We start from the raw sequence: 57,671 nt of genomic DNA on the forward strand, positions 1-57,671 counted from the left end.
GTAGTCCGGGCGACGGTTCTGGAATTTCAGGTAGTAAGCGTGTTCCCACACGTCCAGGCCCAGGATTGGGAAACCGGATGCGCCAGAGATCGCTTCGCCCATCAGCGGGGAGTCCTGGTTAGCCGTAGAGACTACCGCCAGTTTGTCGCCTTTCAGAACCAGCCACGCCCAGCCGGAGCCGAAACGGGTAGCAGCCGCTTTTTCAAACTCAGCTTTGAAGTTCTCAACGGAGCCGAAGTCGCGCTCGATAGCGGATTTCAGGTCGCCCTGCAGGGTAGTACCGGTTTTCAGGCCTTTCCAGAACAGGCTGTGGTTAGCATGGCCGCCCGCGTTGTTGCGCAGTACGGTTTTCTTGTCGGCTGGCAGTTGATCCAGTTTGGTGATCAGCTCTTCAACCGGCAGGCTCGCGAATTCTGGCAGGCTTTCCAGCGCCGCGTTGGCGTTGTTAACGTAAGTCTGGTGGTGTTTGGTGTGATGGATTTCCATCGTCTGCTTGTCGAAATGCGGCTCCAGGGCGTCGTAAGCGTACGGCAGGGATGGCAGGGTATAGCTCATAATCATCTCCATTATTGTCGGGCGGCAAACGTGTTAATGCCGCGTAAGCAGTTGGTTCATTATAGTTAATTAAATGATATTGAAAATGTTTATCAATGCCGTAGTTTTAATATGGTTATAACTTTTCGTTATGTCACTGATCTGGCGGGGGCTGCGGAGAAGTCAGGGATAGAGCCGGGATTCTATTACGCGGCGTTATGGCTGCGGTGGCGCCACTGAACCGGGGTCATCCCTACTTCGCGGTTAAACACCACCGAGAAGTAGTTGCTGTCCTCAAAGCCGCACTGCATGGCGACTTCGCTGACCATCAGCTCGGTATGTTGCAGCAGATACTGGGCGTGGCAGATCCGCAGCTGACGCAGATAGTGGTTTACCGTCATGCCGGTCTGGGTGCGAAACTGCTGGCGCAGGGCGCGCTCGCTGCACTGCTCCTGCTCGCAAAACTTCTCCAGCACAAAGCTGCGGTTCAGGCTGCCGGACAGCGCGGTGATGAGCTTATCCAGCAGCGCTTCCGGCTCGCTGGCGGTCGGGTTGTCCGGGGCGTAGCGGTAGCGTTTGAGCATGATCACCAACTGGGCAAACAGCAGCTCCGCCAGGTCATAGCCGTGGGGATCGTCCTTCAGGCTCTCCTGCTCCAGCTGAGCAATGATCTGGCGCACCTGAGTCATACCGTTGCTGCCAAGCCGCCAGTGCGGTGCCCCGCGGGCGTTCATAAAGCCGGGGATGTTGGCTCCCCAGTCCACGTTGAGCTTCAGCCGGTCGGGGCAGTAGATGATGTTCTGCAGCACCAGATCGTTCACCGAGGCGTAGGAGTGTTTGTCTTCCGCGCGGATGTAAAACAGGTCACCGCGGGTAATACGGTAGGGGCGATCGTTGAGGATATGCAGGCCGTTGCCGCGCCACACCAGCACCAGCTCGCAGAAGTCGTGGGTATGTTCGGCAAAGACATTCTGCGGATAGCGGTCCGCCACCGCGACGGCCTGAGCAGCGGATGCAAAAAAATCGGCTCTGCGAAGAATCAACTGTCCTGCCACGTCACAACCTCACCGGGGAATAACCTGACATTATTACCCGCTTTACGGCAATAAAACGGTGATTTTCCTCGCGTTACTGAAGTGAAGCATCCCGCCCCTGGCGAATATCGCGCGGCGACCAGCTAAACTCCCGGCGAAACAGAGTCGAAAAGTGGTTACTGTCTCCGAAACCGCAGCGATAGGCGATATCCGTGACGCTATCATCGGTATGGCGCAGCAGATGCCGCGCTTTAATCAGCCGCAGCCGGTTGAGGTAGCGCTGCGGCGTCTGCCCGGTGTGCTGTTTAAGCTGGCGATGCAGGGTGCGCAGCGAAAGAGAGAAGTTATCCGCCAGCGTCTCCCAGCAGACATCCTCCGCGTAGTGATCTTCCAGCCAGGCCATCAGCTGGTTGAGGCGGGCGTCGTTATCCGCCGCCCCTTCGACCAGGCTGCCGCGGCGCAGCAGCACCAGCAGCTGCATAAAGAGGATTTCACGGCTGGCGAGGGCGTGGGTCTCCTGCCCCTCTTCAGCCTGCTCCATCTGGCTCACCAGCTGGCGCACCTGTTGCAGCGTGGCCTGGTTCACCCGCCAGTGCGACGGATAGTGCCCGTCCTGCTCCTGGGGTAGCAGCTGATTCAATCCCGACAAAAACTGGAACGCCTCCGGGGAGCGATAGAGCACGTTGGTCAGGCACAGGTTATCAGTATGTTCATACATGTGCCGGTCATGATCGCGCACAAAGCAGACCGTTCCGCCGCTGATGGTGTACGGCTGGCCGTTGAAGACGTGGATACCCGTACCGTGCTCCACGATCACAATCTCATGAAAATCATGATGATGTTCCGGAAAGGCAGCCTGGGGCAGCCGCGGCTCAATCGCCACAGGCGAGTGGCCTGAAGGAAAAAAATCCACGCTGTGCAGTACGGTCATAACGGGTCACCAGATGATAAGAGTTCTCAAAATAGTAATTTAGGGCTCCCCGCCTCACCTTAAATTTTCGACAGCAAATGGCGCAAACCCTGTCGCTTTTTCAAGAAGCGGCGGGAAAGATCTGGAAATGCGGTCACCGTCACATCGCCTGCAAGTGCCGTTAAAAACGGAAAATGTGAACTCTCTCACGTTCATCTTTGCTTTCTTGCCAGCGCCGGAAATGCGCTGTCAGTAGCAAGAAGGTCGCCTTCCCTTCCCTTTTTTACACTGTTCGGCAATGACTTCAGGAAGGACCGGACCATGACTTTTCGCCATTGTGTGGCTGTCGATTTAGGCGCATCCAGCGGCCGGGTGATGCTGGCAAGCTACCACCGCGCGGCGCGTACGCTTCAGCTTCGTGAAATCCACCGTTTCGTTAACTGTCTGCAAAAGCGGGACGGCTTTGACTGCTGGGATATCGACAATCTGGAAGCGGAGATCCGCACCGGGCTGAATAAGGTTTGTGAAGAAGGCATTCGCATCGACAGCATCGGGATTGATACCTGGGGCGTGGATTATGTGCTGCTGGACAGCCACGGCCAGCGCGTCGGCCTGCCGGTCTCCTACCGCGACAGCCGCACCGACGGGGTAATGACGCACGCGCTGGCGCAGCTGGGCAAAGCGGAGATCTATGGCCGCAGCGGCATCCAGTTCCTGCCCTTTAATACCCTCTATCAGCTGCGTGCCCTGGTTGAACAGCAGCCGGAGCTGGTGGCGAAGGTCGCCCACGCCCTGCTGATCCCGGACTACTTCAGCTACCGCCTTACCGGCCAGATGAACTGGGAATATACCAACGCCACCACTACCCAGCTGGTGAACATCAATTCCGATACCTGGGACGAGAACCTGCTCAACTGGACCGGCGCGCCGCGCGACTGGTTTGGCACGCCGACCCATCCGGGTAATGTGATCGGTCACTGGATTTGCCCCCAGGAGAATGCCATCCCGGTGGTGGCCGTCGCCAGCCATGACACCGCCAGCGCGGTGATCGCCGCCCCGCTGACCTCAAAGGATGCAGCGTATCTCTCCTCCGGCACCTGGTCGCTGATGGGCTTTGAGAGCAAAACCCCCTACACCAGCGATAGCGCGCTGGCGGCCAACATCACCAACGAGGGCGGCGCAGAGGGCCGCTACCGGGTGCTGAAAAACATTATGGGGCTGTGGCTGCTGCAGCGGGTGCTGAAGGAAAAAGGTATCAGCGACATGGCTGCCCTGATCGCTGAGACGGAAACCCTGTCGTCATGCCGCTTCCTGATCAACCCCAATGACGATCGCTTTATCAATCCGACCAATATGAGCTCCGAAATCCAGGCCGCCTGCCGCGAAAGCGCGCAGCCGGTGCCGGAGAGCGCCGCCGAGCTGGCGCGCTGCATCTTCGACAGCCTCGCCCTGCTCTATGCCGAGGTGCTGCACGAGCTGGCCACCCTGCGCGGGAAGCCGTTCAGCGAGCTGCACATTGTGGGCGGCGGCTGCCAGAACCAGCTGCTCAACCAGCTGTGCGCCAACGCCTGCGGCATCACGGTGTTAGCCGGGCCGGTCGAGGCTTCCACCCTCGGCAATATTGGCATTCAGCTGATGACCCTCGACGAACTGAACAACGTCGACCAGTTCCGCCAGGTGGTGACCGGCAACTATGGCCTGACCACCTTTACCCCTCATCCCGATCATGAGATTGCCCGCTACCGGGCGCAGTTTCAGCAACAACGACCGACAAAGGAGCTTTGCGCATGACCACTCAACTTGAACAAGCCTGGGAACTGGCTAAACAGCGTTTCGCCGCCGTGGGCGTGGATGTCGAGGAGGCTCTGCGTCAGCTCGACCGTCTGCCGGTCTCTATGCACTGCTGGCAGGGTGATGATGTCGCCGGTTTTGAGAACCCAGGCGGCGCGCTGACCGGCGGTATTCAGGCCACCGGTAACTATCCGGGCAAGGCGCGCAACGCCGCCGAACTGCGGGCCGATCTGGAGCTGGCCCTGAGCCTGATCCCGGGCCCTAAGCGCCTTAACCTGCACGCTATCTATCTGGAATCCGACGAGCCCGTCGAGCGTAACGCCATCAAACCAGAACATTTTAAAAACTGGGTCGAGTGGGCGAAAGCCAACAAGCTGGGGCTGGATTTTAACCCCTCCTGCTTCTCGCATCCGCTGAGCGCCGACGGCTTTACCCTCGCCCACGCTGATGACGAGATCCGCCAGTTCTGGATCGACCACGTGAAGGCCAGCCGCCGCGTGTCGGCATACTTTGGCGAGCAGCTTGGCACCCCATCAGTGATGAATATCTGGATCCCGGACGGGATGAAAGACATCACCGTTGACCGCCTCGCCCCACGTCAGCGCCTGCTGGCGGCGCTGGATGAAGCCATCAGTGAAAAGCTGAACCCGGCGCACCACATCGATGCCGTGGAGAGCAAGCTGTTTGGCATTGGCGCCGAGAGCTACACGGTTGGATCCAACGAGTTCTACATGGGTTACGCCACCAGCCGCCAGACCGCGCTGTGCCTGGACGCGGGCCACTTCCATCCGACTGAAGTCATCTCCGACAAGATCTCCGCCGCGATGCTCTATGTGCCGCACCTGCTGCTGCACGTCAGCCGTCCGGTGCGCTGGGACAGCGACCACGTGGTGCTGCTGGATGACGAAACCCAGGCCATCGCCAGCGAAATTATCCGCCATGACCTGTTCGACCGGGTACACATCGGCCTCGACTTCTTTGATGCTTCCATCAACCGCATCGCGGCGTGGGTGATTGGCACCCGCAACATGAAGAAAGCCCTGCTGCGCGCCCTGCTGGAGCCCACCGCCGAGCTGCGCGCGCTGGAAGCCGCGGGGGATTACACCGCGCGTCTGGCCCTGCTGGAAGAGCAAAAATCACTGCCGTGGCAGGCGGTATGGGAGATGTACTGCCAGCGCAACGACGCCCCGGCGGGCAGCCAGTGGCTGGATACCGTGCGGGCGTATGAGCAGGACGTATTAGCCAGTCGCACGTAAATAACATTGCCGGGTGGCGCTTCGCTTACCCGGCCTACGTTTAGCTGTAGGCCCGGCAAGCGAAGCGCCGCCGGGCATTTTCAAAGGAATCAAAAAATGCAGACCATCACCCAATCCTGGTTCGTCCAGGGCATGATCAAAGCCACCTCCGACGCCTGGCTGAAAGGCTGGGACGAGCGCAACGGCGGCAACCTGACGCTGCGCCTGGATGACGCGGATATCGCCCCGTTTGAAGCGGATTTCCACGCCAATCCGCGCTATATCGCCCTGAGCCAGCCGATGCCGCTGCTCGCCAACACGCCGTTTATCGTCACCGGTTCCGGCAAGTTCTTCCGCAATGTGCAGCTCGATCCCACCGCCAATTTAGGGGTGGTAAAAGTGGACAGCGACGGCGCGGGCTACCACATTCTTTGGGGGCTGACTGACGAAGCGGTGCCAACCTCTGAACTGCCGGCCCACTTCCTCTCCCACTGCGAGCGTATCAAAGCCACCGGTGGGAAAGATCGCGTGATCATGCACTGCCACGCCACCAACCTGATCGCCCTGACCTTTGTCCTGGAGAACAACTCAGACGTCATCACCCGCCAGCTGTGGGAAGGCAGCACCGAGTGTCTGGTGGTGTTCCCGGATGGCGTGGGCATTCTGCCGTGGATGGTGCCGGGTACCGACGAAATCGGCAGCGCCACGGCGGTGGAGATGCAAAAACATTCGCTGGTGCTGTGGCCATTCCACGGCGTGTTCGGCAGCGGCCCGACGCTGGACGAAACCTTTGGCCTGATCGATACCGCCGAGAAATCGGCGGAAGTGCTGGTAAAAGTTTATTCAATGGGTGGCATGAAGCAGACCATCACCCGGGAAGAACTGATTGCGCTGGGTAAACGCTTTGGCGTCAACCCGGTGCAGTCAGCGTTAGATCTCTACAAATAAGAACATCGCGCCCCGCTCATTGAGACGGGGCGAACCTACACCTGCAAACCCTACAAAACTCAATTAAGTGGAGTAAAAGCAATGAAAATAAAGACAAGCTTGATCCTCACCGTTGCCGCCCTGGCGTTGTCCGGTTCTGCTTTAGCTGAAGTGAAAATCGCCCTGGTGGCGAAATCCTTAGGTAATGGCTTCTTTGAAGCGGCAAACGTGGGTGCCCAGGAGGCAGCTAAAGAGTTGGGGGATGTCAAAGTCATCTATACCGGCCCGACCACCACCACCGCAGAAGCCCAGATCGAAGTCCTGAACGGGTTGATCGCTCAGGGTGTCGATGCGATCGCCATCTCCGCCAACGATCCTGACGCCGTGGTGCCGGTGCTGAAAAAAGCGATGCAGCGCGGGATCAAAGTGGTCTCCTGGGATTCCGGCGTGGCGAAAGCCGGGCGCCAGATCCACCTTAACCCTTCTAATAACGCGCTGATTGGCGAGACCAACGTCAAGCTGGCGGCCGAAGCGCTAAAAGCGCTGAACGTGGAGAAAGGCGACGTGGCGGTGCTGAGCGCTACCCCTACCTCCACTAACCAGAATACCTGGATTGCCGAGATGAAAAAGGTGCTGCCGCAGTACCCGTCCGTCAATCTGGTGACCGTGGCTTATGGCGACGATCTCTCTGACAAGAGCTACCGCGAAGCGGTTGGCCTGCTGAAAACCTACCCGGATCTGAAAGTGATCGTCTCCCCGTCGTCAGTCGGCATCGTGGCGGCGGCGCAGGCGGTGAAAGACCAGGGCAAGATCGGCAAAGTGTACGTCACCGGCTTAGGGTTGCCGTCTGAAATGGCGGGCGCGGTGAAATCTGGCGCCAGCAAGAGCTTCGCCATCTGGAACCCTATCGACCTCGGATATGCCGCGACCTATTTAGCGGACGATCTGGTGAAAGGCACGGCGACCAAAGACGAAGCCAGCATGGGTAAACTGGGCAAAGTGAAGCTGGATGCCGACGGCAAAGGCGCGATGGCTGAGCCGTTCGTTTACGATGCCAGCAATATTGATAAGTTCTCGAAAATCTTCTGATGCGTTTTGTGGGCCGGATAAGCGTAGCGCCATCCGGCCTACAAAATCCCCTATGGGGCCGGATAAGCGTAGCGCCATCCGGCCTACAAAATCCCCTATGGTGGAGAACTATCATGACCCCATTACTGGCACTCAACGGCATCACCAAGGTTTTCCCTGGCGTGCGTGCCCTTGAGAACGTGCAGCTTGAACTCTGGCCCGGCAAAGTCACCGCGTTGATCGGTGAAAACGGCGCGGGTAAATCGACGCTGGTGAAAGTGATGACCGGCATCTACCAGCCCGACGAGGGCGAAATCCTCTATAAAGCGATCCCCATCCAGCTGCCGACCCCTGACGCGGCGCACAAGGTGGGGATTACCGCCATCCACCAGGAGACCGTGCTGTTCGATGAGCTGTCGGTCACCGAAAATATTTTTGTCGGTCAGTATCTCTATAAAGGCTTTTTCAAAAAGCTCGACTGGCCGGAGATGCACCGCCGGGCGCAGGCGATCCTCACCCGTCTGGAGGTGCAGATTGACCCGCGCGCGACGCTGAAAACCCTGAGCATCGCCCAGCGGCATATGGTGGCCATTGCCCGTGCGCTGTCGTTTGATGCCCAGGTAGTGATCCTCGATGAGCCCACCGCCGCCCTGTCGCAGCATGAAATTCTCGAGTTCTATCAGATTGTCGAGCGCTTAAAGCAGGAGGGAAAAGCCATCCTCTTTATCTCCCACAAATTCGACGAGATTTTTGAGCTGGCAGATCACTACACCATCCTGCGTGATGGCGTGTTTGTCGGAGCCGGGGCCATCAACGACATCACCGAAGAGCGGATGGTGGCGATGATGGTGGGTCGCGCCATTACCCAGACCTTCCCAAAAGTGGAATGCGAGAAGGGCGACATCGTCCTGGAGGTGCAGGATCTCTGCCACCCCACCGAGTTCGCCAATATTTCGTTTACCCTGCGCAAAGGCGAAATCCTCGGCTTCTATGGCCTGGTAGGCGCCGGGCGTACCGAGCTGATGCAGGCGCTCTCCGGCGTCTCGCGCCCCTCCTCCGGCAGCATTGTGCTGAACGGCAAAGCGCAGCATTTCCCCGCCAGCCGGCGGACGCCATCAGAGCCGGGATCGTCTGCGTGCCGGAAGAGCGCCAGAAGCAGGGGGCGATTATCGAGCTGTCGATTGCGCAGAACATCAGCCTGCCGCAGCTCAGCAAGCTCAACGCCAGCGGCGTGCTGAACGACGATCGCGAGTGGCAGCTGGCGGATGAATATGCGAAGCGGCTACAGGTGAAAGCCTTTAGCTGGAAGCAGGCGATGGAAACTCTCTCCGGTGGCAACCAGCAGAAAGTGGTGATCGGCAAATGGCTGGCGACCCACCCGGACGTCATCATCCTCGATGAACCGACCAAAGGGATCGATATCGGCTCCAAAGCGGCGGTACATCAGTTTATGTCCGAGCTGGTCGGTCAGGGGCTGGCGGTGATCATGGTCTCCTCTGAACTGCCGGAAGTGATGGGCATGGCCGACCGTATTATCGTCATGCATGAAGGGTTAATGGTGGCGGAGTATCAGGCGGGGGGCGCGACGGCCGAAACCATCGTCAGCGCCGCCAGCGGTGCCAGACAGGAGGCCGCATAATGGTACAACAACTGCTTAAACACCGCGAGGCGCTGCTGGCAGCGGTGATTGTGCTGATGGTGCTTGCCATCGGCACCCGCGTCCCGTCGTTTATCGCGCCGGGTAACCTGGTGGAGATGTTTAACGATACCTCGATTCTGATCATCCTCGCCCTCGGCCAGATGATGGTGCTGCTCACCAAAGGCATCGACCTGTCGATGGCGGCGAACCTGGCGCTGACCGGGATGATTGTCGCCCTGATTAACTTTCATTACCCCGAGGTGCCGGTCTGGGTGCTGCTCATCCTGGCGACGGCCCTGGGCCTGCTGATGGGCGTTATCAACGGTCTGCTGGTGTGGAAGATGGGCATCCCGGCGATAGTGGTGACGCTCGGCACCATGAGCATCTACCGCGGGATTATCTTTCTGCTCTCCGGCGGCGGCTGGGTCAACTCCAACCAGATGGGGGCGGATTTCCTCGGTCTGCCGCGTGCGTCGGTGCTGGGTTTACCGGTGCTGAGCTGGTGCGCCATCGCCGCCCTGCTGCTGGTGGGCTATTTCCTGCGCTACAGCCGCACCGGGCGGGCGCTCTACACTGCAGGCGGTAACGCCACGGCAGCGTACTACACCGGCATCAACGCCGGCAAAATGCAGTTTGTCAGCTTCTGCCTCTCCGGGGCGCTGGCCGGGTTCTGCGGCTATCTGTGGATCTCGCGCTTCGCGGTGGCCTATGTCGATGTGGCGAACGGCTTTGAGCTTCAGGTGGTGGCGGCCTGCGTGATCGGCGGCATCAGCACCATGGGCGGTACGGGCCGGGTGTTAGGGTGCCTGTGCGGGGCGCTGTTCCTCGGCGTCATCAACAATGCCCTGCCGGTGATCGGCGTGTCGCCGTTCTGGCAGATGGCGATTTCCGGGATGGTGATTGTGATTGCGGTGCTGCTCAATGAACGCGGCAACAAGCGCAAAGGACGGCTGATCCTGCGCGATGCGGCGCTGGCACGTCAGAAACAGGCGGTGAGATCATGAGTAAAGTGATGACCTCTGAAGAGATGAAAAATACCCCGGCCCCGGCGGGCATTTTCCAGCGCCTGCTGTGCTGGGAGGGTTTTCTGCTGGCGGTCACCCTGGCGGTGTTCGTGGGCAATGCCCTGGCCTCCCCGTACTTCCTGAATATCTGGAACCTGTCGGATGCGACCTTCAACTTCACTGAAAAGGCGATCATCGTGCTGCCGATGGCGATGCTGATTATCGCCCGGGAGATTGACCTGTCGGTGGCCTCCACTATCGCCCTGAGCTCCACGGTGATGGGCTTCTGCGCGGCGGCGGGGCTGGATACGCCGTGGCTGGTCTGCGTGGGGTTAGGGGTTGGCCTGCTGTGCGGGCTGTTCAACGGCCTGCTGGTGACCCGCTTTAACCTGTCGTCGATTGTGATCACCATCGGCACCATGAGCCTCTATCGCGGCATCACCTACATTCTGCTGGGTGACCAGGCGCTTAATACCTGGCCGGAGAGCTTCGCCTGGTTCGGCCAGGGATACGTCTGGGGTGCGCTGTCGTTTGAGTTCGCGCTGTTTATGGTGCTGGCGGTGGTGTTTGCCTTCGTACTGCACAAAACCAACTTCGGGCGTCGTACCTACGCCATCGGCAATAACCCCACCGGGGCATGGTATTCCGGCATCAACGTCAAGCGTCACAACCTGATCCTCTTCGCCCTGGTGGGGCTGATGGCCGGGCTGGCCTCGGTGCTGCTCACCTCGCGTCTGGGCAGTACCCGCCCGACCATCGCGATGGGCTGGGAGCTGGCGGTGGTGACCATGGCGGTGCTTGGCGGGGTCAATATTCTTGGCGGGTCCGGCAGCATGGTGGGCGTGATTATCGCCGCCTTCCTGATGGGGCTGGTCACCTTCGGCCTGAGCCTGCTCAACGTGCCTGGCATCGTGATGTCGGTGATTATCGGCGCGATGCTGATTGTGGTGATCTCCCTGCCGATCATCACCCGCCGCGTGATGCAGCGAAGACGGATCTAGTGCCGGGTGGCGCTGCGTGCAAGCGCAGCGCCGCCGGGCATAAAAATCACCGTAATTAAGGAGAATTATCATGAGCTTTATGTTGGCGCTGCCGAAAATCAGCCTGCACGGCGCAGGCGCAATCGGCGATATGGTTAAGCTGGTGGCGAACAAACAGTGGGGCACCGCGCTGATTGTCACCGACGGTCAGCTGGTGAAAATGGGGCTGCTCGACAGCCTGTTTTCCGCCCTCGACGCAGAGCAGATGTCGTATCACCTGTTTGACGCGGTCTTCCCGAATCCGACGGAAGAGCTGGTGCAGCAGGGCTTTGCCGCTTTCCAGGATGCCCAGTGCGATTACATCATTGCCTTCGGCGGCGGCAGCCCGATCGACACCGCCAAAGCGATTAAAATTCTCACCGCCAATCCTGGACCGTCTACCGCTTATTCCGGCGTCGGCAAAGTGCTCAACCCCGGCGTGCCGCTGGTGGCCATCAACACCACCGCAGGTACGGCGGCAGAGATGACCAGCAATGCGGTGATCATCGACTCGGCACGTCAGGTCAAAGAGGTGATTATCGACCCGAACATCATCCCGGATATCGCCGTGGATGACGCCAGCGTGATGCTCGCTATTCCGACCTCTGTCACCGCCGCCACCGGGATGGACGCCCTGACCCACGCCATCGAAGCTTATGTCTCCGTCGGCGCTCACCCCCTCACCGATGCCAACGCGCTGGAGGCGATTCGCCTGATTACCCACTGGCTACCGGAGGCGGTCGACAACGGACATAACCTGGAGGCGCGCGAGCAGATGGCCTACGGCCAGTATCTGGCAGGTATGGCCTTTAACAGCGCCGGACTGGGGCTGGTGCATGCCCTGGCCCACCAGCCGGGGGCCACGCACAACCTGCCGCACGGCGTGTGCAACGCCATCCTGCTGCCGATCATCGAAAACTTTAACCGCCCGAACGCCGTGGAACGCTTTGCCCGCGTGGCCCAGGCGATGGGTGTGGACACCCGCGAGATGAGCGACGAAGCGGCCAGCATGGCGGCGATCAACGCCATCCGCACCCTGAGCAGTCGCGTCGGTATTCCATCCGGCTTCAGCAAGCTGGGCGTCACCAAAGCCGACATCGAAGGCTGGCTCGACAAAGCCCTCGCCGACCCATGCGCCCCCTGCAACCCGCGCAGCGCCAGCCGCGACGAGGTGCGCGAACTCTATCTGGAGGCATTATGATCCGCAAAGCCTTTGTGATGCAGGTAAACCCTGACGCACACGAGGAGTATGAACGACGCCACAACCCGATCTGGCCCGAGCTGGAAGCGGTGCTGAAAGACCACGGCGCCCACCATTACGCCATTTATCTCGATAAAGAACGTCACCTGCTGTTTGCCACGGTGGAGATCGAATCGGAAGAGCGCTGGAATGCGGTGGCGAACACCGATGTCTGCCAGCGCTGGTGGAAATATATGGGAGAGGTGATGCCCGCTAACCCGGACAACAGCCCGGTGAGTACCGGGCTAAAAGAGGTGTTTTACCTGGCCTGATGTGTTAACGCTGCCGCGTTCGCGGCAGCGATCTCCCGCTTACTGCTCAACGTAAACGCCGACAACACTGTCACCGCCAGCACAAAACAGCCCAGCATCAGGTAGGTATCCTGGAAGCCGATCCGGTCATACATATTCCCGGCGAAGGCGGAGAGAAAAATCGCCGCCAGCTGTTTGGCGAAGTTGAAGCCAATCAGGTAGATGGTCGCGGAGAGCCGGGTATCAAACACGCCGGTAATATACTTGAACGCCCCCACCAGCAGGAACGGCACTTCCAGCGCGTGCAGCATCTTCAGGGCCACCACTTCGACGGCGGTGGTGGCAAATGACGAACCGATAATACGCGTCGCCATAATCACCCCGGCAATCAGCAGCGTATTTTTCGCGCCAATGCGGTTTATGATCCACGGCGAGCAGAACATGATGATGGCGTTGCAGATCTCTCCGGCGGTGGTCGCAAAGCCAAATGCCCGCGTGCCCGCCTCCGGCGTGGCGAAGAAGGTTTTAAAGAAGGTGGCGAACTGCTGATCGAAGACGTCATAGACGCAGGCCACGCCAATCACGTACAGAATAAACATCCACATTTTGCGCTGGCGGAACAGGTTGATGACGGTTTTGACGGTGATCTGCGGCTGGTTTGCGCCAAGGGCGTTCATCACCTGCGCGGTCTGGTTAGGTTTTGGTTTTGCCACTACCAGCAGCAGCATCAGGACCAGCGCCGCGGCGGAGCCCATCCAGAAGACATACGACGGATCGATGCCAAACAGGATGCCGCCCGTCGAGGCGCACAGCCCCCAGCCGAGGCAGCCAAACATGCGCGCCTTGCCATACTCAAAGAAGCTGTTGCGGCTTACGCGCTCAATATAGGCCTCAATGGCGCCCGATCCCGCCGAGAAGACAAAGCCGATATAGACCCCACCGCTTAACGCCCCGAGCCAGATGTTGGTCTTCAGCAGCGGAGCGAAGACGTAGAGGAAAAAGGGCGCGAAGAGAAACAGCAGGACCGCGATGATCCACAGCAGGTGTTTTTTCAGCCCCAGCTTGTCCGACACCACTCCCAGCACCGGCTGGAATGAGATGGCAAACAGCGAGATGCAGGAGAAGACGATCCCGGTATGGGTTTTATTCAGACCGATGATATCCGACAGCCAGATCGGCAGGAACGGAAAGCAGGTGGCCATGATGAAGAAGTAGAGAAAGAAGAACGACCCGAAGATCCAGAAATTCGGGTTATCTTTGTGGGTACAGGCAGTCGTGTTCATTATTTTTATCCTCAACTCAGGGCCGGTTGACCGGCCCGTTACCCTTATACGCGTTCAACGCCAATCAGAATGGCGGTTTCCGGATCCAGAACCGGTAGGGCCAGCCCCGCCTGCATCAACCATTCGCCGCTCACCGTTTGCGGCGTCTCCATCCAGGCTGGCAGCTTGCGCATGGTGTGCCCTCCCTCCCCGGTCAGGCGGATATTGGGGTGATCGAGCAGCGTGATGCGGTACCGGGCGTTGGCCGCCAGCCCCGGCATACGCAGCGGCATCATCAGGGTGTAGTCCGGCATCGCCATCTGGCTGACAATAAACAGCCCCTGACGCTGATCCGCGCTCACAATTCCCTGCGCCAGGGTGGTGCTGTCGGGCATATCCACCCGCCACTGGGTGCCGTGGTGGATCACCTCGCGCCACTGCTTATGCAGGGCCGCGTAGTGCCGGTAGCCTTCGCGCTCCTGCTCATCCACGGCGAGGGGATCCAGCTCCAGCCCCATATGGCCGAACAGCGCCGTCAGGCCCCGGAAGGCGATGCTGTGCTGGCGGAAAGTGGCGTGACATTTATGATGACCGATATGCGCGCCCATCACCTCCGGCGGGAAGAAGTAGCTCATGCCACGCTGGATAGTATTACGTTCCAGCGCATCGTTGTTATCCGACGCCCAGAAGCGATGGCAGCGGGTCAGCACCTCATAGTCAATACGCCCGCCACCCGAGGAGCAGGATTCAAACTCCACGTGCGGGAAGCGCTCGCCCAGGGTATCCAGCAGGCGGTAGAACTGGCGGGTCTGGGCATCGGCCGCGGCCTTACCGTTATGGCCCGGCTGTACCAGCTCGCGGTTCATGTCCCACTTCACATAGTCAACCTGATGCTCACCCAGCAGCCAGCTCATGCGCTCCAGCAGGTAGTCGAAAGCGGCAGGAATGTTGAGGTTCAGTACCCACTGGTGGCGGCCGGTGGCCTGTTCATACCCCGGCAGGGCCAGCACCCAGTCCGGGTGGGCGCGACAGAGATCGGAGTTCGGGTTAATCATCTCCGGCTCCACCCAGATGCCAAACTCCATGCCGAGGCGTTTGACGTGGTTGATCACCGGCGTTAAGCCGTTGGGGTATTTCTGCTCGTCGAGATACCAGTCCCCCAGCGCGGCATGGTCGTCGTTGCGGCCTTTGAACCAGCCGTCGTCAATGATAAAACGCTCCACCCCCAGCGAGGCCGCTTCATCCGCCATCCGCATGATGTATTCCGGGTCGTGGTTAAAGTAGATCCCCTCCCAGGTGTTGAGATGCACCGGTCGCGGTTTGTTCTCCGGGAAGCGGATGATGTTGGCGCGCAGATAGCGGTGGAACTGCTGGCTCATGCCGTTCAGCCCGTGCGCGGAGTAGCTGGCGTAAAGGCGTGGGGTCCACAGGGTTTCCCCCTCCTCCACCGCCATTTCACCCGGCAGGTAGAGCGCTTCGGCCTGCAGATAACGGCGGCCATCGGTTTTGGCCTCCGCGCGCAGGCGATGGTTGCCGCTCCAGCCCAGATGCACGCCCCAGACGTCGCCGTGCATTTCGCTAAAGCCCGGCGTGCCGCTAATCAGCGCCGGAAAATGCTCGTGGGAGCTGCGGCCCCGGCGGTTCTCAATCACAAAGCTGTCGTGCTCCAGCAGCAGGCGATGCGGCTGGAATTCGCGGATCCAGCGGCCATGAAACGCCATGACTTCGCGGGCCCGTTCCGCCAGCGGCAGGGTGACGGCCAGACGATCAACCTGCCACGGCAGGCTTTTGAGGTTGGTCAGGCCGTGGCGGATCGCCAGCACGCCGCTGTCATCGAGGGCGATCTCGCTGGTCAGACGCAGGCCAGCGGTGTCGTCTTCGGCGGTGAGAGTCAGGGATTGTCCCTGCTGCGCTACCGCGACGGTACGAAACCGCGGCGAACCATCCAGCCCCTGACGGTGGCCTTCTATGCCCGGCGCGCCAAACAGGCCGTGGGCAAGCTCCGCCATCAGCGTCACCGGCGAGTCTACGTCCAGTCTGCCGTTAGCAATCGGGCGGGAAAGCGTGGCCGCATCCTGCGGCGAAAAGTGGCGAAGGTGTGGCCCCCAGTAAAGAATTTCGGCGAACGGATGTGTTTTGATCACCACATCCACCGTTTCGCTCGCGAGTCGTAAAATAGCCTCTTGCATCGGACATCTCCTGTCATCGGGATATCCTGAGTGTTGATCCGAAACGTTTCGGATACAAACCAAAACGTTTCGGATTTGTGATCGGGTTTAGAAATTAGGGAGAATTATGCCGTCTGGCCCGGAGAGAATTCCGGTTGCCATAAGACCTGAAGCTGGCTGATTTCGCTGCCATTGATCAGCTGCAGCACCATATCGGCGATCTGCTTACCCACGCCCTGACGGGTGGACTGGATCACCGCCGCCACGTCGATATCGACAATGCTGTCCTGCGGCAGGCCGTCATACACCACCAGCGACACGGCATGCTCGCCGGTTAAGCGTCCCATCTGGGCCAGCGCCATCGCCGCACCGTCACCGTGGGTGTTGCAGTCGGTGACGATCGCCGTGGGGGCGACATCCAGCGCCAGCAGCTCCTGAGTGGTGGTGTAACCCGCCCGGCGTGAAGGCGGCATGGTGCGCAGCCATTCGCTGGAGAGTCCGGCCTCTTTCAGGGCGTCGAGATAGCCCTGACGGCGCTGGGTGATAAAAGCCTGATTGTGGCTTTCGCCCAGATACGCGATGCGTTGATGCCCGCGCGCAATCAGGTGCTGGGTGGCAGTATGCGTGCCCGCATAGTTATCAAAGTCGAACCAGGCATAGGGCTTTGGCAGATGGCTGCGCCCGAGCGCCAGGAAGGGGAACCCGGCGGCCTGCAATTGCTCGAGACGCGGATCGTTATCCAGCGTATGGGCCACAATCAGCGCATCCACGCGACGGCTCTGCACCATACGCATATAGCTGTGTTTATCAGCCAGATCGTCATCGGCAATGAGTAGTAAGTCGATTTCATGTCGCGCTAATTGGTGGCTAATTTCGCCGACCATGTCCATAAAGACGCTGTTATTGAGCGGAACGGGATGCACCGGAAAGACCAGCCCCACGGCGTCGATTTTGCCCATCTTCAGACGACGGGCGAAGGTATTCGGCCGATAGCCGCGGCGCTGCGCTTCAGCCTCCACGCGGGCCCGCGTCTCGTTGGAAACGTCATAATAGCCGTTGAGGGCGCGGCTTACCGTCGTTACCGACAGTCCCAGTTCTTTAGCAATGGCTTTAAGCGACATGATTATCCGTGTCTTTGGGTTAGTTTTGTTCCGCCACCATGAGCGCATAGGTATCGGGCTCAAGGGCTTTGAAGAGATGCGGCTGGTCGGCAGGATAGCAAATATAGTCCCCTGGCCCCAGCTCCTCGGGCGATTCGGTCAGGCCAATCAGCGCCCGCCCCTTCATCACAATAATATGCTCAACCGAACCCGGCGGGTGCGGGTGGGAGATACGGTCCGCGCCGGGCTGGGCCATCAAAATATAGATATCACGTCGGGCGCCCGGCGGGCATGCCGCCAGTAAAATGGCCTCATAGTTTGCCTGCTCCGCAATCACTTTTGTGCCTTCACCCAGGCGGATCACCTGGGTGGCAGGCTGCTGCGGTTCAAGCAGGCGGGCAAACGGAATATCCAGCGCCACGCAGAGCGACCATAACGTTTCGAGGCTGGGGTTGCCGTTACCGGACTCCAGCTGGGAGAGCGTGGATTTGGCGATCCCGGCACGGCGGGCGATCTCTGCCAGTGAAAGCCCGGTCCGCGTGCGCTCTCGCACCAGACTTTTGGCGATCACGCTAATTGGCTGCGTCATAAAACGATCTCATACACTGTTAAAACGAACGATTCGTTCATCTTGATAAACGATATTATTGCGTTCATTATAATGGATACTCGTTCGATATGGCTAAATTTGTATGAAGCACACTTTCTCTTGTCTGCAAGGCGACACGGTCAAAGCCATCATCCTGGTCTGTCTGGCGGTGGGCGTCGTGGGGATGTCCTACGGCTCGCTGGCGATGGCGTACGGTTTTCCGCTGTGGGTGCCGTTTGTTCTCTCCATTTCGGTGCTGGCGGGCGCCTCGGAATTTATGTTTATCGGCATTGTCGCCAGCGGCGGTAACCCCCTTGCCGCGGCCGCCGCCGGGCTGCTGGTCAATGCCCGCCACGTGCCGTTTGGCGTAACGGTGCGTGAGCTGGTGGGCAAGCGCGGCACCAGCTTGCTGGGCTGCCACATTATGAATGACGAAAGCGTTGTCTTTGGCCTGTCGCAAAAAACGCCGGAACAGCGCAAAGCCGCCTACTGGCTCTGCGGCCTGGGGGTGGCCATCATCTGGCCGCTGGGCACCCTGCTGGGAGCGATGGTCGGCAAACTGCTGCCGGAGCCGGAGACCATAGGGCTGGATGCAGTCTTCCCGGCCATTTTGCTGGCCTTAGTCGTGCCCGCCTTTAAGAACCGCACCACGCTGATTCGCGCCTGTAGCGGGGCGGCGTTGTCCCTGGCCGCGGTGCCGTTTGCGCCGGTGGGCCTGCCGGTGCTGCTCTCCCTGCTTGGTCTCGCGGCGAGGAAGAAATAATGGAAAATATGACCGTTTTTATTCTCGGCATCGCCCTGCTTTCCGCAGGCACCTACCTGATGCGTCTCGGCGGGGCGAAACTGGGCAGCCGGTTAGCCCTCTCTGAACGCTCCCAGGCGCTGCTCTCGGATGCGGCAACGGTGTTGCTCTTTTCGGTGGCGCTGGCGACCACCTTCTATGAAGGGGAGCATTTCGCCGGGATGGCGCGGGTGCTGGGTGTGGCCTTTGCGGTGTTCCTCGCCTGGCGCAAGGTGCCGTTGATTTTCGTGATCGTCGCGGCGGCGGTGGTTACGGCGCTATTACGTCTGGCGGGCATAAACTAAAAAAGCGCCCCGGAGGCGCTCTTTCGACAGATGCTGTGTGCTTATTTGTTCAGTTCAGCGGTCATGTGTACACGGTTACCGGAGAAGGCCTGGGCAATGGTGTAAGAGGAAGCGCCTGCCTGCTCAGCCTGAGCGGCAATTTTCGCTTCCGCGCCATCAATGGTGCTGGCGGATGCGGTGACGGACTGGGCAGCGAAAGAACCGAAAGAAGTAACCAGAGCGATAACAGCGACAAAAGTTTTGATGCTTTTCATGATAGTGACCCTTTCAATAAGTTGTTGGTGTAAGGCGCCGTGCCTTGATGTGATAAATAATAGGCCTCATCACCGACAACTGATAGCGGAAGGATTTGCTTACTTCATTCAAAATTACTGATCAACAATCAACCGCTGCGGATGAGTATAGACCGTGGCTCTTCCCGGCTTGCAGAACCCCACCAGCGTCAGGTTGCAACGCTCGGCCACCTCAACCGCCAGTGTGGTAGCGGCGGATACGGCAAACAGGATCTCGACCCCACACATTGCCGCCTTTTGCACCATCTCGTAGCTGGCCCGGCTGGAGACTAGCGCGGCCCCCTGCTGCCAGGCGACGCTTTCTCCCGCCCTGCGGCCCAGCAGTTTATCCAGCGCCACATGGCGGCCCACATCTTCATGTCCGCCCGCGATCTCGCCCGACGGCAGTACCCAGGCGGCGGCGTGCGTACAGCCACTCAGATTGCCCACCGGCTGTACCGAGTTGAGATTTTGCAGCGCGATATCGAGGTTCGCCAGGGTGAAGGTCTGGCTGAAGGGCAGCGGCGTGATGGGCTTACCGATGTCGTTCAGCTGCTCCACGCCGCATACGCCGCAGCCGGTGCGCCCGGCCAGCGCGCGACGGCGCTCCTTAAGAGCCATAAAGCGTCGGCTGGAGAGTTCAATCTGCACTTCCATCCCGTTGCAAACCGACACCACATCCATCCCGTAGATCTCCTGCGGGTGGTCGATAATCCCTTCCGAGAGCGAAAAACCGAGGGCAAACAGAGGCAGATCTTTAGGCGAAGCCATCATCACCACGTGCGAAATACCGTTATAAACCAGCGCCACGGGCACTTCCTGTGCCAGCCAGTCGGGAATGGGCTGGTTAAGCTGTGGGGGTCTGCGCACCTCACAGGCTACTACACCAACGGGCTGGGAAGGGTTATCACGGTTTTCTTTTGACACGACATCATTCCTGGGCAACTTCGCAAATAAGGGCGCTATTGCAGCATAAATAGCAGCGTTTAGCGCCGGAGATGGATCAATTTTTCAGTGAAGGGGCGGTTAGCTGGCTTTACTCCCTGCGAGGGAGCCCGGCGAACAGGTTGCTACACCCCTGTAACACGCAGGATCAATAAGGTGATCTGGTTCACAATTTTAAATTAGCACGCTTAGATTCCGTTCACTTTGTTTTAACTACATTCAAACAAGCCTACCGACAATGTGGTATTCTGCCCCCTTATCCCTCACGGAACCGAGGGAATCCAAAATCCCATCCCTTTACGGTTATTTTGTAACCGTAAAGTAAAACTATATGTACCTGAATAAGGCGCGTTGCAGAAAGCGGCAGAACGCCCCTGCGACACGCCCTATAAAAGGTAGCAATGTCGAAACAAGGAGTGACCCATGCAGGTCAGCAGAAGGCAGTTCTTTAAGATCTGCGCTGGCGGTATGGCAGGCACCACGGCAGCAGCACTGGGCTTTGCACCCGGCGTCGCGCTGGCGGAAACACGGCAGTACAAACTGCTGCGCACCCGCGAAACCCGTAACACCTGTACGTACTGCTCCGTCGGCTGTGGGCTGTTAATGTATAGCCTCGGCGACGGCGCGAAAAACGCCAAAGCATCTATTTTCCATATCGAAGGTGACCCGGATCATCCGGTCAACCGCGGCGCGCTCTGCCCGAAAGGGGCCGGTCTGGTGGATTTCATCCACTCAGAAAGCCGCCTGAAATTCCCGGAATATCGCGCGCCAGGCTCCGACAAATGGCAGCAGATTAGCTGGGAAGAGGCGTTCGATCGCATCGCTAAGCTGATGAAAGAAGACCGCGATGCCAACTTCATCGCGCAGAACACTGAAGGTACCACCGTTAACCGCTGGCTCTCCACCGGGATGCTGTGTGCCTCTGCTTCCAGTAACGAAACCGGCTATTTAACCCAGAAATTTACGCGCGCACTCGGTATGCTCGCGGTCGACAATCAGGCGCGTGTCTGACACGGACCAACGGTAGCAAGTCTTGCTCCAACATTTGGTCGCGGTGCGATGACCAACCACTGGGTCGACATCAAGAACGCCAACCTCATTGTGGTGATGGGCGGTAACGCCGCTGAAGCGCACCCTGTCGGGTTCCGCTGGGCGATGGAAGCCAAAATCCACAACGGTGCGAAACTGATTGTGATCGATCCCCGCTTTACGCGTACTGCGTCAGTGGCGGATTTCTACACCCCTATTCGTTCAGGTACTGACATCACTTTCTTGTCAGGCGTACTGCTGTACCTGATGACTAACGAAAAATATAACCGCGAATACACCGAAGCCTATACCAACGCCAGCCTGATCGTGCGTGAGGATTACCACTTCGAAGATGGCCTGTTCAGCGGTTATGACGCCGAAAAACGTAAATACGACAAAACCAGCTGGAACTACGAGCTGGACGAGAACGGCTTTGCGAAACGGGACACCACCCTGCAACACCCGCGCTGCGTGTGGAATCTGCTGAAAGAGCACGTTTCCCGCTATACGCCGGAGGTGGTCGAAAACATCTGCGGGACGCCGAAAGCGGACTTCCTGAAGGTGTGCGAGATGATCGCTGAAACCAGCGTTCACGATAAAACCGCCTCGTTCCTGTATGCCCTCGGCTGGACGCAACACTCCATCGGGGCGCAGAACATCCGTACTATGGCGATGGTTCAGCTGCTGCTCGGCAACATGGGGATGGCAGGCGGCGGCGTGAATGCCCTGCGCGGCCACTCCAACATTCAGGGTCTGACCGACCTCGGCCTGCTGTCACAAAGCCTGACGGGTTATATGAACCTGCCAAGCGAGAAACAGACCGACCTGCAAACCTACCTGACGGCCAGCACGCCAAAACCGCTGCTTGAAGGCCAGGTGAACTACTGGAGCAACTATCCGAAGTTCTTCGTCTCGATGATGAAAGCCTTCTTCGGCGACAAAGCGACGGCGGAAAACAGCTGGGGCTTTGACTGGCTGCCGAAGTGGGACAAAGGCTACGACGTACTCCAGTACTTCGAGATGATGAACCAGGGCCAGGTCAACGGCTATATCTGCCAGGGCTTTAACCCGGTTGCCTCATTCCCGAACAAGAACAAGGTTGTGGCATCCCTGTCAAAACTGAAGTTCCTGGTCACCATTGACCCGCTCAATACCGAGACCTCGACCTTCTGGCAGAACCACGGCGAATCGAACGACGTCGATCCGTCGACGATTCAGACCGAAGTGTTCCGTCTGCCATCCACCTGCTTCGCGGAAGAGAACGGCTCTATCGTTAACTCCGGCCGCTGGCTGCAGTGGCACTGGAAAGGCGCGGACGCCCCGGGCATCGCCATGAACGACGGCGAGATCCTGGCCGGTATCTTCTTACGCCTGCGTAAGATGTACGCGGCTGAAGGCGGCGCGAACCCGGAACCGGTGCTGAACATGACCTGGAACTACTCGACGCCGGAGAACCCATCCCCGGAAGAGGTGGCGATGGAGAGCAACGGTAAGGCGCTGGCAGACGTTATCGACCCGGCCACCGGGGCGGTGCTGGCGAAGAAAGGCGATCAGCTGAGTACCTTCGCGCACCTGCGCGACGACGGCACCACCTCCAGCGGCTGCTGGATCTTTGCCGGTAGCTGGACGCCGAAAGGCAACCAGATGGCTAACCGCGATAACGCCGACCCGTCGGGCCTCGGCAATACGCTGGGCTGGGCATGGTCGTGGCCGCTGAACCGCCGCATTCTTTATAACCGTGCCTCTGCTGACCCGCAGGGCAAGCCGTGGGATCCGAAGCGTCAGCTGCTGAAGTGGGACGGCGCGAAGTGGGGCGGCGTGGATATTCCGGACTACAGCACCGCGCCTCCGGGCAGCGATGTCGGGCCGTTTATCATGCAGCCTGAAGGGATGGGACGTCTGTTTGCTATTGATAAGATGGCGGAAGGGCCGTTCCCGGAACACTACGAGCCGTTTGAGACGCCGCTGGGCACCAACCCGCTGCACCCGAACGTGGTCTCTAACCCGGCCGCCCGTATCTTTAAGAGCGATTTCGAGGCGTTGGGCAAAAAAGACAAGTTTCCGTATGTCGGCACCACCTACCGTCTGACCGAGCACTTCCACTACTGGACCAAGCACGCGCTGCTTAACGCCATCGCGCAGCCGGAGCAGTTTGTGGAGATCGGCGAGAAGCTGGCGAGCAAGCTCGGCATTGCCCATGGCGATACCGTGAAGGTCTCCTCCAACCGCGGCTACATCAAGGCCAAGGCGGTGGTGACCAAGCGTATTCGTACGCTGAACGTTCACGGTCAGCAGGTGGATACCATCGGTATTCCGATTCACTGGGGTTATGAGGGCGTGGCGAAGAAAGGGTTCATTGCGAACACCCTGACGCCGTTCGTCGGCGATGCGAACACGCAGACGCCGGAGTTTAAGGCCTTCCTCGTGAACGTGGAAAAGGTGTAACGGAGACGACTTATGGCTTATCAATCGCAAGACATTATCCGTCGTTCCGCGACTAACGGGTTCACCCCCGCGCCCCAGGCGCGGGACCACCAGCAGGAAGTGGCGAAGCTTATCGACGTGACCACCTGTATCGGCTGTAAAGCCTGTCAGGTGGCCTGTTCAGAGTGGAACGACATCCGTGACGAAGTGGGTCACAACGTCGGGGTGTACGACAACCCCGCCGACCTGACCGCCAAGTCCTGGACGGTGATGCGCTTCTCGGAAGTGGAGCAGAATGACAAACTCGAGTGGCTGATCCGCAAAGATGGCTGTATGCATTGCGCGGATCCGGGCTGCTTGAAGGCCTGTCCGTCGGAAGGGGCGATCATTCAGTATGCCAACGGCATTGTCGACTTCCAGTCTGAGCAGTGCATCGGCTGCGGCTACTGCATCGCTGGCTGTCCGTTCGACGTGCCGCGCCTGAACCCGGAAGACAACCGCGTCTACAAATGCACGCTGTGCGTCGACCGCGTGAACGTCGGCCAGGAGCCGGCGTGCGTGAAGACCTGCCCGACCGGCGCTATCCACTTTGGCTCCAAAGAGGATATGAAAACCCTGGCGGGCGAGCGTGTGGCCGAACTGAAAACCCGCGGTTACGACAACGCAGGCCTGTACGATCCGGCCGGTGTTGGCGGTACGCACGTGATGTACGTGCTGCACCACGCCGACAAGCCGAATCTGTACCACGGCCTGCCAGAGAACCCGGAGATCAGCGCCACCGTGAAGTTCTGGAAAGGTATCTGGAAGCCGCTGGCCGCGGTGGGCTTTGCTGCCACCTTCGCCGCGAGTATCTTCCACTACGTGGGTGTCGGTCCGAACCGTGCGGAAGAGGAAGAGGACAACCTGCATGAAGAGAAAGACGAGGTGCGCAAATGAAAAGACGTGACACCATCGTGCGCTACACGGCGCCGGAACGTATCAACCACTGGGTCACCGCCTTCTGCTTCATGCTGGCGGCGATAAGCGGGCTGGGGTTCTTCTTCCCCTCCTTCAACTGGCTGATGCAGATCCTGGGTACGCCGCAGCTGGCGCGCATCCTGCACCCGTTCGTGGGTGTGGTGATGTTTGCCTCGTTCATCATCATGTTTTTCCGTTACTGGCACCATAACCTAATCAATCGGGATGATATCTTTTGGGCGAAGAATATTCGTAAGATCGTCGTCAACGAGGAAGTAGGTGATACCGGGCGTTATAACTTCGGCCAGAAATGCGTATTCTGGGCGGCGATTATTTTCCTGGTCCTGTTGCTGGTGAGCGGCGTGATCATCTGGCGTCCGTACTTTGCGCCTGCTTTCTCAATCCCGGTGATCCGATTTGCGTTAATGCTGCATTCATTTGCCGCAGTAGCGTTAATTGTGGTTATCATGGTGCATATTTACGCCGCCCTCTGGGTGAAAGGCACCATTACCGCGATGGTGGAGGGCTGGGTTACCAAAACGTGGGCGAAGAAACATCACCCGCGCTGGTACCGCGAAGTCCGAAAGACAACGGAAAATAAAACTGAATGAGTATTCGCATAATCCCGCAAGATGAGCTGGGTTCGAGCGAGAAACGCACGGCGGAAGTGATTCCGCCGTTACTGTTCCCCAGACTAAAAAACCTCTACAACCGCCGCGCGGAACGCCTGCGTGAGCTGGCAGAGAACAACCCGCTTGGCGACTATCTGCGCTTTGCGGCGCTGATCGCCCACGCCCAGGAAGTGGTGCTGTACGACCATCCGCTGCAGATGGACCTGACCGCGCGCATCAAAGAGGCGAACGAGCAGGGCAAACCACCGCTGGATATCCACGTTCTGCCGCGCGATAAGCACTGGCATAAACTGATGCATTCGCTTATTGCCGAACTGAAGCCTGAGATGAGCGGCCCGGCGCTGGCGGTGATCGAGAATCTTGAAAAAGCCTCCGAGCAGGAGCTGGAGCAGATGGCGAGCGCGCTGTTTGCCTCTGATTTTGCCTCGGTCAGCAGCGATAAAGCCCCGTTTATCTGGGCTGCCCTGTCGCTCTACTGGGCGCAAATGGCGAGCCTCATCCCGGGTAAAGCCCGCGCTGAATATGGTGAAGCCCGCCAGTTCTGCCCGGTGTGCGGTTCAATGCCGGTCTCCAGCATGGTGCAAATCGGTACCACTCAGGGGCTGCGCTACCTGCACTGCAACCTGTGTGAAACCGAGTGGCACGTGGTGCGCGTGAAGTGCAGCAACTGTGAACAGACCCGCGATCTGCACTACTGGTCGCTGGAAAATGAACAGTCCGCGGTGAAAGCCGAGAGCTGCGGCGACTGCGGCACCTACCTGAAGATTTTGTATCAGGAAAAAGACCCGAAAGTGGAGGCCGTCGCCGACGATCTTGCCACGCTGATACTGGACGCCAAAATGGAGCAGGAGGGCTTTGCCCGCAGCTCTATTAACCCGTTCCTGTTCCCGGGTGAAGGGGAGTAATCTCCTGTGAGAGTGCCGGGCGGCGCAAGCTTGCCCGGCCTACAGTTGATAGGGCGAAACCACCCCTGCTATACCTGCAAAGTCTTTGGTATTGCGTGAAATTAACGGGCAGTTTCTGTTCTGAGCTGTGGCCAGAATAATGGCCTCAGGAAGTTTCATCCCATGCTTCTCGCGGAGCAATACACTTCTTTCAGCAATCTCACGCGTAATATCGATAATCTCGAAAGCGCCCATAACTGCCGCCGTTTTCGCCTCATGACCGTGCCTGCGAGCCCCTACCATGACTTCCATCCAGGTGATGAGGCTAATAGTCCGGTGCGACGCAGCACTTTCAATTGCATTTGCAGCTTCAATCCGGTTATTAAAGAGATCGATGAGAATATTGGTATCAAACACAGCCATGTGTTCCACTTTTACCACTCCTCACGTAGCTTACGTTCGTACTCAAGCCCGTCTTCTTGCTGGTTACCCCATAGACCCAGCGCATCACGAATGACCGAGACACTCTGTTGATCGAGATACTGCTCTATTGCTTCCCGTAATAATTCAGCGCGCGGCTGGTTCCGCAGCTGCTTCAGATTATCGAGCCGCTGAATAACGTCATCCGACAAATCGATCAGTATTCTGCCCATATCAATATTCACCGATAAACTCATATATCACTCCAGTATATCATCTATGGTTAATTTTCAGGCAAAATACGCCTTATTAATTTATGGTTAAAGTAAATTGCGATAACGGAGAACGCATTTGCGAGCCGCTTTCCAGATTCTAATCCTCATCACAATCCTCTGTTTCATCTGCATAAAACCAGGCTATAATGCTGTATATCCATACAGGAAAAGGGAGGCATCTATGGCACTGGAAAAGGGTATTAATAAACTGGTTCAGGAACTTATCGCCGCAGGGCACCTTCTTCTCGTCGCCAGAATATTGATGACCGGAGAGCGGGTTACGTTGCCAGTACGGTGCTTGCCGGAGAGAAAGAAACCCGTGTACAGGTGACAACGCTGGAACTCGCCGGAATTATTTTTCGCATATTCTCACCGCTCAATGCACCCGCAACGCTGGTCTGGCGTGATCCACGGCTTCTTTCAACTGGGTGGGATTAGCCAGGCTGCCCGGGATGTTATTCAGGATATAGCCTGGCGAGCGAGTACCGCAGCAGGGTCTCTGCATGGTGAGCAGACAAAGAAAACGAATTAAGAAAACCGATACTAACAATAAAGCAATTATGGTTTGCAGCCTCAAAATCTGAACAGCAAAATTAATCGCCAAAACAATGTGATAAAGAATAAATAATCATCACATTCACTTCGTACCATCATTATTAAATATCTCATTTCTATGATTAATGGATTATATCAATGAATAAATTTTCTCTGGCGGTTTTACTGACAGCCTCTCTGACCAGCAGTCTGGCCGTTGCAAATAATCACACCTTTTCTGTTGGCTTTGCGCACAGCGAGGCAACCGATTTTGACAATCTGAACGGCGTAAACGTCCAGTATCGGTATGAATTCAATTCACCTGTCAGTCTTCTGGGATCTTTCTCCTGGATGAAAGCGAACACAAAGCAGGATTATTTAGTGGCTCGCGATGTTGTTCATAATGATATAGACGTAAATTACTATTCTTTGCTGGCTGGACCGGCGTACCGCATCAATGACTATATTTCACTTTATGCCATTGGCGGCGCGGCATGGGTGAAGGCGTCCGGGAATACCCGCTGGGTGAATTATGGTAATAATGAAGTCAATCACGACGGTATTTCCGAGAAATCTGCGTCTTTCGCCTGGGGAGTGGGAATGGTAATGAATCCGTCCGACACCCTTTCGGTTAATATTGGCTATGAAGGCACAAAAGCCAGTATGGATCGCGACTATTCGATTAATGGCTTTAACGTGGGCATAGGCTATCGTTTTTAAGCCATCAAACTGATGATGTGAAAATGAGAGTTACCCCTTTTACTACGGGTAACTCTCGAACCCGGACACTACTCCTCCTCGTTCCCCCCCTCTTCATACGCGCCATACGGCTTCGCAGGAAGAACGATATAGGTCCCTTCAAACACCGCGCCCGGTGTTTCATCGCCGAACAGTTCGACCTGCATCTGCACACGCGCCTTGCGGCCTCGCGCCAGGCGGTCGAGATCGCCACCCAGAGCACCCAGGTCGGCGACTGCGCTCGGCTTGCCGCTGATCGGCGCGCTGTAGCGGATATGGGCGTCGGCCAGAATGATGGTGCCGCCAAGATGACGCTCGCGCAGCATGAGCCAGATAAGCCCCCAGCCGGTGAGCGTCGCCAGCGAGAAGAGGCTGCCGGCAAACAGGGTGTGGTGCGGGTTCTGGTTGCCGATCTCCGGCATGGTGGTGATAAATTTTTGCCCGGTGTACTGCTGAATGCGCACCCCCATCTTTTCACTCAGGGGGATGTGCTGATACCAGGCCTGCTGTAGCTGACCACACCAATCGGCGCGGTGCAGAATATCATCCAGCGAGGCGATGGGTTTGATCATCAAAAAATGACGAATCGGAGTGGTTTGCGGGGTGGTGATTTCGCCCTGGTTTATAAAACCCAGCTTGGCAAAAAACTCTACCGCGTCTTCGCGCGCGCTACAGGTGACGCGCTTAACACCCTCCTGGCGGGCTACGGACTCCAGCGTCATCGCCATTAATGTGCCCAGACCTTTGTCCTGCACGGAAGGGTGCACCGCCATAAAGCGGATAGAGGCTTCATTATCGGCATTGATATAGAGCCGCCCAACCGCGACAAGATTGCCCTCTTCATCCATCACCATCTGGTGATGCGCCATCGCGTCCCAGGCGTCGCGTTCCGACCCTTTCGGCTGATGTAATGGCTTACGTAACATCTCCCAGCGGAACTGGTAGTAAAGCGCTAACTCTTCTTCTGTCTGCGGTACTCGAAGGTGATACATAGCTGTACTCTCTCTGGTTACCCGCGGCCATACCGTCAGCTCACTCATATCTGGAGCCAGAAAGTGACAGGGCCATCATTTACCAGCGAAACCTGCATATCCGCAGCGAATCGTCCGGTCTGTGTATGCATCTCTTGCTGGCGACAACGCTCAACAAAGTATTCATAGAGCGCTTCTGCCCGATCCGGCGCCGCCCCTTTAGAAAAGCTGGGGCGCATGCCGCGCTCGGTATCAGCCGCCAGCGTAAACTGTGACACCACCAGCACGCTGCCACCCGCCTGCTGGACGTTAAGGTTCATCTTGCCATCCGCATCGCTGAAGATGCGGTAACCCAACACGCGTTCGCATAAGCGGTTGGCTTTTTGCTCGTCGTCATCCCTTTCGACACCTAACAGGACTAAAAGTCCCGGACCAATTTCACCCGTCACTTCCCCCTCCACGGTGACGCTGGCACGGGTTACGCGCTGAATCAATGCAATCATGGTTGGTCTGCTTCTCGTTGTTTTTCGGCTTCTGCTGCTTTTTTTAGCTCGCGGTATACCCCGAGAGTGACAGTAATTTCTGCGCCAAGCAAGACGATACACCACGTCCAGTAAACCCAGAGGAACAAAATGGGGATCACCGCCAGCACGCCATAAATCAGTTGATAGGAGGGGAACATGGTGATGTAAAGCGCGAATCCTTTCTTGCCCAGTTCAAACAGCAGAGCGGCAACCAGCGCGCCCACCATCGCATCCCGGTTAGGCACACGCGTCGTAGGCACAATACTGTATAGCAGCCAGAAAGCGAGCCAGGAGAGGAACAGCGGAAAGATCCGCAGCACATCGTCAATCACGCTGTTGAGATCGCTGGCCCAACGCAAAGAGAGCAAATAGGAACTGATCGCCAGACTGGCCCCAGCCAGCAATGGCCCCAGGGTCAGGATCATCCAGTAGACCGCAAACGAGTAAACTTTAGGCCGTGCGCGGGTGCTGCGCCAGATAGTGTTCAGGGCACTATCAATGGCATACATCAGCAACAGCGCGGTGACAATAAGGCCCACCGCCCCGACCGCCGTCATCTTGCTGGAGTTAGCAACAAACTGCTCAATGTAGTTCTGGATGACATCCCCGGTTGCTGGCATAAAGTTGGCAAAGACAAAATGCCGCAGCTGCAGGCTGACATCCGAAAACATCGGAAAGGCGGCGAAAAGCGCAAAGATGACCGCCACCAGCGGCACCAGAGAGAGCAACGACACGTAGGCAAGGTTGCCTGCCAGCGTGGTCATGTTGTCCTCATCGATGCGGTGCCAGAGGAGTTTTAGCCACGCACGCAGCGGCCTGGTATGGTGGCTGGCTTTTTGATGAACGTTTTTTAGCATAACTGCTTCGCAAAGTAGTCGGGTATCGTCTCTTTTCCGGTCACCAGAATTGACGTGATACCTGCCTGGTTAGCTCCCTCTATATTATCGACGTTATCGTCAAAAAAGACGGCATCGGCGGCAGAGAATCCTTCCGCCTGCAGAACGGCCTGATAGATGCGCGCCTCCGGCTTACGCATTCCCATCTCCTGAGAGAGATAGATCTTGTCCGCAGCCGCTTTCACTTCGGGATACTCTTCTGGCCAGAAGGTGGTGTGCAGACGATTGGTGTTGGAAAGCACCACCACCCGATGCCCCTGCTCGCGCAGTTTGTGCATGATGGCAATCACTTCAGGGCGGATACCGACAAAGACCGCCTGCCATCCATGGGAAAATTGTTCGTAACTGAGGGGGAGGGCCATCTCATGGCAGAGCTTTTCGGCAAAAACTTCATCCGAAATCTCACCGCGCTCATGCTGATGAAAAGCCTCGCCCATCGTAAAACTTTGTTTAAGCGTCGCCAGCGGCACGCGACTGAAATTACTCCAGGCGCCCAGCACGCGATTGAAGTCGATATCGACAATTACGTTTCCTAAATCAAAGATATAGAGCATTTATCTCTCCTTGTTTGCCGTGAAAAGTAACTGTAGCGGGAATGGAGATGTTTGGCTATGCGCCAGCTTCAGCTTAAAGAAAGGAACGGCCCGACGATCACCGTCGGACCGGGAGAGGGTTAACCCGCCTGCTGTTCGTCGTTTGAATTGACTTCAATAACTTCAACTTTGCTCGATTTAAGGTGCGTTTGCAGCGCGGAGCCGGGTAGCTCGTCGGTAAAGAGCGCCGTCGTCTGCGCCACGTTACCAATTTCAACCGCAGCAGAGGCGTGATATTTCGTATGATCGGCCGCCAGTAAGATGTGCCGGGCGTGGGCCATCATGGTTTTCACCACGCTGGCTTCATTGACATCGAACTCCATCATCGCGCCGTCTTGCTCGATCGCGCCGACGCTGGTCACCAGATAATCTGCACGAAAGCCAGAGACGAACGCCGTGGCGGCAGGCCCGATAATGCCTCCATTGTGCGGGCGCAGCGTGCCGCCGGGGACCATCACCTCAAAGCGCGGGTTCTTGTAAAGAATGTGCGCCACCCGCAAGCTGTTGGTGATGATGCGCAGATGATTATGGTTGAGCAGCGCCCGGGCAACGTGCTCTACCGTCGTGCCAATGGTAATAAAAATGGTCGAGCCATCGGGAATGTAGTCGGCAATGGCTTCGGCTATCGCCCGCTTCTCTTCGGTCATGGAGACTTCGCGCTGCTCGAAGGCGGTGTTAACTACGCTGGATGCCCTGCCCGCGCCGCCATGATGACGCGTGATCAGCCCCTGCTGACTCAGCTTGCGAATATCCCGGCGCACCGTTTGCGTGGAGACATCCAGCAGTTGCGCCAGTTCATCAATGTTCATATAGCCACGGTCGGCAATCAGCGTTAGCAGCTGATCGTGACGCGGGTTGCCGGTCAGTTCGGTAAGGCTCATGGGCTGTCCTCTGAAAACCATCACGCCCCGCATTTTATACAAAAAGTGACAAAAAAGAGCGGGTTTGATCACAGTCGGGTATACCAGCCCGCCCGCCAGGCTTCGTGCATTTCAGTGCTGCAACAGCGCTGGCGAAGCGTACCGCTTCCGACGGAGATTGCTTTTGCCCCAGGCTGACCGCCAGCGCACCGTGGAAAACATCCCCCGCCCCGGTGGTATCAACCACTTCTACCTCAAAGCCAGGCTGATGACATAGCGCGCCATTCTCCACCCAGAAGCAACCGTCTCGCCCCTGGGTGACATACACATGTCCATTTGTGAGCGTTTGTGCTTTTTTCAGCGCCTCTTCGACTTCATCCCGCTGCGTTAAACGCCGCAGACCCGGCGCAGAGAAGGCTGCGTGATCGCTTAAGGTAATCAGCTCCGCGATATCCTGCGGGGTGACATCCGCATCAAGCAGGGTCGGCACACCCTGCTGGCGGGCAAGGGTAAACGCCTGTCTGGCCCCCTCATGCCAGCGCACGTCTGCTAATACGACATCCCACTGAGAGAAGTCGATTTCGTGCAGCCAGTCTGCCGAAGCAGGGAGATCTGGGCTGGGATAGTTGGCAATAATGCGTTCCCCGCCTGCATCCACCAGCACGGCGGACTGGGACGAGCGGGCACCTTTCACGACGCGCGTATAGCGGGTATTCACCCCCAGGGATTCCAGCTCCGTGAGCAATCTTGTCCCGGTATCGTCGTCCCCCACCCGGCCAATAAAATCCACTTCCGCGCCCAGTTTTGCCGCCGCCACCGCCGCGGTTGCTGCCGGGCCGCCGCCCACTTCCGTATAATTTTTTGCGACATATTTCCCACCTTCCTTTGGTAAATCATCGAGATACCAGATGCGATCCAGCACGGTGATGCCGACACAAACGATGCGAGTCATGGTGATTCCTTCTGCGTTTTCTGTTGCTCTCATTTTAATTTCACCAAATGTTTAAAAAGTGACCCATGTCTATTTTTTGACTATAAATTACAAATACGATCAAAAAAAGACAACATTAACGCGCAGAAATTGACACGATATGACAGGAGAGAGGCATGTCAGCAATCGCATTTATCGGTTTAGGGCAGATGGGCGCGCCAATGGCGAAGAATCTGTTGAAGCAAGGCCACCAGCTTCAGGTCTTTGATGTGAACCCGCAGGCGGTTCAGGCGCTGGTTGCAAGCGGTGCCCAGGCGGCGGCAACGCCCGCACAGGCCGCAACGGACGCTGAATTCGTCATCACCATGCTGCCCAACGGTGATCTGGTGCGCAGCGTACTGTTCGGCGAGCACGGCGTGTGCGAAGGGTTATCCCGCGACGCGCTGGTGATTGATATGTCCACCATTCATCCCCTGCAAACCGACGCCCTGATCCGTGACATGGCCGAGCGCGGCTTCAGCCTGATGGATGTGCCCGTCGGGCGCACGTCAGACCATGCCATCGCCGGCACGCTGCTCCTGCTGGCAGGCGGTACGGCGCAGCAGGTTGAGCGCGCCACCCCCGTATTAATGGCGATGGGCAATGAGCTGATTAACGCCGGCGGGCCGGGCATGGGCATCCGCGTGAAGCTCATCAATAACTACATGAGTATCGCCCTGAACGCCCTCTCCGCCGAGGCGGCCGTGCTGTGCGAAGCGCTCGGCCTCTCCTTTGACGTGGCGCTGAAGGTGATGAGCGGCACCCCTGCGGGCAAAGGCCACTTCACCACCTCCTGGCCGAACAAGGTGCTGAAAGGGGATCTTTCTCCCGCCTTTATGATCGACCTTGCACATAAAGATCTGGGGATCGCCCTGGACGTGGCTAACCAGCTTCACGTCCCGATGCCGCTGGGCGCGGCTTCCCGCGAAGTTTACAACCAGGCACGCGCCGCCGGGCGCGGGCGCGAAGACTGGACAGCCATTCTCGAACAGGTTCGCGCATCCGCCGGGCTGAAAAAATCACACTGATACGAAAGGACTGAGGAATGACGATGTACACCCTGAAAGATATCACCCGACCTTCCGGCGGTTTTGCCATGCTGGCCGTCGATCAGCGCGAAGCGATGCGCCTGATGTTTGCCGCGTCAGGCGCGCCGGTGCCGGTAACTGACCAGCACCTCACGGATTTTAAAGTCAATGCCGCGAAAATTCTGTCGCCATACGCCTCTGCGATCCTCGTCGACCAGCAGTTCTGCTATCGCCAGATCGTGGAGCAGCAGGCGGTTGCGAAAAGCTGCGCGATGATTGTGGCCGCCGACGAGTTTATTCCGGGGAACGGTATTCCTGTCGACAGCGTGGTGATCGACAAGAACGTCGACGCGCAGGCGGTCAAACGCGATGGCGGCAAGGCGCTGAAGCTGCTGGTGCTGTGGCGCAGCGACGAAGATCCGCAGCAGCGTCTGGAGATGGTGAAGGCGTTCAACACGCTGTGTCATGACAACGGTCTGTTGAGCATTATCGAGCCGGTGGTGCGTCCGCCGCGCCGCGGTGCCGCGTTTAACCGCGAGCAGGCGATTATCGACGCGGCCAAAGAGCTGGGAGACAGCGGTGCCGATCTCTACAAAGTGGAGATGCCGCTGTTTGGCAAAGGCACGCAGCAGGCGCTGCTGGCGGCCTCGCAGAAGCTCAACGAACAGATCAACATGCCCTGGGTGATCCTCTCCTCCGGCGTGGACGACAAGCTCTTCCCGCGCGCCGTAAGCGTGGCGATGCAGGCGGGGGCATCGGGCTTTTTAGCCGGGCGCGCCGTCTGGTCATCGGTAATAGGCCTGCCGGACACCGAGCTGATGCTCCGCGATATTTCTGTACCGAAACTGCAGCGTCTGGGCGAGATCGTCGACGAAATGATGGCCCGCCGCTAAGAGAGGATCCGAATATGAAATGGTTTAACACCCTGAGCCATAACCGCTGGCTCGAACAAGAGACCGACCGCATTCTCGACTTCGGCAAAAACGCCGCCGTTCCCACCGGCTTTGGCTGGCTGGGCAATAACGGCCAGGTTCGTAGCGATATGGGCACCCATCTGTGGATCACCGCCCGTATGCTGCACGTCTACGCGGTGGCGGCCAACATGGGGCGCCCGGGTGCATACGCCCTGGTTGAGCACGGCATCAATGCCCTGAACGGTCCGCTGCGCGACAAACAGCACGGCGGCTGGTACGCCTGCGTTAACGATGAAGGGGTGATAGATGCCTCCAAGCAGGGCTATCAGCACTTCTTCGTGCTGCTCGGCGCAGCGAGTGCCGTTACTACCGGACACCCGCAGGCACGCAAGCTGCTGGACGACGCCATTGAGGTAATTGAGCGCTACTTCTGGAGCGAACAGGAGCAAATGTGTCTGGAATCCTGGGACGAAGCCTTCAGCAAAACGGAAGATTACCGTGGCGGCAACGCCAACATGCACGCCGTGGAAGCCTTCCTGATCGTCTATGACGTCACCCACGATCGCAAATGGCTCGACCGCGCCCTGCGCATCGCCTCGGTGATTATTCACGACGTGGCGCGCAAAGGTGAGTATCGCGTTAACGAGCATTTTGACACCAACTGGAACCCGATCCGCGACTATAACATCGACAATCCCGCCCACCGTTTTCGCGCCTACGGCGGTACGCCGGGACACTGGATTGAGTGGGGCCGTCTGATGCTGCATCTGCACGCCGCGCTGGAAGCCCGCTTTGAAACCCCGCCGGCGTGGCTGCTGGAAGATGCAAAAGGACTGTTCCACGCCACCATCCGCGACGCCTGGGCGCCGGACGGGGCCGACGGCTTCGTCTACTCCGTCGGCTGGGACGGCAAGCCTATCGTGCGCGAACGCGTGCGCTGGCCGATCGTCGAGGCGATGGGCACGGCCTATGCCCTCTATACCGTGACCGGCGAGGCGCAGTACGAAGCCTGGTATCAGAAATGGTGGGATTACTGCATCAAATACCTGATGGATTACGAGAACGGCTCCTGGTGGCAGGAGCTGGATGCCAATAACGAAGTGACCACTAAGGTCTGGGACGGCAAGCAGGATATTTACCATCTGCTGCACTGCCTGGTGATCCCGCGCTTACCGCTGGCGCCAGGGTTAGCCCCAGCCGTTGCCGCCGGCTTACTGGATAGCCAGGCCAAATAATAAAAACGGAGATCTTATGCGTACCCTACACGATATTGATTTGAAAACTCACGATCGCGGTTTCACCCTGCACTGGCAGGATCGCCTGATTTTGTCCCATTCGCCCGAGGCCCCCTGCCTGTGGATCGGCGCAGGCGTTGCCGATATTGAGATGTTCCGCGGCAATTTCAGCATTCAGGATAAGCTCAACGAAAAGATTGCCCTGACCGACGCGACCGTCACGCAGCAACAGGCGGGCTGGGCGATCCGCTTCACCCGTGGCGATGCGGTAAGCGCCACGCTGCTGGTGGATCTTGATACGGAAGGCCGCCTGACGTTGAAACTCAAAAACGATGCCACCCGCCATAACCGCCTCTGGCTGCGGCTGGCGGCACAGCCTGAAGATCATATCTACGGCTGCGGGGAGCAGTTCTCCTACTTCGACCTGCGCGGCAAGCCGTTCCCCTTGTGGACCAGCGAACAGGGCGTGGGCCGCAATAAGCAGACTTACGTGACCTGGCAGGCCGACTGCAAAGAGAACGCGGGCGGGGATTACTACTGGACCTTCTTCCCGCAACCCACCTTTGTGAGCACCCAGAAGTACTACTGCCACGTGGATAACAGCTGCTACATGAACTTCGACTTCAGTGCGCCGGACTTCCACGAGCTGGCGTTCTGGGAAGATAACGCCACGCTGCGCTTCGAATGTGCAGAAAGCTATGTCGATCTGCTGGAAAAACTCACCGGCCTGCTGGGGCGTCAGCCGGAGCTGCCGGACTGGGTTTACGACGGGGTGACGCTGGGTATTCAGGGCGGCACCGACGTATGCCAGCAGAAGCTCGACCTCATGCGCGAAGGCGGCGTGAAGGTGAACGGCATCTGGGCGCAGGACTGGTCCGGCATCCGCATGACCTCCTTCGGCAAACGCGTGATGTGGAACTGGAAGTGGAACAGCGAGCTCTATCCGCAGCTCGATGAGCGTATTGCGCAGTGGAAACAGGAAGGGGTGCAGTTCCTCTCCTATATCAACCCCTACGTCGCCAGCGACAAAGACCTCTGTGAAGAGGCGGCAAAACGCGGCTATCTGACCAAAGACGCCGACGGCAAGGATTACCACGTCGAGTTCGGCGAGTTCTACGCGGGCGTTATCGACCTGACCAACCCGGAAGCCTACGGCTGGTACAAAGAGGTGATTAAAAAGAACCTGATCGAGCTGGGTTGCGGCGGCTGGATGGCCGATTTCGGGGAATATCTGCCAACCGATACCTTCCTGCACAACGGCGTCAGCGCGGAGATCATGCATAACGCCTGGCCTGCCCTGTGGGCGAAATGTAACTACGAGGCGCTGGAAGAGACCGGCAAGCTCGGCGAGATCCTGTTCTTTATGCGCGCAGGTTACACCGGCAGCCAGAAACACTCGGTGATGATGTGGGCGGGAGATCAGAACGTCGACTGGAGCCTGGACGACGGTCTGGCGTCCGTTGTACCTGCTGCGCTCTCGCTGGCGATGACCGGCCACGGCCTGCATCACAGCGACATCGGCGGCTATACCACCCTGTTCGAGATGAAACGCAGCAAAGAGCTGCTGCTGCGCTGGTGCGATTTCAGCGCCTTTACGCCGATGATGCGTACCCACGAAGGCAACCGCCCTGGTGACAACTGGCAGTTCGACGGCGACGCTGAAACCATCGCACACTTCGCGCGCATGACCACCGTCTTCACCACCCTGAAGCCCTATATCAAAGCCGCCGTCGCGCAGAATGCGAAAAGCGGCCTGCCGGTGATGCGCCCGCTGTTCCTGCACTATGAAGAGGACGCGCGCGCCTACACGCTGAAATATCAGTATCTGTTTGGCCGCGATCTGCTGGTGGCGCCCGTGTATGAAGAGGGGCGCCATGACTGGTCGCTCTATTTGCCGCAGGACAGCTGGGTGAATGCGTGGACGGGTGAAATCTGCCAGGGCGGTGACATAACCGTTGATGCCCCACTCGGCAAACCGCCGGTCTTCTATCGCCAGCAAAGCGAATGGGCAGATCTCTTTAGCACCTTACGTCATATCTGATAAGGCTCGCCCGCGGGGAAACCTGCGGGCAGACGGAGAACAATAATGAGTCAACATACTTCTGATCCGGCAACCCTGCGCCTGCCGTTTAAAGAAAAACTCGCCTACGGGATGGGCGATCTCGGCTCTAACATCCTGCTGGATATCGGCACGCTCTATCTGCTGAAGTTCTACACCGATGTTCTGGGCCTGCCGGGGACCTACGGCGGGATCATCTTCCTGATTGCCAAGTTCTTTACCGCCTTCACCGACATGGGGACCGGGATCATGCTCGACGCCCGGCGCAAGATCGGCCCGAAAGGAAAATTCCGCCCGTTCGTACCGTATGCCGCCTTCCCGGTGACGCTGCTGGCGATTGCCAACTTTGTCGGCACGCCGTTTGAAATCACCGGTAAAACGGTGATGGCGACGGTGCTCTTCATGCTGTACGGCCTGTTCTTCAGCATGATGAACTGCTCTTACGGCGCGATGGTGCCCGCCATTACCAAAAACCCGGACGAGCGCGCCTCGCTGGCCGCCTGGCGTCAGGGTGGTGCCACGCTTGGCCTGCTGCTCTGTACCGTGGGCTTTGTCCCGGTAATGAACCTGATTGAGGGCAATGACCAGCTTGGCTATATCTTTGCCGCCACCCTTTTCTCGCTGTTCGGGCTGTTCTTTATGTGGTGGTGCTATAAGGGCGTGACCGAGCGTTACGTCGAAACGCAGCCTGCTAATCCGGCGCAAAAACCGGGACTGTTGCAGTCGTTTCGCGCCATCGCCGGGAACCGTCCGCTGTTTATTCTCTGCATCGCCAACCTCTGCACGCTGGGTGCCTTTAACGTCAAGCTCGCCATTCAGGTCTACTACACGCAGTACGTGCTGAACGACCCGATCCTGCTGTCATACATGGGCTTCTTCAGCATGGGCTGTATTTTTATCGGCGTCTTTATGATGCCCGGCGCGGTGCGGCGCTTCGGCAAGAAAAAGGTCTATATCACCGGGCTGATGATTTGGGTGGCGGGCGATCTGCTCAACTACTTCTTCGGCGGCGGATCCGTGAGCTTTGTGGCGTTCTCCTGCCTGGCGTTCTTTGGTTCCGCGTTTGTGAACAGCCTGAACTGGGCGCTGGTGTCCGATACCGTGGAATACGGCGAGTGGCGCACCGGCGTGCGCTCCGAGGGGACGGTCTACACCGGCTTTACCTTCTTCCGTAAGGTTTCCCAGGCGCTGGCGGGCTTCTTCCCGGGGATCATGCTCACGCAGATCGGCTATGTGCCCAACGTGGTGCAATCCGCCGGAACCGTTGAAGGGCTGCGGCAGCTGATATTTATCTACCCCAGCCTGCTGGCGGTCATCACCATTGTGGCGATGGGTTGCTTCTACAACCTCAACGAGAAGATGTATGTGCGCATCGTGGAAGAGATCGAGCTGCGCAAACGTACGGCATAACTGACTTGAGCGAGCGCCCTGCGGGGCGCTATGAGGATCGACCATGACACACACTCCTGATCCGTTAACCCTGAAGTTGAGCCTGCGCGAGAAGTGCGCCTACGGGATGGGCGATTTTGGCTCTAACCTGATGCTGTGTATCGGCACGCTCTATCTGCTGAAGTTTTACACCGACGAACTGGGCATGCCCGCGTTCTATGGCGGCATTATTTTTTTGGTGGCGAAGTTCTTTACCGCCTTTACCGACATGCTGACCGGCGTGCTGTTGGACTCCCGGCGAAATATCGGCGCACGGGGAAAATTCAGGCCCTTTATTCTCTATGCTTCGGTACCCGTCGCGCTGGTTGCCGCGGCGCAGTTTATGGCTAACGACTTTAGCCTGACGGTGAAAACGGCTATCGCCACCGTGCTCTTCATGATGTTCGGCCTCTGCTATAGCCTGATGAACTGCGCCTACGGTGCGATGGTCCCGGCCATCACCAAAAACCCGAACGAGCGCGCGCAGCTGGCGGCCTGGCGCCAGGGCGGCGCAACGGTGGGGTTGTTGCTCTGCACCGTCGGCTTTATGCCTATTCAGGCGCTGTTCGTCAGCCAGCCCTCCCTCGGCTATCTGGTTGCCGCTCTGGTGTTTGTCACCGGCGGGCTGTTCTGCATGTGGTGGTGCTACAGCGGCGTGAAGGAGCGCTACGTGGAGGTCACGCCCGATCACCATAAACCCGGCATTCTGAAATCGTTCTGCGCGATTTTCCGCAACCCACCGCTGTTGGTCTTATGCATCGCCAACCTCTGTACCCTTGCCGCCTTTAACATCAAGCTGGCGATTCAGGTCTATTACACCCAGTACGTGCTGAACGATCTGCACCTGCTGTCGTGGATGGGCTTTTTCAGCATGGGTTGCATTCTGGTCGGCGTGTTTCTGGTGCCCGGCGCGGTTAAGCGTTTCGGCAAAAAACCGGTTTACCTGGGCGGGCTGACGCTCTGGGCGGTAGGCGACGTGTTGAACTTCTTCTGGGGGAGCAACTCCCTGCTGTTTGTGCTCTTTTCCTGTATGGCCTTTTTCGGCACCGCTTTCGTCAACAGCCTGAACTGGGCCCTGGTGCCGGATACCGTTGATTATGGCGAGTGGAAAACCGGCATTCGCGCCGAAGGGTCGGTTTATACCGGCTACACCTTCTCGCGCAAAATCTCCGCGGCCCTCGCCGGTTTCTTGCCTGGCATTATGCTGACCCAGATCGGTTACGTGCCCCATGCGGTGCAGAGCGCAAGCACGCTGCTGGGGCTGCGCCAGCTTATTTTTCTCTGGCCCTGCGGCCTGGCGATTATCGCCGCCATCACGATGGGACTCTTTTATAAACTCAACGAAGCGCGCTTCGCCTTTATTATTGAGGAGATTGCCAAACGAAAAAAACCATCAGCGAATACCCCTGAGATAACCACCAACTATAAAGCGTCAGCAGTCACTTTATAACAATAAATCTGGCCATGAATCCCTTCCCATTCCACGGGAGGGGCGGCCTTTCTTTATCTGATACATGGATAAGTTATGAAAAGAATCATTACTGTACTGATTGTGTCGTCTGTCTCCTGCCCGGTATTTGCCGGGGCGTATGTCGAAACACGAGAAGCATACAATACGGCCTCTGAGCTACATGAGGTGATCCTGCGAGCCGGCTATAACTTCGATATGGGCGCGGGGCTGATGTTCACCAACGCTTATAACGTGGGGAGATGGGATGAGCTTAAGCATAGCTATAACGAAATAGAGGGGTGGTATCCGCTCTTTAAACCCACCGACAAACTCACCTTCCAGCCGGGCGGTTTAATTAACGACAGCAGCGCAGGATCGGGTGGCGCTGTTTATTTAGATACCAACTACAAATTTACGGATGGGTTCAACCTGACGTTCCGCTATCGCTATAACCACAACAATTACGATACGCCGGACTATAACGGGCAGATGGATAAGAACGACACGCACGAGTTTGCTAACTACTGGAATTTTAAAGTGACGGATGCGTTTTTCTACACCTTTGAGCCGCACTTTTTCCAGCGGGTCAATGATTACCACAGTAAGAATGGCAAAGATCACCACTGGGAAATAACAAACAAGTTCAGCTATAAAATCGACAGAAACTGGCTGCCGTACCTCGAACTTCAGTGGCTGGACAGATGGAATGATTACAACCGCGAGCAGTACCGAATCCGTCTGGGCGTGCGGTACGCGTTCTAATAAAAAAGCCGCTGATCGCTCAGCGGCTTTTTACCTGCCGGGAGGCGCATGCGCTTACCCGGCCTACAGACTGACTGTATTAATCTTCTTTTGAACCGCGCATTGCACGTTTACGGTCGTTTTCAGTCAGGTGACGTTTACGGATACGGATAGACTGTGGTGTTACTTCTACCAGTTCGTCGTCATCGATGAATTCCAGAGCCTGCTCCAGCGTCATCTTAACCGGTGGAACCAGAACCGTTGCTTCGTCAGTACCGGACGCACGCATGTTGGTCAGTTTCTTACCGGTCAGGCAGTTTACCGTCAGGTCGTTAGAACGGCTGTGAATACCGATGATCTGGCCTTCGTAAACTTCTGCACCGTGACCCAGGAACAGCTTACCGCGATCCTGCAGGCTGAACAGGGCGAACGCAACCGCTTTACCCTGACCGTTGGAGATCAGAACGCCGTTGTTACGCTGACCGACTTCACCCGGACGAACGTCGTCGTAGTGGCTAAAGGTGGAGTACAGCAGACCGGTACCGGAAGTCATGGTCATGAACTCAGAACGGAAGCCGATCAGGCCACGGCTTGGGATCACGTAGTCGAGACGTACGCGGCCTTTGCCATCTGGATTCATGTTTTTCAGGTCGCCTTTACGCTCACCCAGAGCCTGCATTACAGAACCCTGATGCTGCTCTTCAACGTCCAGCGTCACGTTCTCGAATGGCTCTTGTTTACGGCCATCGATTTCACGGAAGATAACTTTCGGACGGGAAACCGCCATTTCGAAACCTTCACGACGCATGTTCTCGATCAGAACAGACAGGTGCAGCTCACCACGACCAGAAACGCGGAATGCATCAGCGTCTTCGGTTTCTTCAACGCGCAGCGCAACGTTGTGCACCAGCTCTTTGTTCAGGCGGTCAAGGATCTGACGGGAGGTAACGAACTTACCTTCTTTACCACAGAACGGAGAGGTGTTGACGTTGAAGAACATGGTTACGGTCGGCTCATCAACAGACAGCGCTGGCAGCGCTTCCACATTCTGCGGGTCGCAGATGGTGTCAGAGATGTTCAGCTCGCCCAGACCGGTGATAGCGATGATGTCGCCAGCTTCCGCAATGTCGCTCTCGATACGCTCAAGGCCCAGGTGAGTCAGCACTTTACCGACTTTACCGTTACGGGTTTTACCTTCGCTATCGATGATAGTAACCTGCTGGTTTGGCTTCACTTTACCGCGCTTGATACGACCAATGCCGATTACACCAACGTAGTTGTTGTAGTCCAGCTGAGAGATCTGCATCTGCAGGGTACCGTCGAGATCGACGTTTGGTGCCGGAACATGGTCAACAATCGCCTGGTACAGCGGGGTCATGTCTTCAGCCATGTCTTCGTGGTCCAGACCAGCGATACCGTTCAGCGCAGACGCATAAACGATCGGGAAGTCCAGCTGTTCGTCGGTCGCATCCAGGTTAACGAACAGGTCGAAGACCTGATCAACAACCCAGTCAGGACGCGCGCCAGGACGGTCAACTTTGTTGATTACCACGATTGGCTTCAGGCCATGGGCGAATGCTTTTTTGGTTACGAAGCGCGTCTGCGGCATTGGGCCGTCAAATGCGTCAACCACCAGCAGCACGGAATCCACCATGGACATCACGCGCTCAACTTCACCACCGAAGTCGGCGTGCCCTGGGGTATCAACGATGTTGATACGGTAGTCATTCCATTTGATCGCGGTGTTTTTAGCGAGGATGGTAATCCCACGCTCTTTCTCCAAATCGTTGGAGTCCATCACGCGTTCTTGAGTTTCGGCACGCGCATCGAACGTACCGGATTGCTGCAGCAGCTTATCAACCAGGGTAGTTTTACCATGGTCAACGTGCGCGATGATGGCGATATTACGCAGATTTTCGATCACAACTTTGCCTCAGGCATTAGAAATAGCGCGTTATTGTACACGGATTAATCGCACTACAAAACAGGATCACAAACATCCCCCGCAAACAAGTATTGCAGAGATGCTTTGTGATCGCTTTCACGGAGCGGTAAAAGGGCACTTTAACGTAAATTGCACCAATATGGTGCTCAATGTTCACATCGAAGCACTATAATGGTGCAACAAAACCACCGTGGTGCAGCCCTTTTGCACTACGGTGCGCATGATAGCGCCTTTTTGGGGTGTTTTAAAAGTTGGCACAGATTTCGCTTTATAAAATACGGCAACAAAAGGCACCACCGCCTGCCTTATACAGAATTTGAAGACCTCGTTACCACGACGACAATGACCAATCTGGAGAGTTAAGTATGTCCGCTGAACACGTTTTGACGATGCTGAACGAACATGAAGTGAAGTTTGTTGATCTGCGCTTCACCGATACCAAAGGTAAAGAACAGCACGTCACTATTCCTGCTCATCAGGTGAATGCCGAATTCTTTGAAGAAGGCAAAATGTTTGACGGCTCCTCGATTGGTGGCTGGAAAGGTATCAACGAATCCGACATGGTTCTGATGCCTGACGCATCTACTGCCCTCATTGACCCGTTCTTCGAAGAGTCTACCCTGATCATCCGTTGCGATATCCTCGAGCCAGGCACCCTGCAGGGCTACGACCGCGACCCACGCTCTATCGCTAAACGCGCTGAAGAGTACCTGCGCTCCACCGGCATCGCAGACACCGTTCTGTTCGGGCCAGAGCCAGAGTTCTTCCTGTTCGACGACATCCGTTTTGGTGCGACCACTTCCGGTTCCCACGTTGCTATCGATGATATCGAAGGCGCATGGAACTCCTCCACCAAATACGAAGGCGGTAACAAAGGTCACCGTCCAGCCGTTAAAGGCGGTTACTTCCCGGTTCCACCGGTTGACTCTTCTCAGGACATCCGTTCTACCATGTGTCTGATCATGGAAGAGATGGGTCTGGTTGTTGAAGCCCATCACCATGAAGTTGCAACTGCTGGCCAGAACGAAATCGCCACCCGTTTCAACACCATGACCAAGAAAGCGGACGAAATTCAGATCTACAAATACGTTGTTCACAACGTTGCGCATCGCTTCGGTAAAACCGCGACCTTCATGCCAAAACCAATGTTTGGCGACAACGGTTCCGGTATGCACTGCCACATGTCCCTGTCCAAAAACGGGACTAACCTGTTCGCTGGCGACAAGTATGCGGGTCTGTCCGAGCAGGCACTGCACTACATCGGTGGTGTTATCAAACACGCTAAAGCGATCAACGCCCTGGCGAACCCAACCACTAACTCTTACAAGCGTCTGGTCCCAGGCTACGAAGCGCCAGTAATGCTGGCCTACTCTGCCCGTAACCGTTCTGCTTCTATTCGTATTCCGGTGGTAGCTTCTCCGAAAGCACGTCGTATCGAAGTGCGCTTCCCGGACCCAGCTGCTAACCCATACCTGTGCTTCGCAGCACTGCTGATGGCGGGTCTGGACGGTATCAAGAACAAGATCCACCCGGGCGAAGCGATGGACAAAAACCTGTACGACCTGCCGCCTGAAGAAGCGAAAGAGATCCCACAGGTTGCCGGTTCTCTGGAAGAAGCACTGAACGCACTGGACGCAGACCGCGAGTTCCTGACTGCGGGCGGCGTGTTCACTGACGAAGCGATCGATGCTTACATCGCACTGCGTATGGAAGAGAACGACCGCGTTCGCATGACGCCGCACCCGGTTGAGTTCGAACTGTACTACAGCGTCTAATCTTCAATCCCTGTCGCGCGGCCTTTTCTGCGCGAGATTGATAGTCGTTTTTTTTGTTGCCGTGGAAACTTTTCAGCCCATCTTCGGATGGGCTTTTTTCACCGCCAACAAGCTGATCTGACGCGTTTTTCGCCGTAAAAACGCTATACTGCACTAAAATAGTGCAAACAACTCCAGGAGACTGCTGAATGGCAACTGGCACGCTGCCCGATGCTGGGCAGATCCTCAATTCTCTTATCAACAGCATTTTACTGGTCGATGACGATCTGGCGGTGCATTACGCCAATCCCGCGGCCCAGCAGTTACTGGCGCAAAGTTCACGCAAACTGTTTGGCGCGCCGCTGCCCGAGCTGTTGAGTTATTTTTCCCTGAACATCGGCCTGATGCAGGAGAGCCTGCAGGCGGGGCAAGGCTTTACCGATAACGAAGTGACGCTGGTGATCGACGGACGCTCGCATATTCTGTCGCTGACCGCGCAGCAGCTGCCAGAAGGGCTCATTCTGCTGGAGATGGCGCCGATGGATAACCAGCGTCGCCTGAGTCAGGAGCAGCTCCAGCATGCTCAGCAGATTGCGGCCCGCGATCTGGTGCGCGGCCTCGCCCATGAGATCAAAAATCCGCTTGGCGGCCTGCGCGGTGCGGCACAGCTGCTCACTAAAGCCCTGCCCGACCCGGCGCTGGCGGAATACACCAACGTCATCATTGAACAGGCCGACCGCCTGCGGAACCTGGTGGATCGCCTGCTGGGACCGCAGCAACCCGGGATGCATGTCACCGAAAGCATTCACAAAGTGGCGGAGCGCGTCGTCAAGCTGGTGTCGATGGAACTGCCGGATAACGTCAGGTTAATTCGGGATTACGATCCCAGCCTGCCGGAACTGCCGCACGATCCCGACCAGATTGAGCAGGTTTTACTGAATATCGTGCGCAACGCCCTGCAGGCATTAGGGGCGGAAGGCGGAGAGATTATTCTGCGTACCCGCACCGCCTTTCAGCTGACGCTGCACGGCACGCGCTACCGTCTGGCGGCCCGCATTGATGTGGAAGATAACGGCCCGGGCATTCCTTCCCATTTACAGGACACGCTGTTTTACCCGATGGTCAGCGGCCGTGAAGGCGGGACTGGGCTTGGCTTATCGATTGCCCGTAATTTGATAGATCAGCATTCCGGCAAAATTGAATTTACCAGTTGGCCGGGTCATACCGAGTTTTCGGTTTACCTGCCAATCAGGAAATAGAGGGTTAGGTTATGCAACGAGGGATAGTCTGGGTAGTTGATGACGATAGCTCCATCCGCTGGGTGCTTGAACGGGCGCTTACCGGAGCAGGTTTAAGCTGCACCGCTTTTGAGAGTGGTGCCGATGTGCTTGATGCACTCACCACCAAAACCCCGGATGTGCTGCTGTCCGATATCCGTATGCCGGGAATGGACGGGCTCGCGCTGTTAAAACAGATTAAGCAGCGTCATCCGATGCTTCCGGTCATCATAATGACCGCCCACTCCGATCTGGATGCTGCCGTCAGCGCCTACCAGCAGGGGGCGTTCGATTATCTGCCAAAACCGTTCGATATTGACGAAGCGGTGGCGCTGGTTGAACGCGCCATTAGCCACTATCAGGAACAGCAGCAGCCGCGCAATGCCCCGGTTTTCGGCCCTACCACCGATATCATTGGTGAAGCCCCGGCGATGCAGGATGTGTTTCGCATCATTGGTCGCCTGTCACGCTCCTCCATCAGCGTGCTGATTAACGGTGAGTCAGGCACCGGGAAAGAGCTGGTCGCGCATGCCCTGCATCGCCACAGCCCGCGCGTCAAAGCCCCGTTTATCGCCCTGAATATGGCGGCGATCCCCAAGGATTTGATTGAGTCCGAGCTGTTCGGCCATGAAAAAGGGGCCTTTACCGGCGCCAATACCATCCGTCAGGGCCGCTTTGAGCAGGCGGACGGCGGGACGCTGTTCCTGGATGAGATCGGCGATATGCCCCTCGACGTTCAGACACGTCTGCTGCGCGTGCTGGCGGACGGCCAGTTTTACCGCGTGGGCGGCTACGCCCCAGTGAAAGTGGATGTGCGTATTATCGCCGCCACTCACCAGAACCTGGAGCTGCGCGTCCAGGAGGGCAAATTCCGTGAAGACCTGTTCCACCGCCTGAACGTCATTCGCGTACACCTGCCGCCGCTGCGTGAGCGCCGGGAAGATATCCCGCGCCTGGCGCGTCATTTCCTGCAGGATGCCGCCCGGGAACTGGGCGTGGAAGCCAAGCTGCTGCACCCGGAAACCGAAGCGGCGCTGACGCGTCTGGCCTGGCCGGGCAACGTGCGTCAGCTGGAAAATACCTGCCGCTGGCTGACGGTCATGGCCGCAGGCCAGGAGGTGTTGATTCAGGATCTGCCGCCCGAGCTTTTCGAAACCCACGTTCCGGAAAGCAGCACCGGCCAGAGCCTGCCCGACAGCTGGGCGACACTGCTGGCGCAATGGGCCGATCGCGCCCTGCGCTCCGGTCATCAGGACCTGCTCTCCGAGGCGCAGCCCGAAATGGAGCGCACGCTGCTGACCACCGCGCTGCGCCATACCCAGGGCCACAAGCAGGAGGCGGCACGCCTGCTCGGCTGGGGGCGCAATACCCTGACGCGTAAGTTAAAAGAACTGGGGATGGAGTGATCGCCTCCCCCCTGTGTAAAGAGAGTTAATTAAGCGCAAACTGGTGCTATTTTGCGCTTTACTGTACTGATGAGTTGAGTATGATCTTGCCCGGAAAAATGGGGGGTCATCATGCTGGAATCAATCGTGAATTTGTTGACTAGCGGAGCAGTCGAAAGCCATACGCCGCAAACGGCAGTTGCAGCTGTGCTGTGTGCGGCGCTGGTGGGGTTGTTTAGCTAGCACTTCGCTTACCCGGCCTACAAAGCGCGAAATGTAGGCCGGGTAAGGCGAAGCCGCCACCCGGCAATGCGGCTTAAATCACCCGCGAGAACTGCTGCATACGGGCTTTCTGCCGCAGATAGGCATCGAAGCACATACAGATATTACGAATCAACAGGCGCCCTTTCGGCGTAACTTCAATCGCACTCTCCGTCACCTCCACCAGCCCATCTTTCGCCAGCGGTGCCAACAGCTTCATGTCTTCCACAAAGTAGTCTTTAAAAATGAGATCCCACTGCGCTTCCACCGCGCTGAAGTCGAGACGGAAATTACAGATCAGCGCCTTGATCACGTCCCGGCGAATACAGTCGTCGCGGGTTAACGCGATGCCGCGCCACAGCGCATTGCCGGTCTCATCCACCTGCTGGTAGTAGAGCTTCAGCTCTTTCTGGTTCTGCGCATAGCAGTCGCCAATCATGCTGATGGCCGATACGCCCATCCCCAGCAGATCCGTATCGCCCTGGGTGGTGTAGCCCTGGAAGTTACGATGCAGAACGCCCTCGCGCTGGGCAATAGCCAGCTCGTCATCCGGGCGGGCAAAGTGATCCATGCCGATGAACTGGTAGCCGGTCTGGGTCAACGACGTGATGGTTTCCTGCAGGATATCCAGTTTTTGCTGCGCGGAAGGCAGATCGGCATCTTTGATTTTGCGTTGGGCAGCAAACAGCGTCGGCAGATGCGCATAGTTGAAGACGCTCAGGCGGTCCGGGTTGAGTTCCGCCACGCGCTTTAACGTATAGGCGAAACTGTCTGGCGTCTGCTTCGGCAGGCCATAAATCAGATCGATGTTGGTGGAGGTGAAGCCAATCTCCCGGGCATGGTTTAACAGAGCAAAGATGAACTCTTCATCCTGCTCACGGTTGACCAGCCGCTGGACCTCTTTATTAAAGTCCTGCACGCCCATACTCAGGCGGTTAAACCCTTCGGCACGCAGATGATCGAGCACATCCAGCTCGATTTCCCGCGGGTCTACTTCGATAGAGATTTCAGCATCGCCATTGAAGCGGAAGTTATTCCGCAGCAGGGACATCAGACGGCTGATTTGCGCTTTATTCAGGTAGGTCGGCGTACCGCCGCCCCAGTGGAGCTGGCTGACGTGACGACCGGCAAACTGCGGCGCGCGATGCAGAATCTCCTGCTCAAGCGCATCCAGATACTGATCCGCTTTATGCTGCTGGCGGGTCACAATCTTATTGCAGCCGCAGAAATAGCAGAGTTTGTGGCAGAACGGGATATGAACATACAGAGAGAGCGGGCGGTCAGGGTAACGCGCCACCGCCTGCTGGAATTGGCTATCACCAAAAGCGTCGGAAAACTCCAGCGCAGTGGGATACGAGGTATAACGCGGCCCGGAATAGTTATATTTCTGGATCAGGGCCAGATCCCAGTCGATGGTTGCTACAGACATGCTCACTCCTTCCGTTGGTGTCGCGTTCGTATACGGCGGCCCGTTCTGCCCCCTGTGCGGGCCATGAATCGGGTGCGCAGCCACTTCTGTCGCCGCGACAACCGCCGTAGTTTAACGAATAACCACACCAGATAACATATAACCGGAAGGGTTATTAGCAGGACAATAGAACCTGCCGGGTGCAAACGTTAGTTTCCACCTTTCAACAGGCGCATCATATCTTCCTGTTTCTCTTCTTCTTCCTCTTCGTCTTCATCATCGTAAGAGAGGCCAAGCTTCTGCATCAGTTCATCGATGCGATCCAGTTTGGCATCTACCCATGACTGCTCTTCGGCATTCAGGGTTTCACCCTCTTCAAGACGTTCCAGCAGCGCGTCCAGGCGCTCATCATTCTCCAGCAAATCCAGCTCAGCCTGCGGTGAAAGCATAGGTTTCTCGCTCTTCGGTTTGTGCTGCCTGGTGACCGGGGCATCGGTCACGCCTAATGGAACCGGTTTTTTACTGCCGATACGTGGGTCTTTCTGCTGCTTGTTATTCGCAGACGCGCCCGAAGCACCGCCACTCGCGCGGCTACCCGCAGCATGACCACGATGTTTTTTCTCGCGTTTGCGATCGCGCGCTTCCTGATTCAGTTCTTCGCGCGTTTTGCGGCGTGCTTTAGCAGGACGTTTAGCGCCTGCAGCGGAGGTCGGTTTTTTCATGGTGTTTTGTCTTTAAGTCGTTTTCTTGAGTATAGAATTGCGGCGAAATCTAGCAGAAAGCAAGCAAAGAAAAAAGGCGACAGAGCAATCTGTCGCCTTTTTTCCTGACTCACAACCCGTTACGGGTCTGACAATCCTTGTTTGCTTACGACTAACCCTGTCTATCCCTTAGCAGGTACCGTCCGTGATAGGTTCCATTTCCCTTTTTAACGCCTCCAAGGCGTTCGTCTTCCTGACTTTCCTGTGTCTTCGCCTCCTGGCGCTCCTGACCCTTGTCCTTAAGTCCGGTTCCTGTCGGCATCCTCGCCGTTGAACGCTACTTTACCGTTTCAGGCTGAACTCACAAGCCACAAACGGCCATTTTCCGCGACTTTCAGACTAAGACTAACCGTTAATAGTTTGATTTTAATCGTTTTGATTTTTTAAAGCGCTGCGATTTTTCTTAAATATCCCATAGTTAAAATGGCAGATCTCTCACAAAGCCCAGGGTTTTTACTTACAGCCGGGTTGCCGATGGGAAAAGCCTTTTCTCTCTGTTCAGGTATAATCCCCCCAACGTTACGAATTTCTGGAGACAACCACGTGACCAACCTGAATTATCACCAGACGCATTTTCTCCTCAGTGCGCCTGATATTCGCCATTTACCCGCCGATACGGGTCTTGAAGTGGCATTTGCTGGCCGGTCCAACGCGGGGAAATCCAGCGCTCTGAATACCCTGACCAATCAGAAAAGCCTGGCGCGTACCTCTAAAACGCCTGGCCGCACCCAGCTGATCAACCTGTTCGAAGTCGCTCCGGGCAAGCGCCTGGTTGACCTGCCAGGCTATGGTTATGCAGAAGTTCCGGAAGAGATGAAACTCAAGTGGCAGCGCGCGCTGGGGGAATACCTGGAAAAACGCCTGTGTCTGAAGGGCCTGGTCGTCCTGATGGATATTCGCCATCCGCTTAAAGATCTCGATCAGCAGATGATCCACTGGGCTGTAGAGAGCGGGATCCAGGTATTGGTACTGCTCACCAAAGCCGACAAGCTGGCCAGTGGCGCGCGTAAAGCGCAGGTGAATATGGTGCGTGAAGCCGTGCTGGCGTTTAACGGCGACATCCAGGTAGAGGCGTTTTCTTCGCTGAAGAAGCAAGGCGTGGACAAACTGCGTGAGAAACTGGATATCTGGTACAGCGAGCTGGAACCCGCGTCAGAAGCGGATGAGTAATGATGAGCGCGGCGATGTCCGCGCTTTTTTTTGCGCTGAACTTTTCTTTGCCGCAATAAAAAACGCCCCAGTCATTACTGACTGGGGCGGCTAAAATATTCAGCCAAATCCGATTACGTGAAGTAAAAGGTCTGAAAGATAGAACATCTTACCTCTGTACCCTACGCGAATAACTCTACCCTTTTTTAGACTATAGACAAAGCACTTTTTGTAGTTTTTTTTCATTCTTTACATAGGGAATTCTAATGATCATCACAAAACGTTCATGGATATGTTGCTTACTTACAGAAAGTGTTCATATCCCAGAAAGCGTTAGTGAGCCTGATCCCAGTTTTCTCCCTGGCCGACTTCCACCAGCAACGGCACATCCAGTTTGACGCTGTTCTCCATCAGTTCATGGATCTTTTTCGAGACCGGTTCCAGATCGTCTTTATGCACCTCAAACACCAGTTCATCGTGCACCTGCATGATCATCCGCACCCGCGGCTGCTCTTTCTCCAGCCAGGCATCAACGGCGATCATCGCACGTTTAATGATATCTGCCGCCGTCCCCTGCATCGGGGCGTTGATTGCCGCACGTTCGGCACCGGCACGGCGGGCCGCATTACTGGATTTGATGTCCGGCAGATAGAGGCGACGCCCTTCCAGCGTTTCGACATAGCCTTTTTCTTTCGCCTGGGCGCGCGTGTTCTCCATATATTGCAGCACGCCAGGATAGCGTTCGAAATAGAGATCCATATACTTCTGCGACTCTTTGCGCGGAATATTGAGCTGGCGGGAGAGGCCAAAGGCGCTCATGCCGTAGATAAGGCCAAAGTTGATCGCCTTCGCGCTGCGGCGCTGTTCCCCGGTGACGCTCTCCAGCGGCATACCAAACACTTCGGCTGCCGTGGCCCGGTGAATATCCTGCCCTTCCGCAAAGGCGGTTAACAGCCCTTTATCCCGGGAGAGGTGCGCCATGATGCGCAGCTCAATCTGTGAATAGTCAGCAGAGACAATGACGTAATCCTCTGGCGCAATAAACGCCTGACGGATACGGCGCCCTTCTTCATTACGCACCGGAATGTTTTGCAGGTTAGGATCGGTTGAGGAGAGTCGCCCGGTAGCCGCTACCGCCTGATGGTAAGAGGTGTGTACGCGGCCCGTTTTTGGGTTGATCATCAACGGCAGCTTATCGGTGTAGGTCGATTTCAGCTTTGCCAGCCCACGATACTGAAGGATCACTTTTGGCAGAGGATAGTCCAGCGCCAGCTCCTCAAGCACCTCTTCAGAGGTGGAAGGCGCCCCGCCCGGCGTTTTCTTCAGCGGCTTGATACCCTGCTTTTCAAACAGGATGGTCTGTAGCTGTTTAGTGGACGAGAGGTTAAAGGGCTCGCCGGCGATCTCATGCGCTTTTTGTTCCAGCTCGTGCAGGCGCAGGGCGATCTCTTCTGAGTGCTTGTGCAACACAGCCGGATCGATTTTCACGCCGTTGCGCTCGATGCGGGACAGAACCGGCACCAGCGGCATCTCGATATTCTGGAACACGTTCAGCGGCCCGGCGTGTTTTTGCAGCTTCGGCCACATCTTTAAATGCAGTTGCAGCGTGACGTCAGCATCTTCTGCCGCATAGTGTCCCGCCTCTTCCAGGGCGATCTGGTTAAAGGTCAGCTGATTCTTGCCCTTACCGGCGATCTGCTCAAAGGTGACGGTTTTATGCTTCAGCCAGCGGTCGGAGAGCGAATCCATATCGTGACGACCGGCGACGCTGTCGAGGATATAGGACTCCAGCATGGTATCGAACGCAATGCCGCGCAGTTCGATGCCGTAGTTTTGCAGGATGCCGCGATCGAACTTCAGGTTTTGCCCCACCTTCAGCGCTTTTTCATCTTCAAGGATCGGCTTAAGGAGTTCGAGCACGCGCTCACGGGTAAGCTGCTCTGGCGCGTCCAGATAGTCGTGGGCAACCGGCACATAGGCGGCAACGCCCGGCTCTGTGGCAAATGACAGGCCCACCATATTGGCGGAGACATTATCGAGGCTGTCGGTTTCGGTATCGAAAGCGAATACCGGTGCCTGCTGTAGCTTTTCAATCCAGCGTTGCAGCTGCGCTTCATCGAGGATGGTTTCGTAATGCTCAGAAGAGAGCACGCTGGCTTCTTCTTCCGGCTCCTCTTCTGCATCGATCACCAGGGTTTCTTTTGGCTTAGCCGCCGGTTTAGCCCCTTTCGCCTGCAGCCATTTCCCCGCTTCGACATCGGTTATCCAGCGTTTGAACTCGTACTGCTTAAACAGGCCTAGCAGCTCTTCGACGGCAGGTTGCTGCACTTCCAGCTGTTCACAGGTTAGATCCAGTTCGACGTCTGTTTTGATGGTTGCCAGCTGATAAGAGAGGTAGGCCACCTCTTTGTTTTGCTCAAGCTTAGCGGCCATGGTTTTGGCACCGCGGAAGGTCAGCCCGGCGATTTTATCCTGCTCGCTATACAGCGTATCCAGCCCGCCCAGACCTTGCAGCAGCGCCTGGGCCGTCTTTTCGCCCACGCCCGGTACGCCAGGAATGTTATCGGAGGAGTCACCCATCAGCGCGAGGAAGTCGATGATCAGTTCCGGCGGCACGCCATACTTAGCGACGACCTCTTCCGGCCCAAGAATGGTATTGGTCATGGTGTTAATCAGGGTGATCCCCGGCGTGACCAGCTGAGCCATATCTTTATCGCCGGTGCTGATCAGGACCGGGCGGCCCATTTTCTCAGCTTCACGCGCCAGCGTACCGATAACATCGTCCGCTTCAACGCCCGAGACGGCCATCAAAGGCAGCCCCATCGCTTTTACCATCTTATGCAGAGGCTCAATCTGGGCGCGCAGATCGTCCGGCATCGGCGGACGATGAGATTTGTAATGTTCGAACAGCTCATCCCGGAAAGTTTTGCCTTTCGCATCGAAGACCACGGCGGCATGGCTTGGCTGATACTGCATGATCAGGCTACGCAGCATGTTCAGCACACCATACATTGCGCCCGTAGGCTCTCCCGCACTGTTAGTCAGCGGAGGAAAGGCGTGATATGCCCGATAGAGGTAAGACGAGCCGTCGACGAGAATAAGCGGATTTTCGGGGATCTGAACCATAATGTCCGTGCCTTTAAGTAATTTATGAATAAAGGATGCCACAGAAGGATGAAAACATCAGTTTTTCACGGCCAATACAGCCAAAGATTTTGCGATCCTGAGGATCGCTCGCAAATTAAAACTGTGGATAAGTTTGTGAATATTTTCTGTCACCTGGATTAAATGTGCTTAATGGGGATCGATGAGATAATTATTAACATTAATAATCAATGAGTTGTGATTTGATCACGATCTCATATTTTCGATTGATGACAATTTACTCCATGTGGATATAAGCCACGCGGGATCGGCATAACAGGATTTTTCTCCACAGCGCATACAAATCAGCTTTCCCGCCAAGTTAAAGCGCCATCCTTTAACCGTTTTCTGGTAAAATCAGCGCCCTGCGTCTGTTTATCAGGCGCCATTCATAGCTAACCACCTGAAAACATTCATCATGTCTAGACTCCTGGCTGCGATCACCCTCTTCTTAAGTATCGCATTAACTATTCTGGTCACCATCGCCTGTTCTGTGCCGATCATCATCGCCGGAATAATTAAACTGCTATTACCGATCCCCGTTGTCTGGCGTGCCGTATCTGCATTCTGTAACGTTATGATGTACTGCTGGTGTGAAGGTCTGGCGGTGCTTCTTCGTCTTAATCCACATCTGAAATGGGATGTTCAGGGTCTGGAAGGGCTTAACAAGAAAAACTGGTATTTGCTTATCTGCAACCACCATAGCTGGGCCGATATTGTGGTGTTATGCGTACTGTTCCGCAAACACATTCCGATGAATAAGTACTTCCTTAAACAGCAGCTCGCCTGGGTACCCTTTATTGGGCTGGCCTGTTGGGCGCTGGATATGCCGTTTATGAAGCGCTATTCCCGTAGTTATCTGATCCGCCACCCTGAACGCCGCGGCAAAGATGTCGAAACGACACGCCGCTCCTGCGAGAAGTTTCGCGCGCACCCCACCACCATCGTCAATTTTGTGGAAGGCTCTCGCTTTACCGAAGAGAAAAAGCAGCAAACCCGCTCACCGTACAGCAACCTGCTGCCGCCAAAAGCGGCGGGGATCGCCATGGCGCTTAACGTACTGGGCCAACAGTTCGATAAATTACTGGACGTGACGCTCTGTTATCCGGAGAACGACAAGACGCCGTTTTACGATATGCTCAGCGGCAAGTTAACCCGGATTGTGGTGCGAATTGATCTGGTGCCTGTGGCGGAAGAGTTACATGGGGACTATGTTAACGATAAGAACTTTAAGCGGCGTTTCCAGCTCTGGCTGAACACGCTGTGGACGGAAAAAGACGCGCTAATCGACAGGATTAAAGCCCAATACAACAACGCCGGTCATTGACCGGCGTTTTCTTTATTACTTCTTCTCAACCAGATACTTCACGGTGTCGGCATACTGCTGCACGAAGATGTCCATGCTGCTGGTATCCATACCCTGCATATTCAGCTGATACTTACCGTTAACATACATGGCTGGAACGCCACGCAGTTGCAGATCGGCGGCCGCTTTTTCCTGCTGTGCCACCAGAGATTTCACGACAAAGCTGTTCCAGGCTGCATCGTATTCTTCGCCCTTAACGCCTGCATCGACGAATACCTTACGGATATCGGCAGTGGTCTGTACAGACTGGGTTTTCTGCACGGCTTCAAACATCGGTGCAGTGATTTTGTCTTCCACACCCAGGGCCATAGCGACTGCCCACGCCTGCGTTAAGTCTTTGCCCAGCGGGCCAAGGAACTCAACGTGATACTTGGTCATTTTGGTGCCTTCAGGCAGCTTCTTCTTCACGTTTTCGGAAACATGCAGAACCTGCTCGAACTCATAGCAGTGCGGGCAATAGAATGAGAAGAACTCCAGTACCTGAGGTTCTCCGGCTACAGGTTTGTCGAGGGTAATATACTGTTTACCATCGGTGAACTGTGCAGCCGAAGCGCTAAATGCCAGAATCATACCTGCCAGCGCCAGCCATATTTTTTTCATGATCAACTCTCTCCTGGATGTGTTCGATTAATACATTGGCGTTAATTGCAAAGGGGGTTCCTGCAGAACCTTTACCTGTTCAATAAATGTGGATATCTGGTTACGCCAGTAATCTTCTCCGGTAAGCCACGGGAAGTTTCTGGGGAAAGCGGGGTCGTCCCAACGCCTGATTAACCATGCAAGATAATAAACAAAACGCATGGCGCGTAAAGGTTCGATTAATGCAATTTCGTCTGAATTAAAAGGGGTGAACTCTTCATAGGCTTCGATAATCGTCTCAAGCTGCATCCACTGCTCAGCCTTATCGCCATTCAGCAGCATCCAGAGATCCTGAATCGCTGGTCCCATTCTCGCATCATCGAGATCGACAAATAATGGCCCGTCGCGCCAGAGGATATTTCCGGCATGGCAATCACCGTGCAGGCGCAGCGTTTTAACGTTGTTATCCCAGCGCGCTGTGACAGCGTTAATTAAATTATCCGTTGCGGCCAGAAATTCAGCTTTCAGCCCTGAGGGGATGAGCGTGGAGGTTTCAAATACCTGACGCGGTTCGAGCAGATATTCCGCAATGCCGATTGTGGGACGCGAAGAAAAGACGCTCTTCTTTCCCGTCTGATGAATGCGCCCTAAATAACGGGCAACCCATTCCATCTGATCGATATTATCGGCTTCAAATTGCCGGCCACCGAGGCTTGGGAAAACGGCAAAATAAAAACCCTGATGCGACAGCAGCGTCTGACCATTGAATTGCAGAGGTGCGGCAACGGGAACGTCATCGGCTACCAGGTCGAGGGCGAACTGATGCTCTTCCTGAATCTGATCGGCTGACCAGCGCTGCGGGCGATAAAATTTCACGACGAAGCGCTGACGATCCTCATCCTGAAACTGGTAGACGCGGTTTTCATAGCTGTTTAATGGGGTCAGACCTGAGTCCACCCGGATGCCCTGCTCAAACAGAGCATCCATAATGGTATCCGGGTGTAGG

At 56.7% G+C, this 57,671-nt stretch carries 51 protein-coding genes and 2 pseudogenes (2 of these 53 only partly in view); 30 read left to right on the forward strand and 23 right to left on the reverse strand.

From position 1 onward, the window contains the following. The 3 genes from sodA to rhaS (FHC51_RS05120) all read right to left on the reverse strand — a co-directional run. Positions 1–555, reverse strand: partial view of a superoxide dismutase [Mn] gene (sodA, locus tag FHC51_RS05110; RefSeq protein WP_103177525.1) — the 5' portion only. Its footprint begins 66 nt before the window's first position; the window shows 555 of its 621 coding nt (coding positions 1–555); its start codon is at positions 553–555; its stop codon lies beyond the left edge, outside the window. 185 nt (positions 556–740) lie between these two features. Beyond that, complete coding sequence (gene rhaR, locus FHC51_RS05115) at positions 741–1,589, reverse strand: HTH-type transcriptional activator RhaR (RefSeq protein WP_114316372.1); 849 nt, start codon at positions 1,587–1,589, stop codon at positions 741–743. A 73-nt stretch (positions 1,590–1,662) separates the two neighbouring features. Further along, positions 1,663–2,499, reverse strand: a complete 837-nt coding sequence (gene rhaS / locus FHC51_RS05120) for an HTH-type transcriptional activator RhaS (protein ID WP_156240078.1) — start codon at positions 2,497–2,499, stop codon at positions 1,663–1,665. Between the two features lie 300 nt (positions 2,500–2,799). Here rhaS (FHC51_RS05120) and rhaB point away from each other — a divergent pair, with 300 nt between their 5' ends. The 9 genes and pseudogenes from rhaB (at position 2,800) to rhaM (ending at position 12,673) form a co-directional block, all read left to right on the forward strand. Continuing rightward, positions 2,800–4,269 carry a rhamnulokinase gene (rhaB, locus tag FHC51_RS05125; protein WP_220435027.1) on the forward strand — a complete coding sequence of 490 codons (1,470 nt, stop codon included), beginning with the start codon at positions 2,800–2,802 and terminating at the stop codon, positions 4,267–4,269. Next, a complete protein-coding gene (gene rhaA / locus FHC51_RS05130) occupies positions 4,266–5,525 on the forward strand; it encodes an L-rhamnose isomerase (protein ID WP_220435028.1) in 1,260 nt (419 codons plus the stop codon). The genes rhaB and rhaA overlap by 4 nt, the downstream gene beginning before the upstream one ends. A gap of 96 nt (positions 5,526–5,621) precedes the next feature. Further along, a complete protein-coding gene (rhaD, locus tag FHC51_RS05135) occupies positions 5,622–6,452 on the forward strand; it encodes a rhamnulose-1-phosphate aldolase (protein WP_103825265.1) in 831 nt (276 codons plus the stop codon). Positions 6,453–6,533: 81 nt separating this feature from the next. Continuing rightward, entirely contained in the window at positions 6,534–7,520 is a 987-nt protein-coding gene (gene rhaS, locus FHC51_RS05140) for a rhamnose ABC transporter substrate-binding protein (protein ID WP_220435029.1), read from the forward strand. A 113-nt stretch (positions 7,521–7,633) separates the two neighbouring features. Next, positions 7,634–9,138, forward strand: a pseudogene (locus FHC51_RS05145) (sugar ABC transporter ATP-binding protein). Continuing rightward, the gene (locus FHC51_RS05150; protein ID WP_220435030.1) at positions 9,138–10,142 is read left to right on the forward strand and encodes an ABC transporter permease; all 1,005 of its coding nucleotides are present in this window, start codon (positions 9,138–9,140) and stop codon (positions 10,140–10,142) included. Before FHC51_RS05145 ends, FHC51_RS05150 begins: the two are co-directional and overlap by 1 nt. After that, positions 10,139–11,143 (forward strand): ABC transporter permease, encoded by a 1,005-nt coding sequence (locus FHC51_RS05155; protein WP_103177534.1) that lies wholly within the window; start codon positions 10,139–10,141, stop codon positions 11,141–11,143. The genes FHC51_RS05150 and FHC51_RS05155 overlap by 4 nt, the downstream gene beginning before the upstream one ends. 70 nt (positions 11,144–11,213) lie before the next feature. Further along, positions 11,214–12,362 (forward strand): lactaldehyde reductase, encoded by a 1,149-nt coding sequence (gene fucO, locus FHC51_RS05160; protein WP_220435031.1) that lies wholly within the window; start codon positions 11,214–11,216, stop codon positions 12,360–12,362. Next, complete coding sequence (gene rhaM / locus FHC51_RS05165; protein WP_103177536.1) at positions 12,359–12,673, forward strand: L-rhamnose mutarotase; 315 nt, start codon at positions 12,359–12,361, stop codon at positions 12,671–12,673. Before fucO ends, rhaM begins: the two co-directional genes overlap by 4 nt. Here rhaM and FHC51_RS05170 read toward each other — a convergent pair. From FHC51_RS05170 to FHC51_RS05185, 4 genes are all read right to left on the reverse strand, one after another. Beyond that, positions 12,661–13,935 carry an MFS transporter gene (locus tag FHC51_RS05170; RefSeq protein WP_114316364.1) on the reverse strand — a complete coding sequence of 425 codons (1,275 nt, stop codon included), beginning with the start codon at positions 13,933–13,935 and terminating at the stop codon, positions 12,661–12,663. The genes rhaM and FHC51_RS05170 overlap by 13 nt on opposite strands. 44 nt (positions 13,936–13,979) lie before the next feature. Then, positions 13,980–16,103, reverse strand: a complete 2,124-nt coding sequence (locus FHC51_RS05175) for an alpha-galactosidase (protein WP_220435032.1) — start codon at positions 16,101–16,103, stop codon at positions 13,980–13,982. Positions 16,104–16,207: 104 nt separating this feature from the next. Beyond that, the gene (locus tag FHC51_RS05180) at positions 16,208–17,203 is read right to left on the reverse strand and encodes a LacI family DNA-binding transcriptional regulator (RefSeq protein ID WP_220435033.1); all 996 of its coding nucleotides are present in this window, start codon (positions 17,201–17,203) and stop codon (positions 16,208–16,210) included. 19 nt (positions 17,204–17,222) lie between these two features. Further along, the gene (locus tag FHC51_RS05185) at positions 17,223–17,771 is read right to left on the reverse strand and encodes a helix-turn-helix domain-containing protein (protein WP_114316362.1); all 549 of its coding nucleotides are present in this window, start codon (positions 17,769–17,771) and stop codon (positions 17,223–17,225) included. A 103-nt stretch (positions 17,772–17,874) separates the two neighbouring features. On the opposite strand from FHC51_RS05185, the gene FHC51_RS05190 reads away from it, so the two are divergent. Both FHC51_RS05190 and FHC51_RS05195 read left to right on the forward strand, forming a co-directional pair. After that, positions 17,875–18,534, forward strand: coding sequence for an AzlC family ABC transporter permease (locus FHC51_RS05190; RefSeq protein ID WP_220435034.1), 660 nt, complete (start codon positions 17,875–17,877; stop codon positions 18,532–18,534). Continuing rightward, positions 18,534–18,857, forward strand: a complete 324-nt coding sequence (locus FHC51_RS05195; protein WP_103825275.1) for an AzlD domain-containing protein — start codon at positions 18,534–18,536, stop codon at positions 18,855–18,857. The genes FHC51_RS05190 and FHC51_RS05195 overlap by 1 nt, the downstream gene beginning before the upstream one ends. A gap of 41 nt (positions 18,858–18,898) precedes the next feature. Here FHC51_RS05195 and FHC51_RS05200 read toward each other — a convergent pair whose 3' ends face one another. Both FHC51_RS05200 and fdhD read right to left on the reverse strand, forming a co-directional pair. Then, positions 18,899–19,111, reverse strand: a complete 213-nt coding sequence (locus FHC51_RS05200) for a DUF1471 domain-containing protein (RefSeq protein ID WP_220435035.1) — start codon at positions 19,109–19,111, stop codon at positions 18,899–18,901. Positions 19,112–19,225: 114 nt separating this feature from the next. Beyond that, the gene (gene fdhD / locus FHC51_RS05205; RefSeq protein WP_103825276.1) at positions 19,226–20,056 is read right to left on the reverse strand and encodes a formate dehydrogenase accessory sulfurtransferase FdhD; all 831 of its coding nucleotides are present in this window, start codon (positions 20,054–20,056) and stop codon (positions 19,226–19,228) included. Positions 20,057–20,497: 441 nt separating this feature from the next. Between fdhD and fdnG the strand changes: the two genes are divergently transcribed. Genes fdnG through fdhE form a run of 4 tightly spaced genes read left to right on the forward strand, consistent with a single transcriptional unit; the run spans position 20,498 to position 26,021 of the window. Further along, positions 20,498–23,548, forward strand: coding sequence for a formate dehydrogenase-N subunit alpha (fdnG, locus tag FHC51_RS05210; RefSeq protein ID WP_220435036.1), 3,051 nt, complete (start codon positions 20,498–20,500; stop codon positions 23,546–23,548). 12 nt (positions 23,549–23,560) lie between these two features. Then, complete coding sequence (gene fdxH / locus FHC51_RS05215; RefSeq protein WP_220435037.1) at positions 23,561–24,463, forward strand: formate dehydrogenase subunit beta; 903 nt, start codon at positions 23,561–23,563, stop codon at positions 24,461–24,463. After that, entirely contained in the window at positions 24,460–25,095 is a 636-nt protein-coding gene (fdoI, locus tag FHC51_RS05220; protein ID WP_103825280.1) for a formate dehydrogenase cytochrome b556 subunit, read from the forward strand. Before fdxH ends, fdoI begins: the two co-directional genes overlap by 4 nt. Further along, positions 25,092–26,021 carry a formate dehydrogenase accessory protein FdhE gene (gene fdhE, locus FHC51_RS05225; protein ID WP_220435038.1) on the forward strand — a complete coding sequence of 310 codons (930 nt, stop codon included), beginning with the start codon at positions 25,092–25,094 and terminating at the stop codon, positions 26,019–26,021. The genes fdoI and fdhE overlap by 4 nt, the downstream gene beginning before the upstream one ends. Positions 26,022–26,060: 39 nt before the next feature. On the opposite strand, the gene FHC51_RS05230 is transcribed toward fdhE, so the two are convergent. Further along, entirely contained in the window at positions 26,061–26,432 is a 372-nt protein-coding gene (locus FHC51_RS05230; RefSeq protein ID WP_220435039.1) for a PIN domain-containing protein, read from the reverse strand. Between the two features lie 2 nt (positions 26,433–26,434). After that, on the reverse strand, positions 26,435–26,677 hold the full coding sequence (locus tag FHC51_RS05235; RefSeq protein ID WP_220435040.1) for a ribbon-helix-helix protein, CopG family: 243 nt from the start codon (positions 26,675–26,677) through the stop codon (positions 26,435–26,437). A gap of 199 nt (positions 26,678–26,876) precedes the next feature. On the opposite strand from FHC51_RS05235, the pseudogene FHC51_RS22890 reads away from it, so the two are divergent. Beyond that, positions 26,877–27,091: pseudogene (locus tag FHC51_RS22890) on the forward strand (alpha/beta hydrolase); the annotation flags it as partial. A gap of 297 nt (positions 27,092–27,388) precedes the next feature. Next, entirely contained in the window at positions 27,389–27,949 is a 561-nt protein-coding gene (locus tag FHC51_RS05240) for an Ail/Lom family outer membrane beta-barrel protein (RefSeq protein WP_114388321.1), read from the forward strand. A gap of 68 nt (positions 27,950–28,017) precedes the next feature. On the opposite strand, the gene fabY is transcribed toward FHC51_RS05240, so the two are convergent. The 6 genes from fabY to FHC51_RS05270 all read right to left on the reverse strand — a co-directional run bounded on the left by fabY (position 28,018) and on the right by FHC51_RS05270 (position 32,763). Next, positions 28,018–28,959 (reverse strand): fatty acid biosynthesis protein FabY, encoded by a 942-nt coding sequence (fabY, locus tag FHC51_RS05245; RefSeq protein ID WP_032615389.1) that lies wholly within the window; start codon positions 28,957–28,959, stop codon positions 28,018–28,020. Positions 28,960–29,003: 44 nt separating this feature from the next. Continuing rightward, positions 29,004–29,441, reverse strand: a complete 438-nt coding sequence (gene dtd, locus FHC51_RS05250) for a D-aminoacyl-tRNA deacylase (protein WP_103177564.1) — start codon at positions 29,439–29,441, stop codon at positions 29,004–29,006. Continuing rightward, complete coding sequence (locus tag FHC51_RS05255) at positions 29,438–30,319, reverse strand: virulence factor BrkB family protein (protein ID WP_114316354.1); 882 nt, start codon at positions 30,317–30,319, stop codon at positions 29,438–29,440. The genes dtd and FHC51_RS05255 overlap by 4 nt, the downstream gene beginning before the upstream one ends. Continuing rightward, positions 30,313–30,912, reverse strand: coding sequence for a glucose-1-phosphatase (yihX, locus tag FHC51_RS05260; RefSeq protein WP_103825284.1), 600 nt, complete (start codon positions 30,910–30,912; stop codon positions 30,313–30,315). The genes FHC51_RS05255 and yihX overlap by 7 nt, the downstream gene beginning before the upstream one ends. Before the next feature lie 119 nt (positions 30,913–31,031). Beyond that, positions 31,032–31,832: a DeoR/GlpR family DNA-binding transcription regulator gene (locus FHC51_RS05265; protein WP_103825285.1), complete on the reverse strand. Its 801-nt coding sequence runs from the start codon at positions 31,830–31,832 to the stop codon at positions 31,032–31,034. A gap of 34 nt (positions 31,833–31,866) precedes the next feature. Then, on the reverse strand, positions 31,867–32,763 hold the full coding sequence (locus tag FHC51_RS05270) for a sugar kinase (RefSeq protein WP_220435041.1): 897 nt from the start codon (positions 32,761–32,763) through the stop codon (positions 31,867–31,869). A gap of 155 nt (positions 32,764–32,918) precedes the next feature. On the opposite strand from FHC51_RS05270, the gene yihU reads away from it, so the two are divergent. The 7 genes from yihU (at position 32,919) to ompL (ending at position 41,657) form a co-directional block, all read left to right on the forward strand. Next, positions 32,919–33,809 carry a sulfolactaldehyde 3-reductase gene (yihU, locus tag FHC51_RS05275; protein ID WP_220435042.1) on the forward strand — a complete coding sequence of 297 codons (891 nt, stop codon included), beginning with the start codon at positions 32,919–32,921 and terminating at the stop codon, positions 33,807–33,809. A 17-nt stretch (positions 33,810–33,826) separates the two neighbouring features. Then, the gene (gene yihT, locus FHC51_RS05280) at positions 33,827–34,702 is read left to right on the forward strand and encodes a sulfofructosephosphate aldolase (protein ID WP_220435043.1); all 876 of its coding nucleotides are present in this window, start codon (positions 33,827–33,829) and stop codon (positions 34,700–34,702) included. Positions 34,703–34,716: 14 nt separating this feature from the next. Further along, positions 34,717–35,958 (forward strand): sulfoquinovose isomerase, encoded by a 1,242-nt coding sequence (yihS, locus tag FHC51_RS05285; protein WP_220435044.1) that lies wholly within the window; start codon positions 34,717–34,719, stop codon positions 35,956–35,958. Between the two features lie 16 nt (positions 35,959–35,974). Next, entirely contained in the window at positions 35,975–37,999 is a 2,025-nt protein-coding gene (locus tag FHC51_RS05290) for an alpha-glucosidase (RefSeq protein WP_220435045.1), read from the forward strand. Between the two features lie 45 nt (positions 38,000–38,044). Next, positions 38,045–39,427 (forward strand): MFS transporter, encoded by a 1,383-nt coding sequence (locus tag FHC51_RS05295; RefSeq protein WP_220435046.1) that lies wholly within the window; start codon positions 38,045–38,047, stop codon positions 39,425–39,427. 43 nt (positions 39,428–39,470) lie between these two features. Then, positions 39,471–40,895, forward strand: coding sequence for an MFS transporter (locus FHC51_RS05300; protein ID WP_220435047.1), 1,425 nt, complete (start codon positions 39,471–39,473; stop codon positions 40,893–40,895). A gap of 75 nt (positions 40,896–40,970) precedes the next feature. After that, complete coding sequence (gene ompL, locus FHC51_RS05305; protein ID WP_114388326.1) at positions 40,971–41,657, forward strand: porin OmpL; 687 nt, start codon at positions 40,971–40,973, stop codon at positions 41,655–41,657. Positions 41,658–41,736: 79 nt separating this feature from the next. Here ompL and typA read toward each other — a convergent pair whose 3' ends face one another. Beyond that, positions 41,737–43,560: a ribosome-dependent GTPase TypA gene (gene typA / locus FHC51_RS05310; protein ID WP_103177576.1), complete on the reverse strand. Its 1,824-nt coding sequence runs from the start codon at positions 43,558–43,560 to the stop codon at positions 41,737–41,739. A 386-nt stretch (positions 43,561–43,946) separates the two neighbouring features. Between typA and glnA the strand changes: the two genes are divergently transcribed. From glnA to FHC51_RS05330, 4 genes are all read left to right on the forward strand, one after another. Next, the gene (gene glnA, locus FHC51_RS05315; protein ID WP_103825293.1) at positions 43,947–45,356 is read left to right on the forward strand and encodes a glutamate--ammonia ligase; all 1,410 of its coding nucleotides are present in this window, start codon (positions 43,947–43,949) and stop codon (positions 45,354–45,356) included. A 188-nt stretch (positions 45,357–45,544) separates the two neighbouring features. Beyond that, positions 45,545–46,594 (forward strand): nitrogen regulation protein NR(II), encoded by a 1,050-nt coding sequence (glnL, locus tag FHC51_RS05320; protein ID WP_220435048.1) that lies wholly within the window; start codon positions 45,545–45,547, stop codon positions 46,592–46,594. 11 nt (positions 46,595–46,605) lie between these two features. Beyond that, positions 46,606–48,018 (forward strand): nitrogen regulation protein NR(I), encoded by a 1,413-nt coding sequence (gene glnG, locus FHC51_RS05325; protein ID WP_103177579.1) that lies wholly within the window; start codon positions 46,606–46,608, stop codon positions 48,016–48,018. A 111-nt stretch (positions 48,019–48,129) separates the two neighbouring features. Next, positions 48,130–48,240, forward strand: coding sequence for a YshB family small membrane protein (locus FHC51_RS05330; RefSeq protein ID WP_103825295.1), 111 nt, complete (start codon positions 48,130–48,132; stop codon positions 48,238–48,240). 73 nt (positions 48,241–48,313) lie between these two features. On the opposite strand, the gene hemN is transcribed toward FHC51_RS05330, so the two are convergent. Together hemN and yihI are read right to left on the reverse strand one after the other, a co-directional pair. Beyond that, positions 48,314–49,687, reverse strand: coding sequence for an oxygen-independent coproporphyrinogen III oxidase (gene hemN, locus FHC51_RS05335; RefSeq protein WP_220435049.1), 1,374 nt, complete (start codon positions 49,685–49,687; stop codon positions 48,314–48,316). Between the two features lie 188 nt (positions 49,688–49,875). Further along, positions 49,876–50,388, reverse strand: coding sequence for a Der GTPase-activating protein YihI (gene yihI, locus FHC51_RS05340; protein ID WP_103825297.1), 513 nt, complete (start codon positions 50,386–50,388; stop codon positions 49,876–49,878). 582 nt (positions 50,389–50,970) lie between these two features. On the opposite strand from yihI, the gene yihA reads away from it, so the two are divergent. Next, a complete protein-coding gene (gene yihA, locus FHC51_RS05345) occupies positions 50,971–51,597 on the forward strand; it encodes a ribosome biogenesis GTP-binding protein YihA/YsxC (RefSeq protein ID WP_103177583.1) in 627 nt (208 codons plus the stop codon). Between the two features lie 312 nt (positions 51,598–51,909). Here yihA and polA read toward each other — a convergent pair whose 3' ends face one another. Beyond that, on the reverse strand, positions 51,910–54,702 hold the full coding sequence (gene polA, locus FHC51_RS05350; protein WP_180210443.1) for a DNA polymerase I: 2,793 nt from the start codon (positions 54,700–54,702) through the stop codon (positions 51,910–51,912). A gap of 436 nt (positions 54,703–55,138) precedes the next feature. Between polA and FHC51_RS05355 the strand changes: the two genes are divergently transcribed. Further along, complete coding sequence (locus FHC51_RS05355; protein WP_103825299.1) at positions 55,139–56,047, forward strand: acyltransferase; 909 nt, start codon at positions 55,139–55,141, stop codon at positions 56,045–56,047. 15 nt (positions 56,048–56,062) lie between these two features. Here the strand turns inward: FHC51_RS05355 and dsbA are convergent, their stop codons facing one another. Together dsbA and FHC51_RS05365 are read right to left on the reverse strand one after the other, a co-directional pair. After that, complete coding sequence (gene dsbA / locus FHC51_RS05360; RefSeq protein ID WP_103177586.1) at positions 56,063–56,686, reverse strand: thiol:disulfide interchange protein DsbA; 624 nt, start codon at positions 56,684–56,686, stop codon at positions 56,063–56,065. 27 nt (positions 56,687–56,713) lie between these two features. Continuing rightward, a protein-coding gene (locus tag FHC51_RS05365) for a serine/threonine protein kinase (protein WP_220435050.1) crosses the window boundary here: on the reverse strand, positions 56,714–57,671 show its 3' portion. It continues 29 nt past the right edge of the window; 958 of the gene's 987 nt are visible here — the last part of the coding sequence; its start codon lies off the right edge, out of view — the gene reads right to left on this strand; the stop codon is at positions 56,714–56,716.

This window comes from Leclercia sp. EC_58, assembly GCF_019584355.1.
Lineage (GTDB): Bacteria > Pseudomonadota > Gammaproteobacteria > Enterobacterales > Enterobacteriaceae > Enterobacter.

Excerpts from the sequence above, each read along its gene's own strand:
- rhaS (WP_156240078.1), bottom strand. The coding sequence starts at position 2,499 with ATGACCGTACTGCACAGCGTGGATTTTTTTCCTTCAGGCCACTCGCCT.
- rhaB (WP_220435027.1), top strand. The coding sequence starts at position 2,800 with ATGACTTTTCGCCATTGTGTGGCTGTCGATTTAGGCGCATCCAGCGGC.
- rhaA (WP_220435028.1), top strand. The coding sequence starts at position 4,266 with ATGACCACTCAACTTGAACAAGCCTGGGAACTGGCTAAACAGCGTTTC.
- rhaD (WP_103825265.1), top strand. The coding sequence starts at position 5,622 with ATGCAGACCATCACCCAATCCTGGTTCGTCCAGGGCATGATCAAAGCC.
- rhaS (WP_220435029.1), top strand. The coding sequence starts at position 6,534 with ATGAAAATAAAGACAAGCTTGATCCTCACCGTTGCCGCCCTGGCGTTG.
- FHC51_RS05150 (WP_220435030.1), top strand. The coding sequence starts at position 9,138 with ATGGTACAACAACTGCTTAAACACCGCGAGGCGCTGCTGGCAGCGGTG.
- FHC51_RS05155 (WP_103177534.1), top strand. The coding sequence starts at position 10,139 with ATGAGTAAAGTGATGACCTCTGAAGAGATGAAAAATACCCCGGCCCCG.
- fucO (WP_220435031.1), top strand. The coding sequence starts at position 11,214 with ATGAGCTTTATGTTGGCGCTGCCGAAAATCAGCCTGCACGGCGCAGGC.
- rhaM (WP_103177536.1), top strand. The coding sequence starts at position 12,359 with ATGATCCGCAAAGCCTTTGTGATGCAGGTAAACCCTGACGCACACGAG.
- FHC51_RS05170 (WP_114316364.1), bottom strand. The coding sequence starts at position 13,935 with ATGAACACGACTGCCTGTACCCACAAAGATAACCCGAATTTCTGGATC.
- FHC51_RS05175 (WP_220435032.1), bottom strand. The coding sequence starts at position 16,103 with ATGCAAGAGGCTATTTTACGACTCGCGAGCGAAACGGTGGATGTGGTG.
- FHC51_RS05180 (WP_220435033.1), bottom strand. The coding sequence starts at position 17,203 with ATGTCGCTTAAAGCCATTGCTAAAGAACTGGGACTGTCGGTAACGACG.
- FHC51_RS05185 (WP_114316362.1), bottom strand. The coding sequence starts at position 17,771 with ATGACGCAGCCAATTAGCGTGATCGCCAAAAGTCTGGTGCGAGAGCGC.
- FHC51_RS05190 (WP_220435034.1), top strand. The coding sequence starts at position 17,875 with ATGAAGCACACTTTCTCTTGTCTGCAAGGCGACACGGTCAAAGCCATC.
- FHC51_RS05195 (WP_103825275.1), top strand. The coding sequence starts at position 18,534 with ATGGAAAATATGACCGTTTTTATTCTCGGCATCGCCCTGCTTTCCGCA.
- FHC51_RS05200 (WP_220435035.1), bottom strand. The coding sequence starts at position 19,111 with ATGAAAAGCATCAAAACTTTTGTCGCTGTTATCGCTCTGGTTACTTCT.
- fdxH (WP_220435037.1), top strand. The coding sequence starts at position 23,561 with ATGGCTTATCAATCGCAAGACATTATCCGTCGTTCCGCGACTAACGGG.
- fdoI (WP_103825280.1), top strand. The coding sequence starts at position 24,460 with ATGAAAAGACGTGACACCATCGTGCGCTACACGGCGCCGGAACGTATC.
- fdhE (WP_220435038.1), top strand. The coding sequence starts at position 25,092 with ATGAGTATTCGCATAATCCCGCAAGATGAGCTGGGTTCGAGCGAGAAA.
- FHC51_RS05235 (WP_220435040.1), bottom strand. The coding sequence starts at position 26,677 with ATGAGTTTATCGGTGAATATTGATATGGGCAGAATACTGATCGATTTG.
- FHC51_RS05240 (WP_114388321.1), top strand. The coding sequence starts at position 27,389 with ATGAATAAATTTTCTCTGGCGGTTTTACTGACAGCCTCTCTGACCAGC.
- fabY (WP_032615389.1), bottom strand. The coding sequence starts at position 28,959 with ATGTATCACCTTCGAGTACCGCAGACAGAAGAAGAGTTAGCGCTTTAC.
- dtd (WP_103177564.1), bottom strand. The coding sequence starts at position 29,441 with ATGATTGCATTGATTCAGCGCGTAACCCGTGCCAGCGTCACCGTGGAG.
- FHC51_RS05255 (WP_114316354.1), bottom strand. The coding sequence starts at position 30,319 with ATGCTAAAAAACGTTCATCAAAAAGCCAGCCACCATACCAGGCCGCTG.
- yihX (WP_103825284.1), bottom strand. The coding sequence starts at position 30,912 with ATGCTCTATATCTTTGATTTAGGAAACGTAATTGTCGATATCGACTTC.
- FHC51_RS05265 (WP_103825285.1), bottom strand. The coding sequence starts at position 31,832 with ATGAGCCTTACCGAACTGACCGGCAACCCGCGTCACGATCAGCTGCTA.
- FHC51_RS05270 (WP_220435041.1), bottom strand. The coding sequence starts at position 32,763 with ATGACTCGCATCGTTTGTGTCGGCATCACCGTGCTGGATCGCATCTGG.
- yihU (WP_220435042.1), top strand. The coding sequence starts at position 32,919 with ATGTCAGCAATCGCATTTATCGGTTTAGGGCAGATGGGCGCGCCAATG.
- yihT (WP_220435043.1), top strand. The coding sequence starts at position 33,827 with ATGACGATGTACACCCTGAAAGATATCACCCGACCTTCCGGCGGTTTT.
- yihS (WP_220435044.1), top strand. The coding sequence starts at position 34,717 with ATGAAATGGTTTAACACCCTGAGCCATAACCGCTGGCTCGAACAAGAG.
- FHC51_RS05290 (WP_220435045.1), top strand. The coding sequence starts at position 35,975 with ATGCGTACCCTACACGATATTGATTTGAAAACTCACGATCGCGGTTTC.
- FHC51_RS05295 (WP_220435046.1), top strand. The coding sequence starts at position 38,045 with ATGAGTCAACATACTTCTGATCCGGCAACCCTGCGCCTGCCGTTTAAA.
- FHC51_RS05300 (WP_220435047.1), top strand. The coding sequence starts at position 39,471 with ATGACACACACTCCTGATCCGTTAACCCTGAAGTTGAGCCTGCGCGAG.
- ompL (WP_114388326.1), top strand. The coding sequence starts at position 40,971 with ATGAAAAGAATCATTACTGTACTGATTGTGTCGTCTGTCTCCTGCCCG.
- glnA (WP_103825293.1), top strand. The coding sequence starts at position 43,947 with ATGTCCGCTGAACACGTTTTGACGATGCTGAACGAACATGAAGTGAAG.
- glnL (WP_220435048.1), top strand. The coding sequence starts at position 45,545 with ATGGCAACTGGCACGCTGCCCGATGCTGGGCAGATCCTCAATTCTCTT.
- glnG (WP_103177579.1), top strand. The coding sequence starts at position 46,606 with ATGCAACGAGGGATAGTCTGGGTAGTTGATGACGATAGCTCCATCCGC.
- FHC51_RS05330 (WP_103825295.1), top strand. The coding sequence starts at position 48,130 with ATGCTGGAATCAATCGTGAATTTGTTGACTAGCGGAGCAGTCGAAAGC.
- hemN (WP_220435049.1), bottom strand. The coding sequence starts at position 49,687 with ATGTCTGTAGCAACCATCGACTGGGATCTGGCCCTGATCCAGAAATAT.
- yihI (WP_103825297.1), bottom strand. The coding sequence starts at position 50,388 with ATGAAAAAACCGACCTCCGCTGCAGGCGCTAAACGTCCTGCTAAAGCA.
- polA (WP_180210443.1), bottom strand. The coding sequence starts at position 54,702 with ATGGTTCAGATCCCCGAAAATCCGCTTATTCTCGTCGACGGCTCGTCT.
- FHC51_RS05355 (WP_103825299.1), top strand. The coding sequence starts at position 55,139 with ATGTCTAGACTCCTGGCTGCGATCACCCTCTTCTTAAGTATCGCATTA.
- dsbA (WP_103177586.1), bottom strand. The coding sequence starts at position 56,686 with ATGAAAAAAATATGGCTGGCGCTGGCAGGTATGATTCTGGCATTTAGC.